Source organism: Arenibacter latericius DSM 15913 (assembly GCF_000424985.1).
In the GTDB taxonomy this organism is placed as follows: domain Bacteria; phylum Bacteroidota; class Bacteroidia; order Flavobacteriales; family Flavobacteriaceae; genus Arenibacter; species Arenibacter latericius.
Window position 1 is genome coordinate 115,344 of record NZ_AUKX01000005.1, and the last position, 47,157, is coordinate 162,500.

Genomic DNA, 47,157 nt, shown 5'->3' on the forward strand with positions numbered 1-47,157 from the left:
TTTTTTGTAATTGAAGGAGAATTCCAAAAAGAAGAGCGAGAAGAAAAAATTCTTTGTAGCTTTAAAAAGGGTATGAAGAAAGTTATTAAGCGAAATGCAAAAGCTTACGACAAATTCTCAGACCATATTGGTTTTATACCCCTAGTAATTATCTCTCCAGCAGATCGAGACCTAATTATTGAAGGAAGCGAAACTAGACGAAAATTTATGGATGGGGTGATTTCACAATCGGACAAAACCTATCTCCAAAACCTCATTAAATACAATAAAGTACTTGCTCAAAGAAACTCTCTATTAAAGTATTTCGCCTTTAATCATACTTTTGATAAAATCACCCTAAACATATACAACGAACAATTACAGCAGTACGGGCAAGAAATTTTTAACAAGAGACTCGCATTTATAGAATCGTTTATCCCTATCTTCCAAGAACAATATCTTGCTATTTCTGGCGGAAAAGAACCTGTAGATTTAACATACCAAAGCAAGCTGATAGAGAATGATCTTGTAACTTTATTGGAGGAGAGTCTAGAAAAAGACAGAGCACTGCAATATACCAGTACAGGTATTCACAGAGACGATTTACTTTTCTCCATTGACGGTCATCCTATAAAAAAATTCGGGAGTCAAGGTCAACAAAAATCTTTTCTAATCGCCCTAAAGCTTGCACAGTTTCAGTTCATTAAAAAACAAGCTGGAAGTACGCCATTATTACTATTAGACGATATTTTTGATAAATTGGATGAAAACAGGGTAACTCATATTATCCAACTGGTGGACGAAGATAATTTTGGACAGATATTCCTTAGTGACACCCACACTGAAAGAACAGAAAATGCGGTTAAAAACACAAATCAATCATATAAAATATTTAAATTATAGCATGAGAACTCTTAAACTCCTTTTAATCTTTTTAGTCTTTAGCGCGTGTAAACAAGAGGTGGGATGGGACCAAATATCCCATTTAAACGGCTATTGGGAAATAGAAAAGGTAAGTTTCCCCAATGGGACGGAAAAGATATATACTGTGAACACCACTATAGATTTTATAGAAGTAACTGATAAAAAAGGCTACCGAAAAAAAGTACAACCTACCCTTTTAGGCACTTACGACACTTCTAACGATGCAGAATACTTTACATTAATAGAAAGTAATGGAGGTATAAACATGCATTATAAGAACCAATTAAGCGAATGGGAAGAGAAAATAATTAGCTTAGACGAGGATAGTTTTAGCACCACAAACAAAGAACAGACAACATACCATTATAAACGTTTTACCCCCATTAATCTAGAATAATCATGGCAAAAAGAAAAAACAACAACCTCAGCATGGGCGAAGCCCTTCAAGAGTTTATTTCACAGAATAAACTACAAAAAGGAATGGATCGTGTAAACGTCCGTGATGCATGGAAACAAATGATGGGTAACGGAGTAAACAACTATACCACTGCCATAGAGTTACGAAACGATACTCTTTTTGTCTCTCTATCCTCTTCCGTTCTTAGAGAGGAACTAAGTCATGGTAAATCCAAAATCATCAATATGATAAACGAGGAAATGGGAAAAGAACTGGTAAAGAAAATTGTGCTTCGCTAATTAGAAGACTTTTAGAAACAAAAAAAAAGGCCGACTTAATCGTCGGCCTTTTTACTCTTATTCGTTTTTCTTAGTACACTTCACGACCGGAAAAATGAAAAGCACCTTCAATAGCTGCATTCTCATCACTGTCTGACCCGTGAACAGCATTTTCTCCAATAGAAGTTGCATATAATTTACGGATAGTACCTTCAGCAGCTTCTGCTGGATTAGTAGCACCAATTAATGCACGAAAATCCTCAACAGCATTATCTTTTTCCAAAATAGCTGCCACAATAGGACCTCTAGTCATAAATTCTACCAACTCACCATAAAAAGGACGTTCCTTGTGAACTGCATAAAACTCCTGAGCGTCTCTTGTGCTCAATTGAGTATATTTCATAGCCACAATCTTAAAACCAGCAGAGGTTATTTTTTCCAAAATTCCGCCTATATGTCCGTTTTCTACGGCATCTGGCTTTATCATGGTAAATGTTCTGTTTGTAATCATCTGTTTAAATTTTGGGCAAAAATACATTTTATTCTTCAACCTACAAGAAGAAAAAGTTGCGCTATCTATTTGCATCTAACCACTTACAATCAACACACTAAGACAATCACCATCACATTTAAATCATTTAAAACCTAGCAAATTGGTAATTCTAAAATTATATTTATCAATCACAAAAACTGGTTAACTCCCCATAAAACAAGGGCCAACAACCGATTATTATCTAAGTCAAATTAAAATATTCGAATAAAAGTATATATTTATAAATTGTATCTTTGCGCCCATGAATTTAGAAATAATTAAAGCAATCGATGCGCTTCTTGAGACTCCTCAACGCATCGTAATAATCCCTCACAAAAATCCTGATGGTGATGCCATTGGGTCCACTCTAGCTTTATGGCACTATTTAAACAATTTAGGACAGCAGGCCAAGGTGGTCGTTCCAAACGATTTTCCTAAATTTTTAAAATGGCTTCCACTAAGTGAGCTGATCATTAATTTTGAAAAAGACACAGAATCTGCAAAAGAGCTAATAAATGAGGCCACAGTTATATTCACATTAGACTTTAACCATTTAGGTAGAATTGGCCAATTACAGCCCCTTTTAGAAGAGGCTTCTGCTACTTTTGTGATGATTGACCATCACCAAGAACCATCTGATTATGCGCAAATCATGTATTCAGATGTAAGCATGAGCTCTACCTGTGAAATGGTGTACAATGTAATAGAAGCTCATAAAGGTATAAACCATATAACCCCAGAAATTGCTATTTGCTTATATACGGGAATAATGACCGATACTGGCTCTTTTAAATATTCTTCCACCTCCAGCAGAACACATACTGTAGCGGCTAATTTAATTGAGAAAGGGGCAAATAACACCCTCGCACATAGCATGGTATACGATACTAACACCCCTAGCAGATTACATTTATTGGGATGTGCGTTAAAAAATATGGTGATTTTAGAAGAATTTCGCACCGCCTACATCACCCTTTCCCAGGAAGAATTAGATAAAAACAATTTTAAAAAAGGCGACACCGAAGGGTTTGTAAATTACGGACTTACTCTAGAAGGAATTATTTTTGCGGTAATCTTTATTGAAAATAAGGACGAAGGAATAATTAAGATTTCTTTCCGTTCGGAGGGAGATTTTTCAGTAAACGAATTTGCTAGGGCTCACTTTAATGGAGGAGGTCATAATAACGCCTCTGGAGGACGTAGTGAAATGAGCCTTACAGAAACCACTAATTATTTCACCTCCCTATTACCTTCCTATAAAGACCAACTAAAGAAATGAGAAAGCTCTATTATTTGCTCTTGCTCGCTCTAATTACACAATGCGGTGTTCCGGAAGCAAGAAAACCTATCAAAGTTAAAACAGGGAGTATCCTAAAAGAATCCGTAGAACGCAACAAGACATTGCTAAAACAAGAAGAAGAGCAAATCCGAAAAATAATCGCAGCCGACAGTAATAACACTTATCTAGCAAGTGGTGGTGGCACTTGGTATCACTATATAAATAAAAATAACGAGAGTAACTACTACCCACAACCAGATGATTTAGTTACCATGCAGTATAATATTATTAGCCTGGATAACGACACAATATATTCCCAACAGGAAATTGGCACCATAACTTATAAGGTAGATAAACAACAACTTTTTCCAGGACTAAGAAATAGTGTGAAATTATTAAAGGAAGGAGAGCGTGCTACATTTTTAATCCCCTCTTCCCTAGCCTATGGCTATCATGGCGATAAAAATAAAATTGGGACAAACCTCCCAGTTAAAACAACAATTACCATTATAAAAATCGATAAAAGTCAAAATTAAAACCACAAGAGATGAGAAAAGCTTACCTATTACTATTCATACTATCCATAGCGGTTACTAGTTGTAAATCTAGTAAACACGCCGAATTAGGCGATGGTATTTTTGCAGATATCAACACCAATAAAGGAGATATTATATTAAAATTAGAATATGAAAAAACGCCTTTAACCGTTGCCAACTTTATATCTCTTGCCGAAGGAGAAAACCCATTTGTTAGTGATAGTTTAAAAGGAAAAAAGTATTACGATGGAATTATTTTTCACAGAGTAATTAAAGATTTTATGATTCAAGGTGGAGATCCAACGGGTACTGGTAGCGGAAATCCAGGCTACAAGTTTAAGGACGAGTTTAATGATTCCCTAAAACACGATAAAGCAGGAATCCTTTCTATGGCCAATGCAGGACCTACCACTAACGGAAGTCAATTCTTCATCACTCACAAAGAAACTCCTTTTTTAGATGGAAGACATACTGTCTTTGGAAATGTAGTAGCTGGAATGGAAGTAGTAGATTCTATTGCTAATGTAGAGACTGGTGAAAGAGATAGACCCGTAACTGATGTGGTTATGAATTCTGTAGAAATTATTAGAAATGGAAAAGACGCTAGAAAGTTTGATGCCGTTAAGATAATGAGCGATTATTTTGCTAAGGAAGAAGAGAAAATTAAAGCAAAAGAGAAAATGATTAGCGATATGGTTGCCGAATTTTCCCAGCAGGAGCCACAAGCCAAAGAGCTTCCTTCCGGACTAAAAATATTCACCTTAAAAGAAGGAGAAGGCGATAAGCCAAAATTGGGACAAAAAGTAAATGTATATTATGCAGGATATTTATCTGATGGTTCGTTATTTGATAGTAACATTGAAGAAATTGCTACTCAATACGACGCATTTAACCCGGCTAGAAAGCGAGGCGGAGGATACCAGGCAATTCCTATGGACTACAGCCCAGAAGCACCTTTAATTGCTGGTTTCAGAGAAGGTCTAATGGAAATGAAGGTAGGCGACAAAGTTCGTTTGTTTATTCCTTCTCATTTAGGCTATGGTGAGGCAGGAGCAGGTAACGTTATCCCTCCAAATTCAGATTTAGTATTTGATCTTGAAATCACAGAATTAGCCCAATAGGCATTCATACTTTACAATTAAAAAACCGCCACTAGCATGAACTTCATACTGGTGGCGGTTTTGTATTATAAACCCACAAAATTAAAATCTATTACCACTTTTGGGACTTCAATTCTAAGGTAGCTTTTAAAATATCTTTTTGGGAGATTTGTCCAACCAACTTCCCATTTTCAACTATAGGAAAACGCCTTCTTTTTTCAGTTAAAAACTTATTAGCAGCATCAAAAATATTCATATCACCATCAATGGTTTCCACATTCTTAATCATATGCTCCTTCACTAGCTTATTAGGACTAGGCATATTGTGATATCTTTTTTCACTGATATGCTTTATACAATCCCCTTCGGAAATAATTCCTATCAATTCGTAATTCTCGTTTACTACAGGCCCTCCAGAAATTTTATATTTCAATAAGGCTTCAATCACCTCTTCTACAGCTTGATCTGGTCTAAATGTTATAAGCTTAGTCGTCATATAGTGCCGCACTCTTAATAGTGTTTCCTCTTCGGGTTGCACCATCCTAGGTCCCTTATAATTTTTGATAGCCATATTTATAGTGATTTTAATTTCACCTTATAATATAGCAAAAATTACAAAATAAACCTAACTAAACCTCTTAAGAATTAATCCTATAAAAATGTCATACAGCCTACTAGATATCATAATCCAGTATAGTAAATTAAGCTTTCGGAATACTTTCCAAAATACTCAGCGTATACCTCCAAAACTTCTGTGTTGAAGAGATACTAGCTCTCTCATCCGGAGAATGCGCACCTTTAATGGTAGGACCATAACTAATCATATCTACATCAGGATAGTTCTGCCCCAATATTCCGCATTCTAGTCCTGCATGACAGGCCACTACATTAGGCTCCTCATTAAACAGCTCCACATATTTGGCTTCCAATACTTTTAAAATAGCTGAATCTGGATTAGGATTCCAGCCAGGGTAGTCACCGCTGAGCTTCACTTCATAGCCAGCCTTTTCAAATACCGATTTCAGGGATACTGCAAGTTCATTTTTTCCTGCTTCTACCGATGACCTAGTAAGGCATGCAATTTTCAAGCTCCCTTCCTTAACCTCAACTCTTGCAATATTATTAGAAGTTTCCACCAAATCTTCCATAGAAGCACTCATGGCGTACACTCCATTATGTGCACCTTCTAAAGCGGTCAATAGGTTATTCTGCTCCTTGCTTCCCATTACCTTTAATACCCCCCCAGTAGGTTGCGCTGTAATTTTTAAGTTAGGATCTGTAGAAGCAAAATCATTAATAACACTTTTTGCCCATTTCTTAAAATCTTGAGTAAACTTCTCTGCATTAACACCGTCTACAATTATCAAAGCAGTACTTTCCCTTGGGATAGCGTTTCTTAGTCCACCTCCATTAATTTCGGCAATCTTAATATTGTACTTCTCAGTGGCATTCACTAGTAAACTATTCATAAGTTTATTGGCATTTCCAAGCCCTTTATGAATATCCATACCACTATGACCTCCGCTTAATCCTTTTACAGAAATTACAAATGCAACTGAATCCTCTGGACTATTTTCTTCATTATACGTTGCCTTAGCGGTAACATCTACCCCTCCTGCACATCCAATATCAATTTCATCATCTTCCTCCGTATCCAAGTTTAAAAGAATATCTCCTTTTAGCAATCCTCCTTTTAAACCTTTAGCTCCCGTCATTCCAGTTTCCTCATCAATTGTAAAAAGCGCCTCTAAAGCGGGGTGAGGAATGTCCTTGCTTTCTAATATGGTCATAATAGTGGCTACGCCCAAACCGTTATCTGCACCTAAAGTAGTACCTTGAGCCCTAACCCAATCTCCATCTACGTACATTTGTATTCCTTGGGTATCAAAATCGAATTCTGTGTCGTTATTTTTCTGATGCACCATATCTAGGTGCGACTGTAAGATAACCGATTTTCGATCTTCCATCCCTTGAGTAGCAGGTTTTCTTATGATTACGTTGCCCACCTCATCTTTAATAGTTTCTAATCCAAGATTTTTACCAAAATCCATCATGAATTCTATTACTCTTTCTTCTTTTTTAGATGGCCGTGGCACTGCATTCAGATCTGCAAATTTATTCCATACCGCCTTTGGCTCTAACTCACGTATTTCTTTTCCCATAAATATAAATCTAGATCCCAAAAATACAGATAGAAAAATAACTATGCGAGAATATTGGTTAAATTTGGACGGATGAAACAAAAATTTAAAAATCTCATCGCCCTATCCCTCCTACCCCAAATATTTTTGGTGAAGTGGATAGGTACTAATCCCGAGATTATAGAGAAATACTACAGTAAGGGATTATATCCTATCATATCAGGGTTTTGGCGCGCACTTTTAGGGTGGATACCTTTTTCCATTGGAGATATTTTATATGCCCTTCTCATTATTATTGCAATAAGATATCTTATTGTTAATCGTAAACAGATAGGAAAAAAGCCTTTATGGTTCCTTAGAGATATTGTAATGGTGGCATCTGTGGCATATTTCAGTTTTCATATTTTATGGGGCTTTAATTACTATAGGGAACCCTTAGCCAAAACATTACAATTAAATGAACAACACAGCCAACAAGATTTAGTAGATTTTGTAGACAGATTGGTAGCTAAGACTAATGAGGCACAATTTCAACTAACCAAGGATACTACCAAAATGGTAGAAATCCCCTATAGTAAAAAAGAAATATTTAAAATTACCATAGATGGTTACCAATCTTTAGAAAAGCAACTCCCTTTATTTTCCTACAAAAGCCCTAGCATAAAGAAATCTCTTTTTAGCACTCCCCTTACCTATATGGGCTATGGCGGGTATCTAAATCCATTCACCAATGAGGCTCAGGCAAACGGAAGGATACCAAACTTTAGGTTTCCTATTATAAGCGGGCATGAAATTGGCCATCAACTAGGGTACTCTGCAGAGAACGAAACCAACTTTATCGGTTACTTAGTTACTGTAAAAAATGAAGATCCCTATTTTAAATACGCTGCCTATGCTTATGCACTTAGTTATTGTCTAAGCGACCTAGCATATAGGGATCGAGAACTATTTGATAATGCCTATAGCCAACTAAACGCAGGGGTAATTAAAAATTATAAGGAAGTTACCGATTTTTGGAAAGCCCACGAAAACCCAATGGAACCTATTTTTAAATCGATTTACAGCTCTTTCTTAAAAGCCAATAACCAATCTAAAGGTATTAGGAGTTATAATGCTGTGGTTTCACTTTTAGTTAACTACTATCAGGACAAACCTCTGTAATAAAAGAATATTTAACAGCAATCATCATAGTAATCAAACACAAAAAAATAACATTTAACCATAGCAACTACCCTTCTTAAATGTTAAAAAAATCTAAACGCTTTACTCTTTTGTAAGGGAAAGGTTATTTTTAGATCGACTAATATAACTAACACAATTTAATATGAAAATGCGCTTTTTTGCACTGGCCATAATGTGGTGCAGTGTTTCATTATTTGCACAAGAATACTTTCCAAAAAATGATGGTGTTAAAGCAGAGGACCTCAACTACACAGCCTTAACCAATGCTAAAATTTATGTAACCCCTACAAAGGTTATAGATAATGCCACCTTACTCATTCATAAAGGTAAAGTCGTAGAAGTGGGAAAATCCGTAAACCTTCCTCAAAATACGGTATCTATAGACCTAAATGGAAAATTTATCTACCCCTCCTTTATAGATGTTTATTCCGATTTTGGAATAGAACAACCAAAAAGAGCCTCTGGTGGGCGAAGAACAGCTCAATATGAACCTTCTAGAGAAGGATTTTATTGGAATGACCATATAATGCCAGAGAACAAGGCTATAGGGGTTTTTAAATACGATGACAAAAAAGCAGAAGAGTTAAGAAAGGCTGGATTTGGAACGGTAAACACCCATATTCATGATGGTATTGCCCGAGGAACCGGTGCTTTAATTGCTCTTAATGGAAAGGGTAGCGACGCCGATCGTATTTTGGACGATAAATCGGCCCAATATTTTTCATTAAAAAGAAGTGTACTAAAATCACAATCTTACCCAAGCTCTCTAATGGGTTCTTTGGCCTTGTTAAGACAAATGTATTTCGATGCTGACTGGTATGCCAAAGGAAACATAGAAACCAAAGATCGCTCGCTAGAGTCATTGAACGCTAATAAGAATTTAGTGCAAATTTTTGAGGCTGGAGACAAAAACCATGTGTTGCGTGCACATAAGATTGGCAAAACCTTTAACATTCCTTATGTAATTTTAACAGGAGGCAATGAATACGAAAATATCACAGATATAAAAGCTACCAACGCCAAGTTAATAGTTCCTATTAATTTCCCAAAGGCGTATGACGTATCCAACCCATTTCAAGCCCAATTTATAAGCTTAAAGGATATGCGATTATGGAATCAGGCACCTTCCAATCCTAAAGTGCTTGAGGAAAACGAAATAACCTTTAGCCTTACCTTACATGACTTAAAATCTCCCGGAGAGTTTAAAGACAAGCTAGCAACTGCTATAGAATATGGACTATCCAAAGCTACTGCCTTAAAGGCACTTACCACCGTTCCTGCAGCAATTTTGGGAAAATCCGAAGAAATAGGAACATTACAAAACGGAAGTCAAGCTAATTTCCTAATTACCTCTGGAGATATTTTTGACAAGGGCACTGTGTTGTTTGAGAACTGGGTACAGGGTCAGCAGCATATTATAAATGATAAGGAACTTAAAGATATAAGAGGCAACTACGAACTAAGTGCAGGAGGAAATAATTACACCCTCTCTATTAGTGGCGAACCCGGAAAGCCCAAAGCAGAAATTAAAGAAGGAGAGGACAAGCGCTCTTCCTCTTTAAGTTACGACAACAGTTGGGTAGCATTAACCTTCCATAATAAAGAGGGCGATAAAATCTATAGAATGTCAGGGAAAGTCAACCCAGACTCAGATGATATTTCTGGAAGACTAATCCTGCCCAACGGCTCAGAAACTACATTCACAGCCAAGAAAACCTCCTCTTTTTCAGAAAAGCCTAAAAATAACAAACAAGACAAAACTCCAGTAGTTCAGCCAGTCACCTATCCTAATGTAGGCTACGGATACGCTAGTAGACCAAAGCAAGAAACTATATTGTTTAAGAATGCTACCGTATGGACTAGCGAGGAAGCAGGAATATTGGAGGCTACCGATGTACTGATAAATAATGGAAAAATCTCTAAAATTGGGAAAAACCTTAGTACAAGAGGCGCTACTGTAATAGATGCTACGGGGAAACACCTTACGGCAGGAATTATTGACGAGCACAGCCATATTGCGTTATTATCTGTTAACGAAAGCGGACAGAATTCCACTGCAGAAGTAAAAATGGAAGATGTGGTAGACTCAGAGCATATAGGAATCTATCGTAACCTAGCAGGTGGAGTAACCTCAGCCCAACTACTACACGGATCTGCAAACCCAATTGGAGGAAGATCTGCTATTATTAAATTAAAATGGGGAGCAAGTGCTGACGAGATGATCTATGATAACTCTCCTAAATTTATCAAATTCGCATTAGGCGAAAATGTAAAACAGTCTAACTGGAGCAGTTTTAGTAGATTCCCCCAAAGTAGAATGGGTGTAGAACAGATGTTCATCAACTACTTTCAGCGTGCCAAGGAATACGACCTTAAGAAAAAAAGCGGACAAGCCTATAGGGTTGATGAGGAAATGGAAACCTTGGCCGAAATCCTAAATGGAGAACGATTCATTAGCTGCCACTCTTATGTGCAAAGTGAAATAAACATGTTGATAAAAGTGGCAGAGAAATTCGATTTTACCATAAATACTTTTACCCATATTTTAGAAGGATATAAACTAGCCGATAAAATGAAGGAACACGGAGTAGGCGCTTCTACCTTCAGCGACTGGTGGGCATATAAATATGAGGTAAATGATGCCATCCCGTACAATGCCGCCATTATGCAGAGTCAAGGGGTTACGGTAGCCCTTAACAGTGATGATGCGGAAATGTCCAGAAGACTTAATCAAGAAGCAGCAAAGACTGTTAAATATGGCGGTATGACCGAGTTGGAGGCATGGAAAATGGTAACCATAAACCCAGCAAAACTATTGCATTTAGACGATAAGGTGGGTAGCATAAAAGAAGGAAAAGATGCGGATATCGTTTTATGGAGCCACAACCCCTTGTCCGTTTATTCCAAAGCAGAAAAAACATTGATAGAAGGAGCTGTGTATTTTGACTTAGAAAAAGACAAACAGCAACGGGAAGCAATTAAGGCCGAAAAAGCCAAATTGATTAATCTTATGCTAGAGGAGAAAAATAAGGGTAAAGCTACCCAAGCACCTAAAAAGAGTGAGAAAGAAGAATTCCATTGTGATAGCCTTTAAAAATCAATACAAGATGAAAAATTTAAAAATTACCATACTTATTGTACTAATACTGTGCACCTATCAAAACTTTGCGCAGCAAACACCAGCACCCGAACAAAAAACGGGAATATCTATTGAGGGCGCAGTTGCGCACTTGGGTAATGGAGAAGTTATAGAAAACTCTTTAATCATGTTTGAAAATGGCAAACTCACTTTTGTGGGGAGCGCCAATGCTAGAATTGCCCGTACCGGAACGGTGATAGATGCCAAGGGAAAGCATGTGTACCCTGGATTCATCGCCACTTGCACCTCTTTAGGATTAATTGAGGTAGACGCCGTTAGAGCTACAAACGACAAAGCAGAAATTGGAGATATTACTCCACATGTAAGAAGTTTAATAGCTTACAATGCTGAGTCTAGAGTAGTAGAGAGTATGCGCCCTAACGGAGTGCTTTTAGGACAAGTTTCTCCAAAAGGCGGAACTATATCTGGCACCTCCTCTGTTATGCAATTTGACGCATGGAACTGGGAAGATGCTGCAGTAAAGGTAGATGATGGGATACACCTTAACTGGCCAGAAAGCTTTAAGCAAGGCCGGTGGTGGTTAGGTGAAGACAGAGCTTACAAGCCCAATAAAGACTATCCTGAAGAAACCGCAAAAATTGAAAACTTCCTTAAAAGTGCCAAGGCCTACAGTAAAGGCAAGGAAACGAAAAACAATCAGGCTTACGGAGCAACCCAAGGCCTTTTCCAAGGCACACAAAAACTATATGTATATGCTGATGGAGAAAAAGAAATCTTAGATGCCGTTACAGCTCTTAAAAATATAGGGGTTAAACATATCGTTTTGGTTGGCGGATACGATGCCCATAAAATTACCGAATTCCTTAAACAGCATCAAGTTTCTGTTTTAGTAAGAGCACCCCATAATCTACCTAAACATGAGGATGACGATTACGACTTACCTTATAGACTCCCTAAAATTTTATCTGACGCCGGTTTGTTGGTAGCTATTCAAAATATAGATGCTATGAATTTCCAAAACAGGAACCTTCCTTTTTATGCAGGGCAAATAGCACAACAAGGAATGTCCCCAGAAAAAGCGTTGGAAATGATTACCTCTAACCCTGCAAAAATTCTAGGGATAGATCAAACCTACGGAACATTAGAAGTAGGTAAAAGCGCCACCCTGTTTATATCTGAAGGAGATGCATTAGACATGCGAACCAATCGATTAACCAAAGCTTTTATAGACGGGAGAGACATCTCATTAGAAACACACCAGACCCAATTATGGAAAAGGTATATGGGGAAATATGAGGGAAAATAAACTATCTATATAACAAAATTAAAAGGGCTGGGAATACAATCTATTTCTAGCCCTTTTTTCATGATATACTTTTAACAGTGAAATTATTTTTCCCTTTCCCACCTATTAACACCCAAATAATTTACTAATTACCAAAAACTAATGGCACTAGAGTAATAACATGAGCATCATAAAAAGATTGAAATAAACATTAGACAAGGATTCTTTAGTAGGCAACACTCAAGAAAGGATAGAACACCCTAAGCAGAGAATTCTAGTTTTCTTTAATTCCATTCACATTTTTAAAAACGTATGTCTTTTAGGGTTCAATTGAGCTTACATTTTTAGGTGGTGTAAGTCGCACCAATAGCTTATTTTTGTTCCGATGAGCTATATTAAGGAGATAAACAGCGTACAAAACCCTTTAGTAAGGCAGACGCTAGTATTGATAGAAAAATCACGGGAGCGCAAGAAAAAAGGAAGCTTTATAATTGAAGGTGTCAAAGAGCTGGAATTAGCTATAAAAGGTGGATACAACCTTCAAACTCTTTTCTTTTATCCTGAAATAATTACTAAGGAAAGAGTCTTAGAACAGCTAAAAGAACTAAAAGAGCAACCAGAATTAATCTCCATTTCTAAGGAGGTTTTTCAAAAAATCGCCTATAGAAATAGTACTGGAGGGGTTTTAGCTATTGCCAAAACAAAAGAACACTCCCTAGACCAACTTAAATTAGAGCGTAAAAATCCTTTAATCTTAGTTGCGGAAGCCCCCGAAAAACCAGGTAATATAGGTGCGTTGCTCCGGACAGCGGATGCCGCGGGCTTGGATGCGGTAATAATTGCTAATGCCAAGGGAGACCTCTATAATCCTAATATCATCCGTTCTAGTGTAGGGTGTTTATTTACCACCAATATTGGTATTGGAAGTACCGTAGAAGTTATAGAGTACCTTAACAAGAATAATATTTCTATAAACTGCGCAGCATTGACTGCCTCTAAAGCGTATACTTCAGTAGACTTCACTCAACCCACGGCTATTGTAGTAGGAACTGAAGCTACTGGATTATCAGAGGATTGGCTAAAGAAATCAAATCAGAATATAATTATTCCTATGCAAGGTGAAATAGATTCTATGAATGTTTCTGTCTCCGCAGCAATACTTATATTTGAGGCTGTAAGACAACGAAAACTATAGAAGGACGGAGCAATAGACCGCTACCCCTACCCTCTACCTAATTATGCTAATTACAAATGAATACCCAAACTCTATTCTATATAATAATTGCTATTCTAGTAATCCAATTCATAATTGATCGGGGCTTAGAATACCTAAATGCAAAGCGATATAACGATAGTATTCCTCCAGAACTAAACGACGTTTTTGATAGGGAAGAATATAGAAAATCCCAAGAATATAAAAAGACCAACTATAAATTCTCATGGTTTACTGCTACGTTCTCCTTAATAATCACCTTAGCATTCTTACTACTCGGAGGATTCGAATGGGTAGATTCCATTGCTAGAAACATTAGCTCCCATCCCATTGTTATTGCCCTAATATTTTTTGGTATTATTATGATTGGGAACGACATACTTACTACTCCCTTTTCTTATTACAGAACCTTTGTAATTGAAGAAGAGTTTGGTTTTAATAAGACGAGCAAGAAATTATTTTGGATAGATAAAGCTAAGGGATGGTTGATGACTATAATACTTGGAGGTGGAATTTTAGCACTAATTATCTGGTTTTTTGAATGGGCAGGATCTAACTTTTGGATCTACACTTGGATTCTTGTCGCCGCCGTTTCCCTATTCATGAATTTGTTTTATAGCAGGCTTATTGTTCCCATATTCAATAAGCAGACTCCTCTAGAAGATGGAAGTCTAAAAGACATGATCCAAGCATATGCCAATAAGGTAGGCTTTGAGATAAAGAATATTTTTGTGATAGATGGCTCTAAGAGATCTACTAAGGCTAATGCTTATTTCTCCGGTTTCGGAAGAGAAAAGCGAATCACCTTATACGACACTCTAATTAACGATTTGGAGGAAGAGGAAATCGTAGCAGTATTAGCTCATGAGGTGGGGCATTACAAACGCAAACATATTATTTATAATATTACCCTATCTATCTTACTAACAGGATTAACCCTATACATTCTATCTATCTTCATAAATAATCCAGAAGTTTCTCTAGCTATTGGCGTCTCTCAACCTAGTTTCCATGCAGCACTGATAGGTTTTGGAATATTATACAGCCCAATTTCAGAAATCACCAGTCTAGTCATGAATATGATTTCAAGAGCTTTTGAATATCAAGCAGACGATTATGCAAAAGACACCTTTTCATCTCAACCATTAATCAGTTCTTTAAAAAAATTATCAAAGAGTAGCCTTAGCAATCTAACACCTCATCCAGCATATGTATTTATGCATTATTCTCACCCTCCATTAATTGCTAGAATAAGGAACTTAAAGGTATAGATTTTGTTGTGTTTTATTCTAGTTTGTATTAAATTTAAAATATGATGACAGAAGCTGCAATAGAACAAGAAAATAAGAAGATTGCAAAGCAATATAAGGAGTTGCTTCGCATAAGCTATCAAACACTTACTGATGAAGATAAGAAGCTGATACGCTCTGCCTTTGATGTTGCCGTTGATGCACATAAAGATCAGCGTAGAAAGTCTGGAGAAGCCTACATATTTCATCCAATAGCCGTCGCTAAAATTGTAGCCTCTGAAATAGGTCTAGATGCTGTGTCTATTGCTTCTGCCCTCTTGCATGATGTGGTGGAGGATACGGAATATACTCTAGCAGATATTGAGCGAATGTTTGGGGAAACTGTTGCACGTATTGTTGATGGCCTAACTAAAATTGCCCACCTAAACAAGGATATGAATATATCCCAGCAAGCGGAGAATTTTAGAAAAATGCTCTTAACACTGAATGATGATGTAAGGGTTATCATCATAAAAATTGCAGACCGTTACCACAATATGCTCACTATGGATTCTATGCCAGAGCATAAGCAGGTTAAGATTGCCTCCGAAACCTTATACATCTATGCTCCTTTGGCTCATAGAATAGGTCTTTATAATATTAAAACAGAACTTGAAGACCTTAGTCTAAAATATACAGAACCTGATGTTTATGCAGATATTTATAGCAAAATTAAAGACTCTCACGAGGATCAAAAGGCTTATATAGATGCGTTTTCGGAAACCATTTGCAAATCTCTGGACCGAGAAAATATAAAATATCAAATAAAGGGGCGGATGAAATCAATTTTCTCCATTCGCCGCAAAATGAAGGTGCAGAACGTAACTTTTGACGAGATTTATGACAAGTTTGCCCTTCGCATTATATATGAATCTGACCGGCATAACGAAAAATTTATCGCCTGGAAAATATACTCTATTGTTACCGATCACTTTACCCCCAACCCCGTGCGATTACGGGATTGGATTTCTTCTCCCAAATCTACTGGTTATGAGGCATTACACATAACTGTAATGGGACCAAAAGGAAGATGGGTAGAAGTACAGATCAGAAGTGAAAGAATGCACGAGATTGCCGAAAAGGGATATGCTGCACACTTTAAGTATAAGCATGGGGATCAGAAAGAACAAGGAATTGAAGAGTGGCTAAACAAACTTCAGGATGCCTTAGAAAATGCAAATTCCAATGCTGTAGATTTTGTTGAGGAGTTTAAACTGAACCTCTATTCCAAAGAAATCTTTGTTTTTACCCCTAAGGGAGATTTAAAATCACTTCCAAAAGGAGCCACACCCTTAGATTTCGCATTTAATATTCATACAGAAGTAGGGATGCGCACCAGGGGCGCCAAAGTTAATGGCAAACTAGTACCGCTTAATACTACGCTACAGAGCGGAGATCAAGTAGACATCATCACTTCAGAATCTGCTAAGCCTAACCAAAGTTGGTTGGATTATGCTACTACAGCAAAGGCAAGGTCTAAAATTAAATCTTCATTGCGAGAAGATAAGAAGGTCGCCGCAATGGACGGGAAAGAAATTTTAAGGAGAAAACTAAAATCCCAAAAAATTAACCTTAATGAGGACACTATAAATAAAATGGTAGTCTTCTTTAAACTTAAGACTAGCCTAGATCTTTTTTATAGAGTAGCGATTGGCGCTATAGACAATCAGATGATTAAAGATTTTGCTGCATCATATAGCAATGCCTTTATCAACTTCTTTAAAAACAAGATGAGGAAAGCTCCCTCACAGGCAGAAATCAACAAAGAAGAAATTACCGTTAAGTATGACACCCTTGTATTTGGAAAAGAAGAAGATAAGTTAGAATATAAACTCTCTCAATGCTGTAACCCTATACCTGGTGATGAAGTATTTGGATTTGTAAGCGTTAACGAAGGTATTAAAGTACACAAGAAGAATTGTCCTAATGCTATTTCCTTACAATCTAATTATGCCTACAGGATTATAGCAGCAAAATGGATAGACTCTTCCCAAGAAGAGTTTACCGTAGAAATAATGCTTACGGGAATAGACAACTTAGGGTTAATTAGCCAGATTACTGAAATTATTTCTGGTAATTTAAATGTAAACATGCGGAATTTGAATTTTAGCACTGAAGGGGGAACGTTTACTGGGAGAATTACACTTGTTGTAAAAAACAATATTATTCTTAAAAGAGTTATAGAAAAGCTAAAGCAGATCAACGGAATCGATAAAGTAACTAGAATTTAAATTTTAACTGTACATTTGCAAACTAATGCAGGGTACATTGCTATGGGGGATAATAATAATCAAGAAATTGTAAAAGGAGTATTCACCGCTTTCTTAGAAGAGAACGGACACAGAAAGACACCTGAACGTTACGCTATTCTACATGAAATCTATAAAAGTGAAGATCATTTTGATATAGAATCACTCTATATCAAAATGAAAAACAAGAATTATAGGGTTAGTAGAGCTACCTTATACAACACTATTGAACTTTTATTAGAATCTAAATTGGTAAGAAAACATCAATTTGGCAAGAATCAGGCTCAATATGAAAAATCGTATTTTGATAGGCAACATGACCATGTTATTCTTACCGATACAGGAGAGGTTATGGAATTTTGCGACCCCAGAATCCAAGCAATTAAACAGACAATAGAGGACATTTTTGACATAAAAATCAACACACACTCCCTCTATTTCTATGGCACCAGAAATAAAGAAGAAAACACAAATAATTAATCCAATTACATAAAGAATGGCAGTAGATTTACTACTCGGACTCCAATGGGGAGACGAAGGGAAAGGAAAAATAGTGGATGTTTTAACCAAAGACTACGATATTATTGCTCGCTTCCAGGGTGGCCCCAATGCAGGTCATACTTTGGAATTTGATGGCATAAAACATGTCTTGCACACCATCCCATCAGGTATATTTCATAAGACCGCTATTAATATTGTTGGTAATGGCGTGGTTATCGACCCCGTTATCTTTAAGAAAGAGTTGGATAATTTAAAAAAATTCAACTTAGATATTAAATCTAAACTTCTAATTTCGAGAAAGGCACACCTTATTTTGCCTACCCATCGTTTATTAGATGCCGCTTCTGAAACCTCAAAAGGAAAAGCCAAGATTGGTTCTACCCTAAAAGGAATAGGTCCTACTTATATGGATAAAACTGGAAGAAACGGTTTACGTATAGGCGACTTGGAATTTTCTGATTGGAAGGATAAATACAGGGCTTTGGCTAACAAGCACGAAGCTATGATTGCTTTCTATAATGTAGATATCCAATACAACCTTAAAGAATTGGAAACTGAATTTTTCCTTGCAGTTGAAGAGTTAAGGAAGCTTACCTTTATAGATAGCGAAGAATATATTTTTAACGCTCAGAGAGAAGGGAAAAAGATTTTAGCAGAAGGGGCTCAAGGATCCTTACTAGATATTGATTTTGGAACATACCCCTTTGTAACTTCTTCTAACACTACTGCAGCTGGGGCTTGTACTGGTCTTGGTGTAGCACCAAATAAAATAAAGCAAGTAATAGGAATATTTAAGGCCTACACTACAAGAGTAGGTAGCGGCCCTTTCCCTACAGAGTTATTTGACGAAGATGGAGCTACAATGGCTCGTGTTGGAAACGAATTTGGAGCTACTACTGGAAGAGCAAGACGTTGTGGTTGGTTAGATTTAGTTGCCTTAAAATATGCTGTAGAAATAAATGGCGTAACCGAATTGATGATGATGAAGGCCGATGTCCTTAGTGGATTTGAAACCTTAAAAATTTGCACCGCCTACAATTACGAAGGAACCCAAATAAAACATTTCCCGTATAATATTGAGCCAGAACATGTGACTCCCATATATACTGAAATGAAAGGATGGGCAAAAGACCTTACTAAAATGAGTAAGGCAGATGAACTTCCAGATACCTTATTGGATTATATTTCATTCTTAGAGCAAGAATTAGAAGTACCCATTAGAATAGTATCTGTTGGACCAGACAGAACACAGACCATATACCGATAATTAAAAAAGCCATCCTTGTGATGGCTTTTTACATATAACGCTTTCCTAAATCTATCCTAAACAATATTTTCCTCGTTTAAAATGTACTATTTTTGATCAAAATTTTAATGGTTTGCATAAACTAATACTCTTATTAATTTCCCTATTTATTTTTGGGATCGGCCAAGCACAGCAACCGGCATCTGATAGTAAACAGATAAATATTGTTTATGGGGGTACTTTTACCAAAAATGAAGATGTATATCCTGGTGCAGCTATATTCAGTAAAGATGAGCAACAGGTACAATTTGAACATGAGGGAGCCGACTTATGGTGTGATGTTGCTATTTACTACCGCAAGGAAAATAGACTTAAAGCCGTTGGAAACATTAGGCTACAACAGGGAGATTCAGTTCAATTAACTAGTGGTCGGATCGATTATAATGGTAATACCAACCTAGCTAAAGCTTGGGAGAACGTTATCTTACAGCATACCGGAATGACGCTCACCACAGACACGCTGAGATTCGACAGAGAAAATCAAGAGGCATTCTACCAAGATTATGGAACCGTTGTAGATTCTTCAAATACACTTACAAGTAAAATAGGACGTTATTTTACCCAATTAAAAAAATCTCAGTTCCTAGATAGTGTAAAACTTAATAATCCGCAGTTTCAATTGGTATCCAAACAGTTGGATTATTATACCGAATCTAAAAATGCCTATTTATATGGTCCATCCACTATTACCGGTGAAGGCTATAAAATTTATGTTGAACGTGGATTTTACGACACTAATGTAGAAAGTGGATATGGCATAAAAAACACCCGAATAGATTATAATAACCGGATAATTTATGGGGATAGTGTATTTTTTGACAAAAAAACTGAATTTGCTTCTGCAACTAACAATATTATAATTAAAGACACTATCAACAATGGTTTAATTAGAGCCCACTATGCTGAAGTTTTTAAGGCAAAAGACTCTGTTTTTGCTACTAAAAGAGCTGTTTCTATCAACCTTGTAGAGCAAGACTCCCTTTATATGCATGGAGACACTTTAATGCTTACCGGAAAACCAGAAGAACGTGTGTTAAGAGCCTTTAGAAATGCAAAATTTTATAAAACGGATTTATCAGGTAAGTGCGATTCTATTCATTTTGACCAAAAAACGGGAGTTACACAATTAATTAAACGTCCTATTATCTGGAATGGAGAAAACCAGATGACCGGAGACAGTATTCACCTTCTCTCCAATTTAGAGACTGAAAAACTAGATTCTTTAAAAGTAATTAACAATGCCTTTATCATTGCATTAGATACCATAGGAAAGGTTGGTTACAACCAAGCAAAAGGCAAGGATCTCTTTGGTTTGTTTGAAGATAACGAGCTACGCACCATTGACCTAGTGAAGAACACAGAAGTGATTTACTATATGTACAATGATAAACAAGAGCTAATTGGGATCGATAAAACTATCTGTAGCGCCATACGGATGACGATGGCAGAAAACGAAATAGAGGATATCACCTTTATCACCGATCCAGATGGGGATATTTTCCCAGAAAAAGATTTACCCGATAACAGTCGAAAACTTAATGGATTTATTTGGCGAGGAGATGAGCGTATCTTAAGCAAGGAGGACATCTTTGATGAGGACGACAACAACATCATACTGCCTATTATACAAGGAGTAAACAATCCTATAGATACCGACATTGAAGCATCAGAAGCTATAGAAGAGGAAAGAAAACGCGATTCCATAAACACCCCTAGGAGTTTAGCCCCACCTCCCTCCCAGACACCTAAAAGGAAACCGAAGCAATTACAGTCCATAAAAAAAGATGCTTCCGCAAACTAAATGCACCCCATAAAAAATTTAAACCGATACAACACTTCTAAAAATGCAATCTAATCTTAAGAAAGCATTTAATAGAAGTACGTAATGAAGGCATAATTGGATATTTAGCATTTTATACAATTAAAACAATGAAAGAGGAATTTTTAAAATATCAGGCACAAACCTCACCGCACCCATTGGCTTTGGAAGTTTCCCATGCCAAAGGAAGTTATATATATGACACAAAAGGGAAGGCTCATTTAGATTTTGTTGCTGGAGTATCCGCCTGTACTTTAGGCCATTGTCACCCGAGAGTTGTAAGTGCCATACAAGATCAGGCAGAAAAGTATATGCATGTAATGGTCTATGGGGAGTATATACAGCAACCCGCGGTTGAATACACCAAATTATTAGCAGAACACCTTCCAGCACCGTTAGAAACCACCTATTTGGTAAATTCTGGGACCGAAGCAATTGAAGGGGCCTTAAAATTGGCACGGAGGAGCACGGGGAGAAGCCAAATAATTGCTGCCAAAAGTGCGTATCACGGTAATACCATGGGTAGCCTTAGCATAATGGGGTATGAAGAACGAAAGAGTGCTTTTAGACCCTTGATTCCGGATGTTGATTATTTGAGGTTTAACAATGAGGAAGATTTATCAAAAATAACGGAAAAAACGGCAGCCGTGGTACTAGAAACCATTCAAGGTGGCGCTGGCTTTATTCTTCCAAAAAACGATTATTTAAAAAAAGTAAGAGAGCGCTGTACCGCTGTTGGTGCCATGCTCATCTTAGATGAGGTACAGCCAGGATTTGGACGTACAGGAAAACTTTTTGCCTTTGAGTATTTTAATTGTATTCCCGACATTTTGGTTATTGGAAAAGGAATGGCCGGAGGTATGCCAGTGGGAGCCTTTGTGGCATCTCAAAACTTAATGCTAACATTACAAGACCGCCCTAAGCTTGGACATATCACCACCTTTGGGGGTAACCCGGTTATTGCAGCTGCCTCCTTGGCAACGCTAAAAGAACTTACTGAAACAAATCTTATAGCGGAAACCCTGGAGAAGGAACAACTATTTAGATCCCTATTAATACATCCTCTTATAAAAGAAATTAGAGGGAAAGGCCTTATGTTGGCCCTAATATTGGAAAGCGAGGAAATAACGAACAAATTAATATTAAACTGCGCTAAGAACGGATTAATACTTTTCTGGCTGCTATTTGAACCAAAAGCGGTTCGTATTTCCCCACCGTTAACCATTACCAAAGAGGAAATTAGCAAAGGATGTAGCCTTATCCTAGATCTATTAAATGAGGCCAAACAATAATTTGTTAACTATTTTGTTAATAATAAAGGGCTAGACCACATGTTTTCAAGAAGTGTAAAGCCTATTTTAGTTCCAAATGAATAATAAGAAGTTCCTATGCCGTTAGAACCAAACGAAAGATCAGGGCAGCCAATCGCTAAGTTTGAATCAATGCTGAAGACAGATGATATCTACTTCTTTGACGCAGAAGACTTTCAGGATATTATTCACCATTATTTAAACAACGGAAAAATAGCTTTAGCAAAGAAAGCTATTAAAATTGGTTTGCAACAACATACCGATAGTGTAGAGTTAAAATTACTCTCCATTGAAGTTATGGTTTTTGAAAACAATTTAGAACAGGCAGAAGCTATGCTAGACGAGCTTCAGCTCATTGATAGCAACAATGAGGAAATCTTTATCCAGCGCGCCAATATCTACTCTAAAAAAGATAATCACGAAGCTGCAGTGTCCCTGTTAAATCATGCCCTAAACCTTACTCAGGATAGTTTTGATATTCACTCCTTATTAGGAATGGAGTATTTGTTCATGGATAACTTTGAAGAGGCCAAGAATAATTTTATGAAGTGCGTTTCTTTTGATGAGCAGGATTATTCTTCCCTCTATAACGTAATCTATTGCTTTGAGTTTTTAGAAGATTATGACGGTGCCATCCAATATTTAAACGATTATTTGGAACGCAATCCCTATAGTGAGGTGGCCTGGCATCAATTGGGAAAAATGTATTTTTCCAAAAAAATGTATAAAGAAGCCTTGGTAGCCTTTGATTTTGCCATAATTTCGGACGACAGTTTTATCGGGGCCTATTTTGAAAAAGGAAAAGTCCTAGAAAATTTAGGCCGATATGAAGAGGCAATTGAAAATTATGATATTACTATATCCATGGAAGACCCAACTTCCTATGCCTATTTGCGAATTGGAAGGTGTTATGAAAAGTTAAACAAAGACGAAGAAGCAAAATCCTATTACTATCGTACGGTACATGAAGATCCATTATTAGATAAAGGATGGTTGGCTATCACTGGATACTACTTTAGGCAAAAAAACTATGAGAAAGCACTTCATTATATCAATAAAGCAATAAATATTGATGGTGAAAACGCCAAATATTGGAAGAAATGTGCAAGGATACACTCCGTATTAAAAAATAATGATGAAGCTTACTATGCTTACCAACAAGCGATAGAGCTAGGAAACTACGAATTTGATACATGGCTTCATTGGGCCGAGGTGGCTGTACAGAATTTAGACATTCATGCAGCGATCCAAATACTTAGTCAAGGACAGGAATTCTATCCCCAGTCATGTGAAATGCAATTTAAAATAGCAGGATATTATTTGTTAAATAATGACTATACCAAAGCCCAAAAACATTTTCTTAAAGCCTTAAAAATTGATAAAGACAAACTACATTTGTTTAAGGAGGAATTCCCTCAATTCTACGATACCAAATGGGCAAAAAACTTAATTGAAGAAGTGAAAAAAGCTTCCAGATAATTACACTATTTTTGTTGTTTTTATCATTTTATGGAAAAACGTAATTTTATCAGTTACCTTATTATCTCCTTAAAAGGCATGGCCATGGGAGCTGCAGATGTAGTGCCTGGAGTTTCAGGAGGTACTATCGCTTTTATTTCAGGTATTTACGAAGAGTTAATCACCAGTATTAACAATGTTAACCTATCTCTCTTTAAAACCTTACGAACAGAGGGCTTTAAAGCATTTTGGAACAAAGTAAACGGTAATTTCTTACTAGCCTTACTTACAGGGATAGCCATTAGTGTTCTTTCTCTGGCTAAATTTATCAGCTGGCTATTGGAGAACCAACCCATCCCCTTATGGTCATTTTTCTTTGGCCTTGTGTTAGCTAGTATTTTTTTAGTAGGTAAGGAAATAAAAAAATGGACTCCAGGTACAATCCTTATATTAATCTTAGGAGCGGCTATTGCTTATTATGTAACCACACTTCCTCCCTCAGAAAACATTGACTCCCTCCCCTATCTATTCTTTTCTGGTGCACTTGCAATTTGCGCCATGATCTTACCAGGAATTTCAGGGGCCTTTATACTTGTATTGTTAGGGTCATACAAAACTATCTTAGATGCGGTACACGAGCGCGATCTAAAAGTTGTGATTACAGTAGGTCTAGGGGCTATATTTGGTCTCCTAAGTTTTGCCAAACTACTAAAATGGATGTTTACCCATTATAAAAATTTAACTTTAGCCTTATTAACCGGGTTTATCGCTGGTTCATTAAACAAAATTTGGCCGTGGAAAGAAACTCTAGAATCGAAGTTATTTGGTGACAAACTCGTTGTTTTAAAGGAGCAAAATATTTCACCTTACGCTTTTGAAGGAGATTCACAAATTATGTTTGCCATTCTCTTAGCCATCACTGGTTTTTCCCTTATTTTTATCTTGGAGAAATTAGCTTCAAAAAAGTAAATGGCAAATCTTAAATGAAAAACCCCAGATCTTTAACGGATAAATTCTTTTTGGTAATTAAAGGCCTTTTTATGGGTGCTGCCAATAAGGTTCCCGGTGTTTCTGGTGGCATTGTAGCTTTTGTTGGGGGGTTTTATGAAGAATTTATCTACTCCTTGCAAAAAATTAATGCCAAAGCATTTAAACTTTTATTGAGTGGTAGATTCAAAAGCTTTTACCGCTATACCAATGCACAGTTTTTATCATTGCTCATTTTAGGTATGCTAATAAGCTATTTTAGCATTTCTAAAATTCTAGATTATTTTCTGGAAAAGCAGGAATTGTTTGTATGGGCTGGATTTTTCGGGATGATTTTAGGTTCTATTTATTATATAGCCAAGGATTTTTCTCATTGGGGCAAAAGCACAATTACCGCTGGTATCATCGGACTTCTAGTTGGTATTTCAATAAGTTTTTTAAGTCCAGCTACAGAAAACGACAACCTGTTATTTATATTTTTTTGCGGCATCATAAGTGTTTCTGGGATGACCCTCCCTGGGCTTTCCGGCTCATTTATTCTAATACTCTTAGGCAATTACGTCTTGCTTTTAGTAGACTCCGTAAATGCACTCTATGATACTTTTGCAGAAGTATTAAGAGGAGATTTTAGTTTTACCGATAATATAAAGCGGTTAAAGACACTAAAAATTCTTGGAGTATTCACCGCAGGGTCAGCAGTGGGTCTAGTTAGCCTATCACATCTGTTGAGCTACGTTCTAAAACACTTTAAGAATATTACTACTGCTGTGATTATTGGCTTTATTACTGGGTCCCTAGGAGTGGTTTGGCCATGGAAACGTACCCTATACAAAACAGACGCCCAGGGGAATATTCTATTCGACACTAATGATAGCCCCATTATTACAAATTACGAACGATATTTACCCGATATGATGATAGCAGAAACGTATTGGGCGCTATTTTTTATCATTTTAGGTATATTCATTTTATTAGCATTGGATTGGTATGGAAAAAATAGACAAGAAAACGCATAGATATGGTTTAATAGGAAGAAATATTTCCTATTCATTCTCTAGAGGATACTTCACTGAAAAATTCACAAAATTAGCTTTAGATACACATTCCTATGAGAATTTTGATATAGACACCATCAATCTGTTCCCAGATATCTTACAACAAAATAAAAATATTAAGGGCTTTAATGTCACTATACCCTATAAGGAACAGGTTATTCCCTTTTTAACCAAAATAGATACTGAAGCAAAGGCTATTGGTGCGGTAAATACTATTAAAGTAGTAAAAGACGAAACTATTGGTTACAACACCGACGCTTATGGATTCTATAAATCCCTGGCACCACACCTAGAAAAACACCACAAAAATGCTTTAATTTTAGGTACAGGAGGAGCCTCTAAGGCCATTGCGTATACACTAGGAAAGTTAGGCATATCCCAAACATTTGTGTCACGAAATCCTAAAAAGGGTCAGTTAAACTATAGCGAGCTGAATGCTGAAGTAATGCAAGAAAACACTGTTTTAATTAATTGCACTCCTTTAGGAACTCACCCCAACATTACAGACAAGCCAGATATTCCTTATCACCAAATTACACCCAAGCACTTATTATTCGACCTAATTTACAACCCAAGTAAAACCGCATTTTTAACCGAAGGAGAACTACAGGGTGCAAAAATATGCAACGGTTCTAAAATGCTTAAATTTCAAGCAGAAAAAGCATGGGAAATATGGAATTCCTAGCCACCTTTATTCTATCTGCCTGATTGCCAGTTAAGAAAACCAAACGATTCTAGTCACCTTCTTAAGAAGAAGTTTCATTATCTTTGTTATTGAATAGGTTGTAATTTTATTATTGTAAATTACACCGCAATAGCTATAAACATTCATAAGATGTTAGAAGACAAAGAGAACAAACTACAGAATAATGTAGGTGAAGAGAAAGTTTCAGAAAAAACCAATTCCTCAAATAATATAGAGGAGACTAAGGAAACACTACATAATTCCGATACCGAAAAAGAGGCATCCGAGAAGGGTAAAAACTCGAATACTCCAAATTTAAAAGATAAGAAAGGTAAAGATGCTTCCATTGCGAGTGAAGATGAAACAGTAGAAGTTAAAAAGGAAGAAGCCCCTATAAACCCAGAGGATAAAGAAAGCGCATCCAATGAGAAAAAGGACAATTTAGAAACTACTACTGAAGCAACCACCAAAACAGATACTTCAAAATCGGATTCCACAGAAAAAGAGGAGGATATTTTGGAAGAAATAGATGAATCTAATGCAGAGGATGCTGAAGATTCAGACAATCATCAACGTCATCAAATTCCCATGCCAGACTACCATGCTATGCCCATGGAAAACCTAGTAGGGGAATTGCAGCGGTTGGTACGTAATGAAAAAGTACAAGCCATAAAGAAGCATGTAGATGGAATTAAATATGAATTCGACTTAAAATTTCAGGATTTTATTGAAGAAAAAAAGGAGGAATTCATTAGTAGTGGTGGTAATGAGATAGATTTTAGATACAACTCAGTTACCAAAAGGCAATTTAATGAGGTCTATAACGAATATAGAGAGAAGAGAAATGCCTATTATAAGAATCTAGAGCAAGGCCTAAAAGCCAACTTAGCCAAAAGACTAGAGATTATAGAGGAGCTTAAAGGACTTATCAATGTAGAGGAGGATATAAATACTACCCACAAGAATTTTAGAGACATCCAAGATAGATAGAAGTCAGCAGGCCCCATCCCTCGCACTAATTACAATGATGTTTGGCGCACCTACCACCATCACATTGAGATGTTTTATGATTTCCTTCATTTAAATAGAGAGCTTAGAGATCTAGATTTTAAATACAACTATGAAGAGAAGCTAAAAATTGTAGAACGAGCAGAAGCCTTAGCAAAGGAAGAAGACTTGCATAAAGCCTTTCAAGAGTTACAAGTTCTACACAAAATATGGAAAGAGGATATTGGTCCGGTAGGGAAAGAACATAGAGAGGAGATATGGGAGCGTTTTAGCACTGCTACAAAGCAACTTCACCAAAGAAGGCAGGAACACTATAAGGAGCTTGAAAAAGTCTATGAGGCTAACCTGGAGAAGAAAAATAAAATAATCAATTCCATTAAAAAAATTGCCTCCAATACCGCAACAAAACACAAGGAGCTACAACAACAAATCCGAGAAGTTGAAAAGCTAAGAGAAGAATTTTTTAAAGCTGGAAAAGTACCACAAAAGATAAACGAGGAAACTTGGGCTAACTTTAAGGGTGCCGTTCGGGAATTTAATAGAAATAAGAATAGCTACTATAAAAATCTAAAGAAAGAACAACAAGTTAACCTAGATAAAAAAAGAGCTTTATTAGAAATTGCCATTTCCCTTAAGGACAGTGAAGATTGGGATAAAACTACCCAAGAAATGAAGCGGATCCAAAGCGAATGGAAGAAAATAGGTCATGTTCCCAGAAAGTACTCAGACAAAATATGGAAAGAGTTTAAATCTGCTTGCAACCAGTATTTTGACCGATTCCATGCATTGAAAAATGAGGCGCAAAAAGAGGAGTTTGCAAATTACGAGAAGAAAGCTGCTTGCTTAGATAGACTAAAGCAATTTGAATTAAGCGGAGATAAAAATAAGGACCTGACTACCATTAAGGAATTTATTGCCGAATGGAAAGGAATTGGCAGAATACCTTATAATAAAATGAGCATCAACGCTAAGTTCAATAAAATTTTAGATGCCATCTTCAGGAAATTAGATATAAGCCGACAGGAAGCAGAACTTCTAAAATATGGAAATAAGATACAGCGATTAGCCAACAATGATAACGACTATGCCATCTCCAACGAACGTACCTTTATTAGGCGAAAAATTGATGAGAGCAAGAGCGAGATCAGGCAATTGGAAAACAACCTTCAATTCTTCTCCAATGCTTCCGAAGACAACCCTCTAGTTAAGGATGTTATTAAAAACATTAATAAACACAAAGAGTCTTTGGAAACTTGGAAAGCGAAGCTAAAAAAGTTAAATATTTTAGCAAATAACTTAACTAAAGAAGCCGAAGAATCAGAAGAGGAGCAAAACTCTGACGAAGAAGAGGCATAACTTAAATAAGATTATTATCTCTTTACAACCCCGTCTTCCTTTTGGAAAATGGGGTTTTTTATTTTTAATTAACAAAACCTACCTCACACAACAATGAAAATGGTTAATAGTGAGTCTACAGTCCTTTATTATAAAATCGCTACCATTGGCATCCTTCTCTATTAAATAGGCCATACAACAGCCATAGAACAGAGGTAATAATCATTGTTTGTTAATCATGAAACCAAATGCTTGCTTATAAAAGGCAAACCTTATTGTGGACCAAGATCAAAAGTTGTGTGTGACTTAAACAAACGGTAAGGACCAATAATTAAAACCTTTCCTTTTTGACATGTCAATACTTTTTTCCATTGTTGAAATGCTCAGCATTCATGAATTCCTTTAAAAAGTAATAGATAAGGAGATGAATAAAAAAGTATTCAAAAAAATCTAGGCTTATTTCTCCTTTCTTGAAATCTACGGACTTTCTACTGCCACATCGTCCAGGCCGCCTACCTCCGGTAGGTAAACCTTCCTAACGGCAGGTAAACTTTCCAACGACTAAGGTGAACATGAGCTGCCGGACGCCTACCTCCGGTAGGTAAACCTTCCTTCGTCCAACGTAGAAACTCCTTGATTTGCTACTAAAAGAGAAAGTAGGCCGAAAACCTTTAAAAGAAGGCTTCTTGTTTTGTTATCCTTATCCGCAGAATAGGATTCAAAAGCTCCGAGATTCAGCTTTTTTATTTCCAAAAAAGCGCGGAGTTTTGAATCCGATTTTTAGATTTGATCTAGGACCGATCGGAAAATGCAACGATTTGCATTTGTAGTGAGGGGCCAGTTGGCGCGTTGGCCATAGCTACAGCTGGCTCCTTAAAACAAAGGTACACCGTACCTTCGCTTTAATGCCCTGTTCGTTTTATTCATTGTCAATTATTTTTACATTAATGTATTCATGAACCTTCTTCGTCGGTTTCATCGGACAAGCAAAGAAATCGCAGATTCACGAAAACCGATAAAAATCAATAGAAAATCAATTGAGTAAAATGAAAGAATATATTTGAGTAAAACTCAGTTAATAGTATATGTAAAACTTTATTAATTTGAATTAATATTTAAGGTTCATTGTTTGCATAAACACAACAATTGGTCATGATCCATTAAACCTCTTAGTATAAACGTTATACATTTGGTTTTCCAGTTAAGGCGCGTAGCACTTATCAAGAACTTAAAAGAAATTATCGGCAAAAAAAAAGTCACTCTAAATGTAAGGAAACCCTATACATTAAGAATGACTTAAAACTTTATTTTCAATTACTGATTAACAGCTTTTATCTATAGGTATACTTATAGATGTTACGTTATTTTATTTTGCAACGTTTACTGCTCTTGTTTCCCTAATTACGGTAACTTTAACCTGCCCTGGGTAGGTCATATCAGTCTGAATTTTCTGAGATATCTCAAATGAAAGCTCTGCTGCTCTATCGTCGTTAACTCTTTCGCTCTCCACAATTACCCTAAGCTCTCTACCTGCTTGTATAGCATATGCTTTTTGGACACCTCCAAACCCAAAGGCAATTTCTTCTAAATCTTTTAAACGTTGGATATAGGAATCTAGCACCTGTCTCCTTGCACCAGGTCTTGCACCGCTAATAGCATCACATACCTGTACGATTGGCGCAATTAGGGATTTCATTTCAATTTCATCGTGGTGAGCCCCTATAGCATTACAGACATCGCTTTTCTCTCCAAATTTTTCAGCCCATTGCATTCCTAATATAGCATGTGGAGTTTCTACCTCTACCTCCGTATTAGGAACCTTTCCTATATCGTGTAAAAGTCCTGCACGCTTAGCCATCTTAGGGTTCACTCCTAGTTCAGCAGCCATAACACCACAAAGTTTAGCTACCTCCCTAGAATGTTGTAAAAGATTCTGACCATAAGAAGACCTATATTTCATTCTTCCCACTGCTTTAATAAGCTCTGGGTGCAGCCCGTGAATTCCAAGATCTATTACGGTTCGTTTACCAATTTCGACTATTTCTTCCTCTATCTGTTTTTCTGTCTTCTTTACAATTTCTTCTATACGAGCCGGATGTATTCTTCCATCGGTTACCAATTTATGGAGCGATAACCTAGCCACTTCCCTTCTCACAGAATCGAAACAAGATAGAATAATAGCCTCTGGAGTGTCATCTACAATAATCTCTACTCCCGTTGCCGCTTCTAAGGCTCTAATATTACGACCTTCACGTCCTATAATTCTACCTTTAACATCGTCTGACTCTAGGTTGAATACAGATACGCAATTTTCAACCGCCTCCTCTGTACCAATACGTTGAATAGTATTTATTACTATTTTCTTAGCCTCCTGCTGTGCAGTTAATTTTGCCTCTTCAATAGTATCCTGAATATAGGACATAGCATCAGATTTAGCAGTATCCTTAAGGGACTCTAACAATTGTGCTTTTGCTTCATCTGCAGAAAGTCCGGAAATTACTTCCAATTGCTGTACTTGACTCCTATGTAGTTTTTCTAATTCGGCTTGTTTTTTATCAAAGAATTCGCTTTTACTTTCAACTTCTTTTAACTTGAACTCAAGCTTCTCATTCATTTTCTTGGTTTTGGCAAGTTCACCACTTACCAGCGACTCCTTATCTCTAGTCCGTTTTTCAGCCTCTGAAATTTTCTTATCCTTATTTATTATAACCTTTTCATGTTCTGCCTTCAGTTCTAAAAACTTTTCTTTGGCCTGGAAGATTTTATCTTTTTTAATATTTTCACCTTCAATTTGAGCCTCCTTTACAATGTTAGCTCCTTCATTTTTTGCATTGGAAATGATTTTAGACGCCTTGCCCTTTTCCATTGCCTTTGCAATGGCAAACCCAATCACCAGTCCAACCAAACCTGTTATTATTGCTATACTCTCCATATATGTATTAAAAATTAGTAAAAAAAAAGCCCACATTGATGGAAGATTTGTACAAACCCCTAAAAACAGGTTTAGGGCTAACAGACTGATCAAGGATCCTTATACTAGTAAGGCCTGCTTTTACAATCTAAACTCACCCTTTTCAAACAAATTAGTGTTGAGTTTGTCAAATATTAATTACCAATGTGGGCAGTAACTATGTTTATTTTAAAGAACGTTATTTAATTCCTAGCTTAGAACCTATCAAATTGTCTAGAGCTTTCAGTCGCTCAGCAGCTTCTGTAACTCCTTCGTCTTGATCTATTCCTCTTTGCTCAATTTTAGAGGCAAATTGGAGTGCGCACATAGCTAACACATCCTGTTTATCTCTAACGGCATAATTTTGCTCAAATTTTTTAGCTAACTGATCTATATTTTTAGCAGCTTTCCTAAGGCCTTCCTCCTGTGAAGGGTCAATAGTTAGGGGATATACCCTATCTGCTATAGAAAGCTTTATTTTGAGCTTATCTGCCATATTATTAATTTACATTATTCAGAAAGCTGCACAATACAATGGTCTAACTCTCTTATTAATGTGTTTATTTTAAGCTTTGCTTCAGTCTTGTTTGTATCACTGCCCAGTATTGTACTTGCCAACTTCAGTGAATTGTATTTATCCTGCCACTCCTCTACCGAAGCTAATGCTACTTCGTGTTCATTTTTTAAAGCAGCCAATTCTCCTTCCAATTCAAGGTTTGAGTCTTGCAAAAGCGCTAACTGGTGCAACAACTTACTTATTTTATTTTCTAAAGAATCTACAATTTCTACCAATTCACTCATATGCAAATATCAATGCATTTTACACAAAGTTAATATTCCTCGCTCTACTTAGCAATTCTTTTTTCACTTATTCTGAAAGTAATCTCCTCTCTACTTCTATAGCAGCTACCGATGCAACTCGTAACACATTTAAAACCACTACTTTTTTTATAATTTGACCGGTATTAATTACTTTCGCCTCAATTTACAAATAATTATGAGAGGAGCATTTTTAGGATTGTTTTTAATACTTACACTTACTGGCTATGGACAGGCTAAATATCCAACAGATATCTATAGACCTCCCTTAGACATCCCAATAATTTTATCGGGTACTTTTGGTGAATTACGTTCTAATCATTTTCATGCCGGGATAGATATAAAAACGCAACAAAGAGAAGGAATTCCCGTTTATGCCATAGGTGACGGCAGGGTTACTAGAATAAAAGTATCACACTGGGGATATGGTAAAGCCTTGTACATTGCACATCCTAATGGACATACTTCTGTTTACGCCCATCTCCAAAAGTTCTCTCCAGAAATTGAAGCCTATGTTAAAAAAGCGCAGTACCAAAAACAATCTTATGAAATAGAGCTGTTTCCTAGTGCTTCAGAAATTCCGCTCAAAAAAGGAGATCTTATTGCCTACACTGGTAATACAGGAGGTTCTGCTGGTCCCCACCTGCATTTTGAAATAAGGAGCAGCGCATCTCAAATGCCTACAAACCCATTGTATTATGGAATAGAAGTTCGTGATGCCACTAGTCCAACTTTGCTTGCGGCCTATGCTTATCCTCTATCCGATAACGCACAGGTAAATCAAAGTCAGGAGAAAGTGAAACTAAAATATCACCGCCAGCCAGATGGCTCCTATCTCGCTGATAAAGTTTCTGCGGCCGGACTAATAGGGTTCGGAGTGAATACCTATGACCGGCAAGACCTGGCTGCCAACAAAAATGGGGCCTACTCTCTAACACAAAAAGTAAACGGAAAGGTTTATACAGAATATACTTTCGAAACCTTTTCATTTTCAGAAAGCAGGTACATAAACACCCTTATAGATTACCCTCATTATGCTACTTACTATGAAAGAATTCAGAAATGCTATAAGGAACCTAGTAATTTGTTGGGTATATACAACACCTTGTATAACGATGGAAAAATAGACATTTCCGAAGGACTGTCATATAACGTAGAAATACATATTAGTGACCTAGCAGGAAACACTACAAAATTGATTATCCCAGTAGAAGGAAAACGTCAAGAAATTATCATTCCTAAGAATGATGTAAAAACAGAAAACTATATTATTGCTAAAAAACCTAATACTTTTGATTTAGAGGGAGCCAAGGTATATTTTCCGGCAAATACTTTTTATGAGAATTTTTATATAGATCTTAAAAAAGGACAGGATACGGTTACCATCCACGACAGTAAAATCCCTGCACACAGGAATTTCACGATCACATTTGATGTCTCTAAATATTCTCATGAAGATAGAGATAAGATGTTTATAGCAAGATTGGATAAAAATATGACACCTAGCTTTACTTCAACTTATAAAAGGGGAACCACCTTTTCCACTAGAACACGTAATTTAGGCACCTATACGCTTACAAAAGACACAATAGCGCCTAGGATAGTGCCCAAAAATTTTAAAGACAAGCAATGGCTAACTAATTACAACTACTTAAGCCTTAGAATCAGTGATGATTTAAGTGGTATAAATACGTATACGGCTACCCTTAATGGGGAGTGGATACTAATGGAATACGAGCCAAAAACCAATACTTTAACTTATAATTTTGATGATATTATTCTAGATAAAAAACAATGCGACCTAAAGGTTATAGTAACAGATAATGTTGGTAACAGCAGTACGTTTACTAGTACCTTTTACAGGAATTAAACAATTATACCACATAAACTTTTTTATTACGATATGGATTAGGGCCAACCACCCTATATTAAGAAAATATTAAAGCACAAGAATAGGAAATTGCCATATTTTTGCAATAATAGAAAGCCAATTTCCATAAACTATCCTTTATCCCATATCCGATAAAAGGGAATTCTATTTATGGCCTGCTTATTGGGAATCGTATTAAAAACTATAAATCATTGGTATCGAATGAAAATTAAACTTCTATTCTTTTTTGCTTTATTATGCTTTAGCCTAAATGCTCAGAAAAACATATATGAAAGCGCTAAATTTGACGAATTGAGTCAAAAACACGAGACTTTGGCAATAATACCCTTTGTCACCAACTTGCAACTTAAGGACGATATCTCGGAAGCAGAATTAAAAAGGTTGGAGGAGAAAGAAGCATATGAAGTACAAAATGCTTTGGAGACCTATTTTTCCAAAAGAAAGAAAAAAAAGAAGTTCTCGGTAGATTTCCAAAATACAGAGAATACCAATGCGCTGTTAAAGCAAAACAATATCACCTATGAAAATATAGACATCTATACTGTTAAGCAGCTATGTGAAATTTTGGAAGTAGACGGACTTATTAGCGGCAGTTTAGATCTTAACGTACTGCTTTCTAAAGGTGTATCTACCTCATTTAGAATAATGGACTATATTGATGGACAAGCTGATTATGGTAGAATTGGGGTTAAAATAAGTGATGGAGCAACTGGCAAGTTACTATGGAAGTATGAAAAACAAATCAACAAAAGGTCTGGTAAAAATACAACAGACCTTATTGATATGATGATGAAAATGGCGTCTAAGAAATTCCCTTATAACCGTGAACGTCCAAGAGATAGAAAAAAGGACTAATCCTTATTATAATCTCGCAAAACTTGAATTACATAATCCAATTCGTCCTTCGTATTGAATTTCGAAAATGAAAACCTTATGGAGGGCTTATTTTTATCTTCTTCAGATAGAATCTCCGATAGAACATGAGAACCTTGGTTACTCCCAGATTGACATGCACTTCCCGCAGAGCAGGCAATTCCTTTCAAATCTAGATGAAATAATAGCATCATTGCCTTTTCTGGATGAAATGGCAAACAAGCATTTACCAAGGTATAGGTGCTTTTCTCCATATTTCCAGACTCTCCATTAAATTTAACTTCTGGAATAGCCTCCTGTAGTTTCTCTAAAAAATACCGTTTAAGACCTGCTACATATTTGGATTCCGTCTCTAAATTACTGTAAGCCAAACTAAATGCCTCTTCCAAGCCTATAATATTGTGGAATGGCTCTGTTCCCGCCCTAAATCCACGTTCTTGAGACCCTCCCAAAATCAATGGTTTTAGACCCGTATTTCTTTTTATATATGCAAAACCAATTCCCTTAGGACCGTGAAATTTATGTGCTGCTGCCGTAAGAAAATGCAGAGAAGTCTTTTGTAAATCCCAAGAGAAGTGTCCAATAGATTGTACGGTATCCGAGTGAAATAAAGCGTTATATTCTTTACACAGCTCAGCCACAGAGTCTATATCTAACAAGTTTCCAATCTCATTATTCACATGCATTAAACTGACTAGTTTCTTATGGTCATCAATTTGCAACAAAGATTCCAAATGAGCTAAATCTGGATTTCCATTTTGGTCTAAATCTACATATTGAAGCTCAATCCCATACTCTTTCTCCAACTCACAAACGGTATGCAAAACCGCATGATGCTCAATACGTGAGGTTATTAAGGTTTTAACACCCAGATCCCTCACTGCACAGCGAAGAATCATATTATCTGCCTCAGTTCCTCCAGAAGTAAAAACAATTTCGGAAGGGTGGGCGTTTAATTGCTTTGCAATGGTTTTTCTCGCCTTTTCTATCCCTGTTTTTGCTGATCTTCCAAAACTATGACTAGAAGAAGGGTTGCCATAACAGTTAGACAAGGCCTCTTGCATTCTAGTAACAACCTCTGGTCTCACCTGAGTAGTAGCGGCGCTATCTAAATATACCTTTCTCATTGAAAACATTATTTTATTAAACCTTGCTTAACCTAAATTAGGCCTGGCAAAAATACTTGAAATAAAGTTAATTTCCTGTGAAATACCAGGAAAGCTATAGGTTTATAACTTAATTTTCTATTAAATTTGAGGCATGAGAAATATTCTATTATTTGTTTTTTTGATAAGCCTTTATTCCTGTGATGATGGGGATCTACAAATTGAAACAATAAATTTTGATGACAGTCAGATCCAATACTGCGGAAGCTCCCCAACTACAGAAAGCACTGTGTTTTTCAAAATAGTGAACAATGAAGCCTTGATCTTAACCTTAAAAAGTGGCATCTTAAAAAACGAGGTGTCCGAAGGAGAGGTACAATATCCTATATCTGGGGATACCAAGGTTACGTATCGAATTTTTTCCGACAAGTTGAGTAAGAATTATTTTTGCGATGCTGTTCCACCTATTACTCCTACTGTAATTGAAGAAATTGAGGCCCTTAGTGGATTTGTCTTAATTACAACCACGGCTAAAGTAGAAGGTGAAACCACTACCTATGAGCATACTATAAAATTAAGTGAGATATCTTTAGTGAATAAAACCAACGATCAGCGTATTACAGACCTAAGAATCAATGATTTTGGTACAATCACCACTAAATAAATTAAACTTAAGGCTTTACCTTTTTTATTTATTCTGTAAAAAGTAGACTTCAGTAGCTCCTGAACCATACTTTTGGTAATCGGCATCATAAAATTTTACATTCTCGTATCTCCTAAACAAAAAGTAGAGCTCCTCTTTTAGCACTCCTTCTCCCACACCATGAATAAAAACTACTTTTTGAATACGTTTTCGGATAGCAAATTCCATTTGCCTCTTTGCCGTATCCATCTGAAGGTTTAATATTTCAAAATTGGACATCCCTTTGGACGCCCTTGTTAATTTCTCTATATGTAAATCTACCTCCATTTTGGGAGCATTACGCTCTTTGGGTTTAGCCACAGGCCTATAGCGTCTTTTAGGAATTTCCTTTTCCGCTTTTATTTGAGCAACCTCATAATTAGAAACTGCAATCTCACCATCTTCTGGTGAAGGCATTAGTTCCTCAGTAACAAATTTTAATAAAAAGCCCTCAGTACTTTCTACGGTAATTTCTTTACCCTGAATCCCTACTATTTCACCTCTAACTATATCGTCAATAGCTTCAACTTTATCGCCTACTTTAAATTTCATCTTCCTCTTCTTTAATCTGCTCTCTTTCATCTAATTGGTTGCTGCTCCATAATTGAGTAGTCTTATAAAGCCCAAACATCATCAACACAAAACCAACCATTAGAGCAAGCTCTTCTTCAATAAATCGATTTCCAAATCCAGCAATTAGGCCTCCAATTGCGATCAGGATTAAATAAAAAGTTCGTTTCGTTTTCATTGCCCAAAAATAATAGTAATTTCCCGTAAACAATTATATTAGCACTTTAAAATAGGGATAAAATGTTCTTGGTACAGCTAGAAAACTATATGCTGCCTTGTCTTAACAAGGAGATTTTTGGTATCGATTGTCCCGGTTGTGGTATTCAACGTGCCATTGCTTTTTTTCTTGATGGAGAATTTATTTCAGCATTTAAAATGTTCCCCGCTATTTACACTATTATGCTATTGATTGCGTTTTTAGGATTTAGCTTTTTCTTTGAAATAAAAAATAGCTTCAAAATAAAATTATACTTGTTATACCTAAATGCAGGTATTATTATCATCAGTTATATATTAAAAATGCTTAAAGTAATCTATTAAAATCAAACTATGGAACAACAAAAACTACCCAACGCAACGCTAATTTTAGTTTTCGGAATCATCTCAATAGTAACTTGTTGTTGCTATGGTGTAATTGGATTAATTTTCGGAATTATAGGTTTAATACTAGCAAATAAAGCAACGAAACTTTATGCTCTAAGCCCAGAGCTATATGAGGGGTATAATAATGTAAAATTAGGAAAAACACTATCTATAATCGGGATTGTGTTAAATATTTTGGTGGTTATATTTTTCATATGGATTATTTCAATTATCGGTTGGGATGCCTTACAAAACGAGGAGCTCATGAGAGAACGAATGGAAGACTATCTTGGAAATATGGAGTAATACCTTAATAAAGAACCAACACCCAACCTATGGAAAACGATTATAGACCAAAACCTAGTAACTATTTAATCCTAGCGATATTCAGTACAGTTTTCTGTTGTATAATTCCAGGAATAGTCAGCATAATTTATGCTGCCAAAGTAAATGAAGCCTATGCCTTAGGGAATTATGATGCTGCAGAACGTGCATCTAAAAATGCAAAAACATGGGCCTTGGTCAGTATAGGGTTGGTAGCAACTATATTTATTATTTGTTTTGCTGTTTTTGGGTTCGCTGCTATTGCTAGCTTTCTAAGCAACAGCTATTAATGTGGCTGTGATTTCTAAAAAAGGTCAAAAACAATTATTAATTCTAATTATAGGAGTGCTATTCTTCGGAATAACACTCCTATATTTTTTAAAAGATCCCAGCAGCTCCTCCTATTTCCCAAAATGCCCCATCTACCATTTTACGGGATACTATTGTACGGGATGCGGTAGCCAAAGAGCACTTCATCATCTTTTACATTTGGATTTTCTAGGTATTCTAAAACACAACGCCCTTTTTATTCCGGCTTTTATGTTGATGATTTATCACTTTTCAATAAAACTACTCCCGATTAAGTATGGAAAAAATTATCCGGATATCATTTACCACCCCAAGACGCCTATAATAGTTTTTATAGTTATAATACTCTTTACGGTTTTTAGAAATATTCCAATATATCCATTTTCCCTACTTGCTCCATCTACTTAAAAAAAGCCTGCTATAGAGCAGGCCTTTCAATATATACCTTAATGGGAAACATTCTATTTTTGAAACTGCTGCAGCGTTTTAATTATTATTACAACACAATCCAACAATTGTTCACGTGTCATAACCAGAGGTGGAGCAAACCTAATAATGTTACCATGAGTAGGTTTTGCCAAGAGACCATTATCCCGTAACGCCAAACAAATATCCCAAGCAGTAGAGCTGTCTGGAGAATCATTGACCAAAATAGCATTCAATAGCCCTTTACCTCTCACCGCCTTCACTAAAGAACTCCCTGAGATATATTTATTAAGTTCCGCTCTAAAAAGCTCCCCTAAAATTTGGGCATTTTCTGCTAAACCTTCTTCTTTAACAACCTCCAAAGCAGCAATTCCAACTGCTGCCGCTACGGGGTTACCACCAAATGTACTCCCGTGGTTCCCAGGCCCAATTACCTCCATTATTTTATCATCTGCTAAAACACAAGACACGGGGTAAGCACCACCGGAAAGGGCCTTTCCTAAAATTAACATATCGGGCTTAACTCCTTCATGATCCACGGCTAGCATTTTACCTGTTCTTGCAATTCCTGTTTGTACTTCATCAGCAATAAAAAGAACATTATACTTTTCACAAAGTTCTTTAGCTTTCGCCAAATACCCATCTGATGGTACAAATACCCCAGCTTCTCCTTGTATAGGCTCTACCAAAAACCCGGCTATAGTATCATTACTTTTCAAAACCTCTTCCAGGGCCGTTATATTATCATATTCAATTTTAATAAACCCCTTGGTATAAGGTCCAAAATTTTTCCTGGCTACTGGGTCATTAGAGAATGAGATAATAGTGGTGGTACGGCCATGAAAATTATTCTCGCATACAATAATATGAGCTTCGTTGGCCGCAATCCCCTTTTTCTCATAGGCCCATTTCCTACAAATTTTCAAAGCAGTCTCCACAGCCTCTGCCCCGGTATTCATAGGCAACATTTTATCATAACCAAAGGTATCACATGCATATTTCTCAAATTTTCCTAATTGGTCATTATAAAATGCCCTAGAAGTAAGGGTGAGCGTTTGCGCCTGACGTGTCATAGCGTCTACAATTTTAGGGTGGCAATGCCCTTGATTAACTGCGGAATAAGCAGAGAGAAAATCATAGTATTTCTTCCCTTCAGCATCCCATACATAGACTCCTTCTCCCCTACTTAAAACAACAGGTAACGGATGGTAGTTATGTGCTCCATATTTATCTTCCAATGCAATAGCATTTTTAGAAGTTAATTTTTCCGATTGTAACATGAGTAATAAAAATTTAAGATAAAACTATAGCAATTCCTTCTTTGGGGAGAGAAATCATCCTTTGTAGAACTGCTAATTTACTAAAAAATAAATTTTGACTAACTCATTAATTTCATTAAAAAACTGGGTTGCAATGATAAATTACTGCTTTTATGCAAATTAATAGAAGTTATAGCATCAATCCTATACTATTAAATCTAGACCGTCCACTAGGCATAACCAATGTCACCCAATAAAAACCTATGCAAGAAAAGAAACATTAAAATCTAAATTAGCGAGTAAAGTAAGTTAAATATTCCATTATGGTTGTTCCATGAAATGTGAGCCATCGTACCAGTTATGATTGAAAAAATTTTCCACTTATGATCACCTTCAATACTATAACGGTCCACTCTGATAGCTTAGCAAGCAACCAATTTGAATTAATTTTCACTTTACCGAAACTTCCTCTAAAATGAGTTTAAATCCTGAAAAAATGCCCTATTTTTGCGCTATGCGAAGAAAGAATAAAAGACAGATTTTTGAAAACGTAGAGGTAGTTGATGCCGGTGCAAAAGGCAAGACTATTGGAAAAGCTCCTGATGGGAGAGTAATATTCCTTACCAATACCGTTCCTGGTGATGTGGTAGACGTACAGACCACAAAAAAAAGAAAAGCCTATTTTGAAGGCGAAGCAACACATTTCCATACTCTTTCTCCCAAAAGAGTCACTCCCGTTTGCGAGCACTTCGGAGTTTGCGGAGGTTGTAAGTGGCAAGATATGGGATATGAACACCAACTGTTTTACAAACAAAAAGAGGTGGAAAACAATTTGCGGAGAATTGGACACCTAGAACTCCCTGAAACCATGCCTATATTGGGCTCCAAAAAGCAGTATTTCTATCGAAATAAAATGGAATTCTCCTTTTCGGATAGCCGATGGCTAACCTTAGACGAAATAAATTCGGGAGAGGAAATTAAAGATAAGAATGCATTAGGATTTCATATCCCAGGGATGTGGGATAAAATTTTAGACATTAAAAAATGTCATCTACAAGAAGACCCTTCAAATGCCATTCGCTTAGAAATTAAAGACTTTGCAATAAACAATAACCTTTCTTTTTTTAATCCACGAAATCAGTATGGATTATTAAGAACGGCTATGATACGTACCTCCTCCACCGGAGAGATCATGGTAATGGTCCAATTTTTTGAAGACGATCAAGAAAAGCGCGAGCTACTAATGGATCATCTAGCTACCACATTCCCAGAAATTACCGCTTTACTATATGTGGTAAATCAAAAACAAAATGACACCATATACGATCAAGAAATTATATGCTATTCGGGTCGGGATCATATTTTTGAAGAAATGGAAGGCCTACAATTTAAAATAACGGCAAAATCCTTTTATCAAACCAACTCTGACCAAGCGTATGAACTTTATAAAATAACTAGAGAGTTTGCCGGACTTACTGGAGAAGAATTAGTATACGATTTATATACCGGTACGGGTACCATAGCTCAATTTGTAGCAAGAAATGCTAAAAAGGTAGTAGGCATTGAAGCTGTCCCAGAAGCTATCGCAGACGCAAAAGCCAATGCTGAAAGAAACAACATACCTAATGTTCATTTCTTCGTTGGAGATATGAAGAATGTTTTCAATGAATCTTTTATCACAACTCACGGCAAGCCAGATCTTATTATAACTGATCCACCAAGAGACGGCATGCATAAAGATGTGGTGCAACAAATTTTAAATATTTCCCCAGAAAAGGTAGTCTACGTAAGCTGTAATAGCGCCACACAGGCAAGGGATTTGGAGTTAATGAAGGAAGATTACGAAGTTGCAAAAGTGCAACCTGTAGACATGTTTCCCCAAACACATCATGTGGAAAATGTTGTACTTTTGAAAAAACGAAAAGATCCTACCCAGTTGTAATGAGCAGAACTAAACTTCCCATCACTTTTCTACTAGCATTTATCGCTGTATTAAGCATAGCCGTTATGGGTTGTGAAAAAGACGATATATGCGTAGATGGAATTACTCCGCTATTAGTAGTGCGATTTTATGATGCAAGCAATAGGTCCGAATTAAAAAATGTACCCCAATTCCGTATTGTAGGCATAGGACAAAAAACTACTGTAATTGGAGTCCCTGATAGAACCGATCTGGATTCAATTGCCATTCCATTGAAAATCGCAGAAAACAGCACTGGATTTTATTTCATCACTAATTCCGTTGATGTAGAAGCGCAAAACCAAGCCGGAGATACTATTTTGGTGGAAGGTGGAGATTTAGATAGTCTTTATTTTACTTATGACCGCAAAGATAAGTTTGTATCTAGGGCTTGTGGCCATGTTGCTAATTATGATAATTTAAATAGCGATTTAAAATCTGAAACTGAAAATTGGATTAAGGATATAGAAATAATAACTCCCTTAGTAGAAAATTCAACTGAAGCCCATGTTAAAATATATCATTAGTAGTTTCCTATTCTTTGGGGTTATTTTGGGATACACTCAAACCAAACCCATAGACCTGCAACCTAAGGATACCATTACCAAAACAGATCCTTATGGTATTAGGATAGGTATAGATCTTAGTAGACCGCTTACATCGGCCTTAAAAGATGGATACACTGGTATGGAGATTGTGGCAGATTATCGCCTAACCACTAATTGGTACGCAGCAGTAGAGTTAGGAAATGAAAAATACACTAAACAAGAGGACCTTTACAATTTCACTACTTCTGGAAGCTATATAAAACTAGGAGCAGACTATAACACCTATAGCAACTGGTACGGAATGCACAATATTATTCACGTTGGTGGAAGATACGCCTTTAGTACTTTTAGTCAGACCCTTAACAATTATCATATTTTTGATACCAACCGCTATTGGACCGATCCTAATTATCAAATGAACCCAGGAACCAATATACCAACAGACTTCCCTATTGGCTCTGAAATACCTCAGGAGTTTAGTGGTTTAAATGCCAGTTGGCTAGAGGCTGTAGTTGGTGTTAAGGCCGAGCTTTTTGCTAATATCTTTTTAGGAGCCAGTGTAAGAATAGGATTCTTAGTTAGTAATAAGGAGCCAGAAGGATTTCGAAATCTATGGATACCTGGTTTCAATAAAGTAACCGACGGAAGCAAATTTGGAGTAGGGTATAACTATACACTCACCTATTTTTTACCCCTTTATAAAAAGGCAAAGAAGAATAAAGAAGAGAAAGAAGCTAATTCACAAGAAGAAATTCCTGTAAATTAATCTAAACTTCCCTTACTCCTTTTAGAAAAAGCCAATTCATCATTAGTTTCTTCCCTTTAGGGGTTTTAACAACAGCAAATTTTGGAGACAACACACTTGCCACTACTGCCGCTATAATCGCAAGGATGAGTGTATTGAATGATACCAGCATCCCCAGCAATAATCGAACGGTAATGAATAATATAGCGAAGCCTAGAAAATTATAGACAAGAGCTTTATGTTTTTGTTTCACAATATTTTTGGGTATTAATGACTAAAAATATTACCTATTTATCTTTATTGAACTTAGCCTTCTTACTTCCTTCGTACATCACATACTTGACTAAGCGCGATTCTAAATGACTGTTATATAATTTTATCTTTTTGGAAGGCCGAAGTCCTACAAATTTTAAAGCTTCTAAATTGGAAGTAATAAACCAAGCATCAGTACCTGGATAATTTCTCTTTAACGTATTTCCAATATCAGTATAAAAATCCTCCATTTCTATATCCAAACGTTCTCCATACGGCGGATTAAAAACCATATGCAGTCGGTTTTCCGTAAATTTCTCTGTGTCAAAGAAATTCTTTCTTTCGATGGTGATATATTCCGACAAATTAGCATTAGCTACGTTCTCGGTGGTTTTTCTTACTGCAGAAGGTGCTTTATCATACCCTATAATCTTATGATGAAAATCTCTAGCCTTGTTTAAACTGCTATCTATAATTTTATTAAAAAGGTCTTCATCAAAATCGTGCCATTTTTCAAAAGCAAACTCCTTTCTATTGATATTGGCAGGAATATTACAAGCTATCATAGCAGCTTCCGTTAACATCGTACCACTACCACACATTGGATCTAAAAAATCACACTGTCCATCCCAACCACTCAGTAATAATAATCCGGCTGCCAACACTTCATTTATAGGAGCAATATTAGTTGCCGTTCTATAGCCTCTATGGTGTAGCGATCTCCCAGAAGAATCTAAGGAAACATTACATCGGTCCTTTTGTATATGAATATTAATCCGAAGATCGGGAAATTTAATATCCACATTAGGCCTGCTACCATCGGTATCTCTAAACTTATCTACAATAGCGTCTTTCGTTTTCTGGGATACATATAAGGAATGGGTAAAATTATCCGAGTTCACTGTGGCATCAATAGCAAAGGTCGTATCCGTAGAAAGGAAGTTAAACCAATCCATAGAATAAATTTGCCTATAGAGATCATCCTCATTCCTCACGTTAAAAGAATGTATAGGCTTTATAATTTTAATAGCAGTTCTAAGACATAGATTAGCCTTGTACATAAATCCGGTATCTCCCTCAAAAGAAACGCTCCTTATCCCTATCTTCACATTACCTGCACCCAGGTTTTGCAACTCCTTCGCCAAAATTTCCTCGAAACCGAACATGGTTTTGGCTACCATTTTAAAATTATTGTTCATACCTCCTATTAAAATTACCGCAAAAATACATTAATTTTATCCCCTATTAGAAATTTTCCCTAATAAGTACAACACCTAACCAATCGTACATGAATTATTTATTACCCATTCTTGCGGTATTGTTCAGCTTTATCTTTGTTTACTTCACGAAACCCAAGAACAAAGAGACCTTTAAGTTATTATTAGCCTTTAGTGGGGCCTTTCTTTTAGCTTTAACGGTTTTTGAGCTTTTACCTGAAGTATATATGGATTCTAATTCTAAAACTGTAGGAGTATTTATAATGCTTGGTATTCTTTTACAGATATTTCTAGAGTTTTTTTCCAAGGGAGCAGAGCACGGCCATGTACATTTAGACCCTGAGAATAAGGAATTTCCTTGGACACTCTTCATTAGCCTTTCCATTCATTCAGTTTTAGAAGGGATCCCTATAGAAAGCCATCATAACATCCTATATGGAATATTAGTCCATAAAATCCCTATTGCTATAATTTTAAGTATATTTCTATTAGCCTCTAAAATTAAGTTAATACCCTCCATTTTATTTATAGGACTCTTCTCTTTAATGACTGCCTTTGGCACCTTTATGGCTGCTAATTTTGACTTTATTCAAACCTATGCCTTATATTTAAACGCATTGGTAATTGGTGTCTTTTTACATATTTCAACAGTAATTTTATTTGAAAGCTCAGAACACCATAAATTTAATTTACGCAAACTTTTGGTTATTATCCTTGGGATTGCAATAGCATACGTTTTTTAAATGTTCAGTAGAGAGGAAGCAAAAAAGTTACGACAAGATTTTTGGATCTCATTTGGAAAATCATTTCCTAGAAAATGGATTTTACATAGAACCAGAATAAAAGATTTCGCTTTCAAATTCCACTTTGAAGCTAAACAAGCTATGGTATCAATGGATCTTGAAAGTCAGGATCTGGAGAAGCGAATAGAGTTATGGGAAAAGATAGTCGCTCTACGTACTATATTAGAGACAGAATACTTACCAAACATACAGTTTAACGATAGCTATATACTAAGCAATGGAAAAGAGATTTCCAGGATTTGGGTCAATATGCCTAATGTTTCCATTTATAACAAAAACACTTGGCAAGAAACCATGGAATTTTTATGGAACAACATGGATAAGTTAGAAGCGTTTTATATGGAGTATGAAGACATAATAAATCCTTAGACCAACCAACCCTCCCATTACACCTAAGTTCTCTTCTAAATGCCACGTTACACCGCCCAATTAAGAACTGACTCAATATAACACCTTCCGAATTACCAAGACCAACTGTTATAACCACATCGCGGTCGCACCTTACTAACCTATCATCCAATGATAAGGCAGACCTTTATTAAAAGATAGCCACTCTATAAGAAGGAACCCCAGGTTCCACGCTAGCGGATCTTCACACCATCGTGGTTCTGCGCTAGCAGACCCCACCTACCAGCGAGAGCACATCATGACTTGTCACGACAGCATCCAGACGGCCGCATCGCGGTCGCACCTTACTAACCTATCATCAATTGATGAGGCAGCTCCTTCAGTAGTAGTAGTAGTAGTAGTAGTAGTAGGGCATCCGAACCCTATCCTCCAATGATGAGGCGGCCACTTTATAAACAGGCAGACACCAACTAAGCGGCATCCACCGAGGTTCTGCGCCAGCAGACCAAAGCGCATCGTGACTTGTCACGACAGCATCCCGACGG

At 36.5% G+C, this 47,157-nt stretch carries 44 protein-coding genes, 1 other RNA gene and 1 pseudogene (1 of these 46 cut by a window edge); 33 read left to right on the top strand and 13 right to left on the bottom strand.

Translation table 11 applies throughout. The features are described 5' to 3' along the window. The 3 genes in view from recF to H344_RS0103525 are tightly spaced (at most 2 nt apart) and all read left to right on the top strand, a layout consistent with a single transcriptional unit that may run on beyond the window. On the top strand, positions 1-882 hold the 3' portion of the coding sequence (gene recF, locus H344_RS0103515; protein WP_026809024.1) for a DNA replication/repair protein RecF. Its footprint begins 198 nt before the window's first position; the window shows 882 of its 1,080 coding nt (coding positions 199-1,080); its start codon lies beyond the left edge, outside the window; it ends in the stop codon at positions 880-882. A gap of 1 nt (position 883) precedes the next feature. Continuing rightward, complete coding sequence (locus H344_RS0103520) at positions 884-1,300, top strand: hypothetical protein (protein WP_026809025.1); 417 nt, start codon at positions 884-886, stop codon at positions 1,298-1,300. Between the two features lie 2 nt (positions 1,301-1,302). Next, on the top strand, positions 1,303-1,599 hold the full coding sequence (locus H344_RS0103525) for a DUF721 domain-containing protein (RefSeq protein ID WP_026809026.1): 297 nt from the start codon (positions 1,303-1,305) through the stop codon (positions 1,597-1,599). A 70-nt stretch (positions 1,600-1,669) separates the two neighbouring features. On the opposite strand, the gene H344_RS0103530 is transcribed toward H344_RS0103525, so the two are convergent. Further along, the gene (locus tag H344_RS0103530) at positions 1,670-2,089 is read right to left on the bottom strand and encodes a nucleoside-diphosphate kinase (protein WP_026809027.1); all 420 of its coding nucleotides are present in this window, start codon (positions 2,087-2,089) and stop codon (positions 1,670-1,672) included. A 283-nt stretch (positions 2,090-2,372) separates the two neighbouring features. On the opposite strand from H344_RS0103530, the gene H344_RS0103535 reads away from it, so the two are divergent. From H344_RS0103535 to H344_RS0103545, 3 genes are read left to right on the top strand one after another with little or no spacing between them, the layout of a single operon-like run. Continuing rightward, positions 2,373-3,389, top strand: coding sequence for a DHH family phosphoesterase (locus H344_RS0103535; protein WP_026809028.1), 1,017 nt, complete (start codon positions 2,373-2,375; stop codon positions 3,387-3,389). Continuing rightward, a complete protein-coding gene (gene gldI, locus H344_RS0103540) occupies positions 3,386-3,925 on the top strand; it encodes a gliding motility-associated peptidyl-prolyl isomerase GldI (RefSeq protein WP_026809029.1) in 540 nt (179 codons plus the stop codon). Before H344_RS0103535 ends, gldI begins: the two co-directional genes overlap by 4 nt. 11 nt (positions 3,926-3,936) lie before the next feature. Continuing rightward, entirely contained in the window at positions 3,937-5,046 is a 1,110-nt protein-coding gene (locus H344_RS0103545; protein ID WP_026809030.1) for a peptidylprolyl isomerase, read from the top strand. Positions 5,047-5,137: 91 nt separating this feature from the next. On the opposite strand, the gene H344_RS0103550 is transcribed toward H344_RS0103545, so the two are convergent. Next, a complete protein-coding gene (locus tag H344_RS0103550; RefSeq protein WP_026809031.1) occupies positions 5,138-5,596 on the bottom strand; it encodes a CBS domain-containing protein in 459 nt (152 codons plus the stop codon). Positions 5,597-5,726: 130 nt separating this feature from the next. Further along, a complete protein-coding gene (locus tag H344_RS0103555) occupies positions 5,727-7,187 on the bottom strand; it encodes an aminoacyl-histidine dipeptidase (RefSeq protein ID WP_026809032.1) in 1,461 nt (486 codons plus the stop codon). A 72-nt stretch (positions 7,188-7,259) separates the two neighbouring features. Here H344_RS0103555 and H344_RS0103560 point away from each other — a divergent pair, with 72 nt between their 5' ends. The 15 genes and pseudogenes from H344_RS0103560 (at position 7,260) to H344_RS19670 (ending at position 28,969) form a co-directional block, all read left to right on the top strand. After that, positions 7,260-8,327 carry a DUF3810 domain-containing protein gene (locus H344_RS0103560; RefSeq protein WP_026809033.1) on the top strand — a complete coding sequence of 356 codons (1,068 nt, stop codon included), beginning with the start codon at positions 7,260-7,262 and terminating at the stop codon, positions 8,325-8,327. A gap of 163 nt (positions 8,328-8,490) precedes the next feature. Then, positions 8,491-11,442 carry an amidohydrolase family protein gene (locus tag H344_RS0103565; RefSeq protein WP_026809034.1) on the top strand — a complete coding sequence of 984 codons (2,952 nt, stop codon included), beginning with the start codon at positions 8,491-8,493 and terminating at the stop codon, positions 11,440-11,442. Between the two features lie 13 nt (positions 11,443-11,455). After that, entirely contained in the window at positions 11,456-12,754 is a 1,299-nt protein-coding gene (locus H344_RS0103570) for an amidohydrolase family protein (protein ID WP_026809035.1), read from the top strand. Positions 12,755-13,118: 364 nt separating this feature from the next. After that, the gene (locus H344_RS0103575) at positions 13,119-13,928 is read left to right on the top strand and encodes a TrmH family RNA methyltransferase (RefSeq protein WP_026809036.1); all 810 of its coding nucleotides are present in this window, start codon (positions 13,119-13,121) and stop codon (positions 13,926-13,928) included. Positions 13,929-13,984: 56 nt separating this feature from the next. Further along, complete coding sequence (locus H344_RS0103580) at positions 13,985-15,217, top strand: M48 family metallopeptidase (RefSeq protein ID WP_026809037.1); 1,233 nt, start codon at positions 13,985-13,987, stop codon at positions 15,215-15,217. Between the two features lie 44 nt (positions 15,218-15,261). Next, positions 15,262-17,466 carry a RelA/SpoT family protein gene (locus H344_RS0103585; RefSeq protein ID WP_026809038.1) on the top strand — a complete coding sequence of 735 codons (2,205 nt, stop codon included), beginning with the start codon at positions 15,262-15,264 and terminating at the stop codon, positions 17,464-17,466. Between the two features lie 42 nt (positions 17,467-17,508). Then, entirely contained in the window at positions 17,509-17,964 is a 456-nt protein-coding gene (locus H344_RS0103590) for a Fur family transcriptional regulator (RefSeq protein WP_026809039.1), read from the top strand. A 16-nt stretch (positions 17,965-17,980) separates the two neighbouring features. Then, positions 17,981-19,252, top strand: a complete 1,272-nt coding sequence (locus tag H344_RS0103595; RefSeq protein ID WP_026809040.1) for an adenylosuccinate synthase — start codon at positions 17,981-17,983, stop codon at positions 19,250-19,252. Between the two features lie 112 nt (positions 19,253-19,364). Then, positions 19,365-21,092 carry an OstA-like protein gene (locus H344_RS0103600; protein ID WP_026809041.1) on the top strand — a complete coding sequence of 576 codons (1,728 nt, stop codon included), beginning with the start codon at positions 19,365-19,367 and terminating at the stop codon, positions 21,090-21,092. 128 nt (positions 21,093-21,220) lie between these two features. Further along, entirely contained in the window at positions 21,221-22,402 is a 1,182-nt protein-coding gene (locus tag H344_RS0103605) for an aspartate aminotransferase family protein (protein ID WP_026809042.1), read from the top strand. A gap of 96 nt (positions 22,403-22,498) precedes the next feature. Then, positions 22,499-23,899, top strand: coding sequence for a tetratricopeptide repeat protein (locus tag H344_RS0103610; protein ID WP_026809043.1), 1,401 nt, complete (start codon positions 22,499-22,501; stop codon positions 23,897-23,899). Between the two features lie 30 nt (positions 23,900-23,929). Continuing rightward, a complete protein-coding gene (locus H344_RS0103615) occupies positions 23,930-24,847 on the top strand; it encodes a DUF368 domain-containing protein (protein ID WP_026809044.1) in 918 nt (305 codons plus the stop codon). Between the two features lie 14 nt (positions 24,848-24,861). Beyond that, positions 24,862-25,881, top strand: a complete 1,020-nt coding sequence (locus H344_RS0103620) for a DUF368 domain-containing protein (protein ID WP_026809045.1) — start codon at positions 24,862-24,864, stop codon at positions 25,879-25,881. After that, a complete protein-coding gene (locus H344_RS0103625) occupies positions 25,853-26,605 on the top strand; it encodes a shikimate dehydrogenase family protein (protein ID WP_026809046.1) in 753 nt (250 codons plus the stop codon). Before H344_RS0103620 ends, H344_RS0103625 begins: the two co-directional genes overlap by 29 nt. A 150-nt stretch (positions 26,606-26,755) precedes the next feature. Continuing rightward, positions 26,756-28,969: pseudogene (locus H344_RS19670) on the top strand (DUF349 domain-containing protein). Positions 28,970-30,314: 1,345 nt separating this feature from the next. On the opposite strand, the gene rny reads toward H344_RS19670, so the two are convergent. The 4 genes from rny to H344_RS0103645 form a co-directional block, all read right to left on the bottom strand. After that, positions 30,315-31,880 (bottom strand): ribonuclease Y, encoded by a 1,566-nt coding sequence (rny, locus tag H344_RS0103635; protein WP_026809047.1) that lies wholly within the window; start codon positions 31,878-31,880, stop codon positions 30,315-30,317. 53 nt (positions 31,881-31,933) lie between these two features. Continuing rightward, positions 31,934-32,043, bottom strand: a non-coding RNA gene (ssrS, locus tag H344_RS21335) — 6S RNA. 54 nt (positions 32,044-32,097) lie between these two features. Beyond that, the gene (locus tag H344_RS0103640) at positions 32,098-32,394 is read right to left on the bottom strand and encodes a cell division protein ZapA (protein ID WP_026809048.1); all 297 of its coding nucleotides are present in this window, start codon (positions 32,392-32,394) and stop codon (positions 32,098-32,100) included. A gap of 14 nt (positions 32,395-32,408) precedes the next feature. Beyond that, positions 32,409-32,699, bottom strand: coding sequence for a hypothetical protein (locus tag H344_RS0103645; RefSeq protein ID WP_026809049.1), 291 nt, complete (start codon positions 32,697-32,699; stop codon positions 32,409-32,411). Between the two features lie 196 nt (positions 32,700-32,895). Between H344_RS0103645 and H344_RS0103650 the strand changes: the two genes are divergently transcribed. Both H344_RS0103650 and H344_RS0103655 read left to right on the top strand, forming a co-directional pair. After that, positions 32,896-34,587, top strand: coding sequence for a M23 family metallopeptidase (locus H344_RS0103650; RefSeq protein WP_026809050.1), 1,692 nt, complete (start codon positions 32,896-32,898; stop codon positions 34,585-34,587). Between the two features lie 222 nt (positions 34,588-34,809). After that, positions 34,810-35,463, top strand: a complete 654-nt coding sequence (locus H344_RS0103655; RefSeq protein ID WP_026809051.1) for a hypothetical protein — start codon at positions 34,810-34,812, stop codon at positions 35,461-35,463. Here H344_RS0103655 and H344_RS0103660 read toward each other — a convergent pair. Continuing rightward, the gene (locus tag H344_RS0103660; protein WP_026809052.1) at positions 35,460-36,608 is read right to left on the bottom strand and encodes a cysteine desulfurase family protein; all 1,149 of its coding nucleotides are present in this window, start codon (positions 36,606-36,608) and stop codon (positions 35,460-35,462) included. The two genes, H344_RS0103655 and H344_RS0103660, sit on opposite strands and share 4 nt — an antisense overlap. A 133-nt stretch (positions 36,609-36,741) precedes the next feature. Between H344_RS0103660 and H344_RS0103665 the strand changes: the two genes are divergently transcribed. After that, entirely contained in the window at positions 36,742-37,251 is a 510-nt protein-coding gene (locus H344_RS0103665) for a hypothetical protein (RefSeq protein WP_026809053.1), read from the top strand. Between the two features lie 24 nt (positions 37,252-37,275). Here H344_RS0103665 and H344_RS0103670 read toward each other — a convergent pair whose 3' ends face one another. Next, positions 37,276-37,821 (bottom strand): Smr/MutS family protein, encoded by a 546-nt coding sequence (locus tag H344_RS0103670; RefSeq protein WP_026809054.1) that lies wholly within the window; start codon positions 37,819-37,821, stop codon positions 37,276-37,278. Further along, on the bottom strand, positions 37,811-38,017 hold the full coding sequence (locus H344_RS0103675) for a hypothetical protein (protein WP_026809055.1): 207 nt from the start codon (positions 38,015-38,017) through the stop codon (positions 37,811-37,813). Before H344_RS0103675 ends, H344_RS0103670 begins: the two co-directional genes overlap by 11 nt. A gap of 62 nt (positions 38,018-38,079) precedes the next feature. Here H344_RS0103675 and H344_RS0103680 point away from each other — a divergent pair, with 62 nt between their 5' ends. Genes H344_RS0103680 through H344_RS22395 form a run of 4 tightly spaced genes read left to right on the top strand, consistent with a single transcriptional unit; the run spans position 38,080 to position 39,462 of the window. Beyond that, positions 38,080-38,379 carry a DUF2752 domain-containing protein gene (locus H344_RS0103680; RefSeq protein WP_034256105.1) on the top strand — a complete coding sequence of 100 codons (300 nt, stop codon included), beginning with the start codon at positions 38,080-38,082 and terminating at the stop codon, positions 38,377-38,379. A 9-nt stretch (positions 38,380-38,388) separates the two neighbouring features. Then, the gene (locus H344_RS0103685) at positions 38,389-38,727 is read left to right on the top strand and encodes a CCC motif membrane protein (RefSeq protein WP_026809057.1); all 339 of its coding nucleotides are present in this window, start codon (positions 38,389-38,391) and stop codon (positions 38,725-38,727) included. A gap of 29 nt (positions 38,728-38,756) precedes the next feature. Next, positions 38,757-39,035 (top strand): CD225/dispanin family protein, encoded by a 279-nt coding sequence (locus H344_RS0103690; RefSeq protein WP_026809058.1) that lies wholly within the window; start codon positions 38,757-38,759, stop codon positions 39,033-39,035. Between the two features lie 55 nt (positions 39,036-39,090). Further along, entirely contained in the window at positions 39,091-39,462 is a 372-nt protein-coding gene (locus tag H344_RS22395; protein WP_394330138.1) for a DUF2752 domain-containing protein, read from the top strand. A gap of 53 nt (positions 39,463-39,515) precedes the next feature. Here the strand turns inward: H344_RS22395 and rocD are convergent, their stop codons facing one another. Further along, the gene (rocD, locus tag H344_RS0103700) at positions 39,516-40,760 is read right to left on the bottom strand and encodes an ornithine--oxo-acid transaminase (protein ID WP_026809059.1); all 1,245 of its coding nucleotides are present in this window, start codon (positions 40,758-40,760) and stop codon (positions 39,516-39,518) included. A gap of 493 nt (positions 40,761-41,253) precedes the next feature. Here rocD and rlmD point away from each other — a divergent pair, with 493 nt between their 5' ends. From rlmD to H344_RS0103715, 3 genes are read left to right on the top strand one after another with little or no spacing between them, the layout of a single operon-like run. Beyond that, positions 41,254-42,681, top strand: coding sequence for a 23S rRNA (uracil(1939)-C(5))-methyltransferase RlmD (gene rlmD / locus H344_RS0103705; RefSeq protein ID WP_026809060.1), 1,428 nt, complete (start codon positions 41,254-41,256; stop codon positions 42,679-42,681). Next, on the top strand, positions 42,681-43,226 hold the full coding sequence (locus tag H344_RS0103710; protein WP_026809061.1) for a DUF6452 family protein: 546 nt from the start codon (positions 42,681-42,683) through the stop codon (positions 43,224-43,226). Before rlmD ends, H344_RS0103710 begins: the two co-directional genes overlap by 1 nt. After that, complete coding sequence (locus tag H344_RS0103715) at positions 43,207-44,013, top strand: DUF6048 family protein (protein ID WP_026809062.1); 807 nt, start codon at positions 43,207-43,209, stop codon at positions 44,011-44,013. Before H344_RS0103710 ends, H344_RS0103715 begins: the two co-directional genes overlap by 20 nt. Before the next feature lies 1 nt (position 44,014). On the opposite strand, the gene H344_RS0103720 is transcribed toward H344_RS0103715, so the two are convergent. Both H344_RS0103720 and H344_RS0103725 read right to left on the bottom strand, forming a co-directional pair. Further along, a complete protein-coding gene (locus H344_RS0103720) occupies positions 44,015-44,245 on the bottom strand; it encodes a hypothetical protein (protein WP_026809063.1) in 231 nt (76 codons plus the stop codon). A 34-nt stretch (positions 44,246-44,279) separates the two neighbouring features. Beyond that, the gene (locus tag H344_RS0103725) at positions 44,280-45,443 is read right to left on the bottom strand and encodes a THUMP domain-containing class I SAM-dependent RNA methyltransferase (protein ID WP_026809064.1); all 1,164 of its coding nucleotides are present in this window, start codon (positions 45,441-45,443) and stop codon (positions 44,280-44,282) included. An 89-nt stretch (positions 45,444-45,532) separates the two neighbouring features. Here H344_RS0103725 and H344_RS0103730 point away from each other — a divergent pair, with 89 nt between their 5' ends. Beyond that, positions 45,533-46,204, top strand: a complete 672-nt coding sequence (locus H344_RS0103730; RefSeq protein ID WP_026809065.1) for a ZIP family metal transporter — start codon at positions 45,533-45,535, stop codon at positions 46,202-46,204. Then, on the top strand, positions 46,205-46,633 hold the full coding sequence (locus H344_RS0103735) for a DUF4268 domain-containing protein (RefSeq protein WP_026809066.1): 429 nt from the start codon (positions 46,205-46,207) through the stop codon (positions 46,631-46,633). It begins immediately after the preceding gene. Positions 46,634-47,157 lie beyond the last annotated feature (524 nt).

Coding starts and splice junctions, on each gene's coding strand:
- H344_RS0103670 (WP_026809054.1), bottom strand. CDS start 37,821: ATGAAATTTAAAGTAGGCGATAAAGTTGAAGCTATTGACGATATAGTT.
- H344_RS0103710 (WP_026809061.1), top strand. CDS start 42,681: ATGAGCAGAACTAAACTTCCCATCACTTTTCTACTAGCATTTATCGCT.
- H344_RS0103645 (WP_026809049.1), bottom strand. CDS start 32,699: ATGAGTGAATTGGTAGAAATTGTAGATTCTTTAGAAAATAAAATAAGT.
- H344_RS0103585 (WP_026809038.1), top strand. CDS start 15,262: ATGACAGAAGCTGCAATAGAACAAGAAAATAAGAAGATTGCAAAGCAA.
- rny (WP_026809047.1), bottom strand. CDS start 31,880: ATGGAGAGTATAGCAATAATAACAGGTTTGGTTGGACTGGTGATTGGG.
- H344_RS0103555 (WP_026809032.1), bottom strand. CDS start 7,187: ATGGGAAAAGAAATACGTGAGTTAGAGCCAAAGGCGGTATGGAATAAA.
- H344_RS0103730 (WP_026809065.1), top strand. CDS start 45,533: ATGAATTATTTATTACCCATTCTTGCGGTATTGTTCAGCTTTATCTTT.
- H344_RS0103595 (WP_026809040.1), top strand. CDS start 17,981: ATGGCAGTAGATTTACTACTCGGACTCCAATGGGGAGACGAAGGGAAA.
- H344_RS0103690 (WP_026809058.1), top strand. CDS start 38,757: ATGGAAAACGATTATAGACCAAAACCTAGTAACTATTTAATCCTAGCG.
- gldI (WP_026809029.1), top strand. CDS start 3,386: ATGAGAAAGCTCTATTATTTGCTCTTGCTCGCTCTAATTACACAATGC.
- H344_RS0103535 (WP_026809028.1), top strand. CDS start 2,373: ATGAATTTAGAAATAATTAAAGCAATCGATGCGCTTCTTGAGACTCCT.
- H344_RS0103650 (WP_026809050.1), top strand. CDS start 32,896: ATGAGAGGAGCATTTTTAGGATTGTTTTTAATACTTACACTTACTGGC.
- H344_RS0103725 (WP_026809064.1), bottom strand. CDS start 45,443: ATGAACAATAATTTTAAAATGGTAGCCAAAACCATGTTCGGTTTCGAG.
- H344_RS0103610 (WP_026809043.1), top strand. CDS start 22,499: ATGCCGTTAGAACCAAACGAAAGATCAGGGCAGCCAATCGCTAAGTTT.
- H344_RS0103575 (WP_026809036.1), top strand. CDS start 13,119: ATGAGCTATATTAAGGAGATAAACAGCGTACAAAACCCTTTAGTAAGG.
- H344_RS0103545 (WP_026809030.1), top strand. CDS start 3,937: ATGAGAAAAGCTTACCTATTACTATTCATACTATCCATAGCGGTTACT.
- H344_RS0103530 (WP_026809027.1), bottom strand. CDS start 2,089: ATGATTACAAACAGAACATTTACCATGATAAAGCCAGATGCCGTAGAA.
- H344_RS0103605 (WP_026809042.1), top strand. CDS start 21,221: ATGAAAGAGGAATTTTTAAAATATCAGGCACAAACCTCACCGCACCCA.
- H344_RS0103625 (WP_026809046.1), top strand. CDS start 25,853: ATGGAAAAAATAGACAAGAAAACGCATAGATATGGTTTAATAGGAAGA.
- H344_RS0103520 (WP_026809025.1), top strand. CDS start 884: ATGAGAACTCTTAAACTCCTTTTAATCTTTTTAGTCTTTAGCGCGTGT.
- H344_RS0103680 (WP_034256105.1), top strand. CDS start 38,080: ATGTTCTTGGTACAGCTAGAAAACTATATGCTGCCTTGTCTTAACAAG.
- H344_RS0103715 (WP_026809062.1), top strand. CDS start 43,207: ATGTTAAAATATATCATTAGTAGTTTCCTATTCTTTGGGGTTATTTTG.
- H344_RS0103570 (WP_026809035.1), top strand. CDS start 11,456: ATGAAAAATTTAAAAATTACCATACTTATTGTACTAATACTGTGCACC.
- H344_RS0103525 (WP_026809026.1), top strand. CDS start 1,303: ATGGCAAAAAGAAAAAACAACAACCTCAGCATGGGCGAAGCCCTTCAA.
- H344_RS0103665 (WP_026809053.1), top strand. CDS start 36,742: ATGAGAAATATTCTATTATTTGTTTTTTTGATAAGCCTTTATTCCTGT.
- H344_RS0103675 (WP_026809055.1), bottom strand. CDS start 38,017: ATGAAAACGAAACGAACTTTTTATTTAATCCTGATCGCAATTGGAGGC.
- H344_RS0103565 (WP_026809034.1), top strand. CDS start 8,491: ATGAAAATGCGCTTTTTTGCACTGGCCATAATGTGGTGCAGTGTTTCA.
- H344_RS0103735 (WP_026809066.1), top strand. CDS start 46,205: ATGTTCAGTAGAGAGGAAGCAAAAAAGTTACGACAAGATTTTTGGATC.
- H344_RS0103640 (WP_026809048.1), bottom strand. CDS start 32,394: ATGGCAGATAAGCTCAAAATAAAGCTTTCTATAGCAGATAGGGTATAT.
- H344_RS0103620 (WP_026809045.1), top strand. CDS start 24,862: ATGAAAAACCCCAGATCTTTAACGGATAAATTCTTTTTGGTAATTAAA.
- H344_RS0103590 (WP_026809039.1), top strand. CDS start 17,509: ATGGGGGATAATAATAATCAAGAAATTGTAAAAGGAGTATTCACCGCT.
- rocD (WP_026809059.1), bottom strand. CDS start 40,760: ATGTTACAATCGGAAAAATTAACTTCTAAAAATGCTATTGCATTGGAA.
- H344_RS0103550 (WP_026809031.1), bottom strand. CDS start 5,596: ATGGCTATCAAAAATTATAAGGGACCTAGGATGGTGCAACCCGAAGAG.
- rlmD (WP_026809060.1), top strand. CDS start 41,254: ATGCGAAGAAAGAATAAAAGACAGATTTTTGAAAACGTAGAGGTAGTT.
- H344_RS0103660 (WP_026809052.1), bottom strand. CDS start 36,608: ATGAGAAAGGTATATTTAGATAGCGCCGCTACTACTCAGGTGAGACCA.
- H344_RS0103580 (WP_026809037.1), top strand. CDS start 13,985: ATGAATACCCAAACTCTATTCTATATAATAATTGCTATTCTAGTAATC.
- H344_RS0103655 (WP_026809051.1), top strand. CDS start 34,810: ATGAAAATTAAACTTCTATTCTTTTTTGCTTTATTATGCTTTAGCCTA.
- H344_RS0103560 (WP_026809033.1), top strand. CDS start 7,260: ATGAAACAAAAATTTAAAAATCTCATCGCCCTATCCCTCCTACCCCAA.
- H344_RS0103685 (WP_026809057.1), top strand. CDS start 38,389: ATGGAACAACAAAAACTACCCAACGCAACGCTAATTTTAGTTTTCGGA.
- H344_RS0103615 (WP_026809044.1), top strand. CDS start 23,930: ATGGAAAAACGTAATTTTATCAGTTACCTTATTATCTCCTTAAAAGGC.